Annotated in this window: 28 protein-coding genes and 1 tRNA gene (1 of these 29 only partly in view); 18 read left to right on the plus strand and 11 right to left on the minus strand. The window is 70.8% G+C overall.

The window, feature by feature from the left end:
* The 3 genes from AB4078_RS04520 to AB4078_RS04530 form a co-directional block, all read right to left on the minus strand.
* Positions 1 to 828 carry the 5' portion of a peptidoglycan DD-metalloendopeptidase family protein gene (locus AB4078_RS04520; RefSeq protein WP_441976125.1) on the minus strand. It extends 222 nt beyond the left edge of the window, so only the first 828 of its 1050 coding nucleotides appear in the window; the start codon lies at positions 826 to 828; its stop codon lies off the left edge, out of view.
* Positions 829 to 938: 110 nt separating this feature from the next.
* Positions 939 to 3476, minus strand: coding sequence for a bifunctional lysylphosphatidylglycerol flippase/synthetase MprF (locus AB4078_RS04525; RefSeq protein ID WP_441976126.1), 2538 nt, complete (start codon positions 3474 to 3476; stop codon positions 939 to 941).
* A 107-nt stretch (positions 3477 to 3583) separates the two neighbouring features.
* Positions 3584 to 4060, minus strand: coding sequence for an Lrp/AsnC family transcriptional regulator (locus AB4078_RS04530; RefSeq protein ID WP_440731999.1), 477 nt, complete (start codon positions 4058 to 4060; stop codon positions 3584 to 3586).
* A gap of 113 nt (positions 4061 to 4173) precedes the next feature.
* Here AB4078_RS04530 and AB4078_RS04535 point away from each other — a divergent pair, with 113 nt between their 5' ends.
* The 9 genes from AB4078_RS04535 to AB4078_RS04575 all read left to right on the plus strand — a co-directional run bounded on the left by AB4078_RS04535 (position 4174) and on the right by AB4078_RS04575 (position 17950).
* Positions 4174 to 5379 (plus strand): trans-sulfuration enzyme family protein, encoded by a 1206-nt coding sequence (locus AB4078_RS04535; RefSeq protein WP_441976127.1) that lies wholly within the window; start codon positions 4174 to 4176, stop codon positions 5377 to 5379.
* 37 nt (positions 5380 to 5416) lie between these two features.
* Positions 5417 to 6682, plus strand: a complete 1266-nt coding sequence (locus AB4078_RS04540) for an MFS transporter (RefSeq protein WP_441976153.1) — start codon at positions 5417 to 5419, stop codon at positions 6680 to 6682.
* A 149-nt stretch (positions 6683 to 6831) separates the two neighbouring features.
* Entirely contained in the window at positions 6832 to 9186 is a 2355-nt protein-coding gene (locus AB4078_RS04545) for a hypothetical protein (protein ID WP_441976128.1), read from the plus strand.
* The gene (locus AB4078_RS04550) at positions 9183 to 11837 is read left to right on the plus strand and encodes an FtsX-like permease family protein (RefSeq protein ID WP_441976129.1); all 2655 of its coding nucleotides are present in this window, start codon (positions 9183 to 9185) and stop codon (positions 11835 to 11837) included. The genes AB4078_RS04545 and AB4078_RS04550 overlap by 4 nt, the downstream gene beginning before the upstream one ends.
* A gap of 76 nt (positions 11838 to 11913) precedes the next feature.
* Entirely contained in the window at positions 11914 to 12807 is an 894-nt protein-coding gene (locus AB4078_RS04555; RefSeq protein WP_441976130.1) for an ABC transporter ATP-binding protein, read from the plus strand.
* On the plus strand, positions 12804 to 13508 hold the full coding sequence (locus AB4078_RS04560) for an ABC transporter ATP-binding protein (protein WP_440731994.1): 705 nt from the start codon (positions 12804 to 12806) through the stop codon (positions 13506 to 13508). The genes AB4078_RS04555 and AB4078_RS04560 overlap by 4 nt, the downstream gene beginning before the upstream one ends.
* 160 nt (positions 13509 to 13668) lie before the next feature.
* Positions 13669 to 14256, plus strand: coding sequence for a helix-turn-helix domain-containing protein (locus tag AB4078_RS04565; RefSeq protein WP_440731993.1), 588 nt, complete (start codon positions 13669 to 13671; stop codon positions 14254 to 14256).
* On the plus strand, positions 14253 to 15548 hold the full coding sequence (locus AB4078_RS04570; protein ID WP_441976131.1) for an MFS transporter: 1296 nt from the start codon (positions 14253 to 14255) through the stop codon (positions 15546 to 15548). Before AB4078_RS04565 ends, AB4078_RS04570 begins: the two co-directional genes overlap by 4 nt.
* Positions 15545 to 17950, plus strand: a complete 2406-nt coding sequence (locus tag AB4078_RS04575; protein ID WP_441976132.1) for an HAD-IC family P-type ATPase — start codon at positions 15545 to 15547, stop codon at positions 17948 to 17950. Before AB4078_RS04570 ends, AB4078_RS04575 begins: the two co-directional genes overlap by 4 nt.
* A 16-nt stretch (positions 17951 to 17966) precedes the next feature.
* Here AB4078_RS04575 and AB4078_RS04580 read toward each other — a convergent pair whose 3' ends face one another.
* On the minus strand, positions 17967 to 19124 hold the full coding sequence (locus AB4078_RS04580; RefSeq protein ID WP_441976133.1) for an acyltransferase family protein: 1158 nt from the start codon (positions 19122 to 19124) through the stop codon (positions 17967 to 17969).
* A 71-nt stretch (positions 19125 to 19195) separates the two neighbouring features.
* Positions 19196 to 19708 (minus strand): YbaK/EbsC family protein, encoded by a 513-nt coding sequence (locus tag AB4078_RS04585; RefSeq protein ID WP_441976134.1) that lies wholly within the window; start codon positions 19706 to 19708, stop codon positions 19196 to 19198.
* Positions 19709 to 19772: 64 nt separating this feature from the next.
* Between AB4078_RS04585 and pepN the strand changes: the two genes are divergently transcribed.
* The gene (pepN, locus tag AB4078_RS04590; RefSeq protein WP_441976135.1) at positions 19773 to 22268 is read left to right on the plus strand and encodes an aminopeptidase N; all 2496 of its coding nucleotides are present in this window, start codon (positions 19773 to 19775) and stop codon (positions 22266 to 22268) included.
* A gap of 76 nt (positions 22269 to 22344) precedes the next feature.
* Positions 22345 to 23499: a cation:proton antiporter gene (locus tag AB4078_RS04595; RefSeq protein WP_441976136.1), complete on the plus strand. Its 1155-nt coding sequence runs from the start codon at positions 22345 to 22347 to the stop codon at positions 23497 to 23499.
* 6 nt (positions 23500 to 23505) lie between these two features.
* Here the strand turns inward: AB4078_RS04595 and AB4078_RS04600 are convergent, their stop codons facing one another.
* Positions 23506 to 24144 carry an MBL fold metallo-hydrolase gene (locus AB4078_RS04600; protein WP_441976137.1) on the minus strand — a complete coding sequence of 213 codons (639 nt, stop codon included), beginning with the start codon at positions 24142 to 24144 and terminating at the stop codon, positions 23506 to 23508.
* Between the two features lie 129 nt (positions 24145 to 24273).
* On the opposite strand from AB4078_RS04600, the gene AB4078_RS04605 reads away from it, so the two are divergent.
* Positions 24274 to 24346 (plus strand) — tRNA-Glu (locus AB4078_RS04605).
* A 79-nt stretch (positions 24347 to 24425) separates the two neighbouring features.
* Positions 24426 to 25844, plus strand: a complete 1419-nt coding sequence (gene proS / locus AB4078_RS04610; protein WP_441976138.1) for a proline--tRNA ligase — start codon at positions 24426 to 24428, stop codon at positions 25842 to 25844.
* Between the two features lie 56 nt (positions 25845 to 25900).
* On the opposite strand, the gene AB4078_RS04615 is transcribed toward proS, so the two are convergent.
* The 5 genes from AB4078_RS04615 to glgX all read right to left on the minus strand — a co-directional run bounded on the left by AB4078_RS04615 (position 25901) and on the right by glgX (position 34050).
* The gene (locus AB4078_RS04615; RefSeq protein WP_441976139.1) at positions 25901 to 27016 is read right to left on the minus strand and encodes a DUF4349 domain-containing protein; all 1116 of its coding nucleotides are present in this window, start codon (positions 27014 to 27016) and stop codon (positions 25901 to 25903) included.
* Positions 27013 to 27573 carry an RNA polymerase sigma factor gene (locus tag AB4078_RS04620; protein WP_441976140.1) on the minus strand — a complete coding sequence of 187 codons (561 nt, stop codon included), beginning with the start codon at positions 27571 to 27573 and terminating at the stop codon, positions 27013 to 27015. The genes AB4078_RS04615 and AB4078_RS04620 overlap by 4 nt, the downstream gene beginning before the upstream one ends.
* A 54-nt stretch (positions 27574 to 27627) precedes the next feature.
* Positions 27628 to 29826: a 1,4-alpha-glucan branching protein GlgB gene (gene glgB, locus AB4078_RS04625; protein WP_441976141.1), complete on the minus strand. Its 2199-nt coding sequence runs from the start codon at positions 29824 to 29826 to the stop codon at positions 27628 to 27630.
* Positions 29823 to 31841 carry an alpha-1,4-glucan--maltose-1-phosphate maltosyltransferase gene (locus AB4078_RS04630; RefSeq protein ID WP_441976154.1) on the minus strand — a complete coding sequence of 673 codons (2019 nt, stop codon included), beginning with the start codon at positions 31839 to 31841 and terminating at the stop codon, positions 29823 to 29825. The genes glgB and AB4078_RS04630 overlap by 4 nt, the downstream gene beginning before the upstream one ends.
* Positions 31842 to 31950: 109 nt before the next feature.
* Complete coding sequence (gene glgX, locus AB4078_RS04635) at positions 31951 to 34050, minus strand: glycogen debranching protein GlgX (protein ID WP_441976142.1); 2100 nt, start codon at positions 34048 to 34050, stop codon at positions 31951 to 31953.
* A gap of 99 nt (positions 34051 to 34149) precedes the next feature.
* Between glgX and AB4078_RS04640 the strand changes: the two genes are divergently transcribed.
* From AB4078_RS04640 to AB4078_RS04660, 5 genes are all read left to right on the plus strand, one after another.
* Positions 34150 to 35322, plus strand: coding sequence for a cysteine desulfurase family protein (locus AB4078_RS04640; RefSeq protein WP_441976143.1), 1173 nt, complete (start codon positions 34150 to 34152; stop codon positions 35320 to 35322).
* A 58-nt stretch (positions 35323 to 35380) separates the two neighbouring features.
* A complete protein-coding gene (mnmA, locus tag AB4078_RS04645; protein WP_441976144.1) occupies positions 35381 to 36478 on the plus strand; it encodes a tRNA 2-thiouridine(34) synthase MnmA in 1098 nt (365 codons plus the stop codon).
* A gap of 121 nt (positions 36479 to 36599) precedes the next feature.
* The gene (locus tag AB4078_RS04650; protein ID WP_441976145.1) at positions 36600 to 37871 is read left to right on the plus strand and encodes an ATP-binding protein; all 1272 of its coding nucleotides are present in this window, start codon (positions 36600 to 36602) and stop codon (positions 37869 to 37871) included.
* 52 nt (positions 37872 to 37923) lie between these two features.
* Positions 37924 to 40239, plus strand: a complete 2316-nt coding sequence (gene ligA / locus AB4078_RS04655) for an NAD-dependent DNA ligase LigA (RefSeq protein ID WP_441976146.1) — start codon at positions 37924 to 37926, stop codon at positions 40237 to 40239.
* 80 nt (positions 40240 to 40319) lie between these two features.
* Positions 40320 to 41110: DUF222 domain-containing protein (locus AB4078_RS04660; RefSeq protein WP_441976147.1), on the plus strand; the 791-nt coding region annotated here is incomplete at its 3' end.

Genomic DNA, 41110 nt, shown 5'->3' on the forward strand with positions numbered 1-41110 from the left:
GATCTCGACCGTCACGCCGTAGCCCTGGTAGCTCTCGGACGAGAGCGTGACGCAGCCGTCGGCCACGGCGTAGATGGGGGTGCCGATGCCGGCGGCGAAGTCCTGGCCCATGTGGCTGCGCCCGGTGCGGGCCGCGCCGAAGCCATCGGTCAACGTGTACGAGCCGGCGGCCATCGGGTAGATGACCTGACCGGGCTTGGCGATCGAGGCGACGCCGGTGCGCTCGGCGGCGGCGGTCGCCGCCTGCATCGCGCTGAGCTCGGAGGGCGTGGTCGCCGTGAACGTGCCATGCACCTGCACATCGGGAAGCACATCGCCTGCGGCCGTGAACGACTGTGCGCGGATGTCGGCGGATGCGCTGTTGGCAGGCTTGGCGTCACCCGCATGCACCATGCCGAGGGCGGGCAGCGCGGTGCCGACGACGAGCGCCGAGATCGCGAGGGCGGCGCCGGTGCTGCGCCCGATGTTCTTGGCGCCACGGCGGGGACGCTTGCCGGCGGGGACGATGTGCGCGGGGGCCGCGGAGCGGGTCGCCGGCTCGGGGGCCTGCGGAGGTGCGGGCACGCGCGCCTGGGGCGCAGTCGGGTCGAACAGCGGCTGCGGGGCCGGCTCGGCCGGGGCGCTCGAGGTGCCGGCGGGTGCAGAGATCTGCGCGGACGTGGTCGCCTGTGCGGCGGCCTCCCTCATCTCCCGGCGCGAACGGGGCGCGGTGGTGCCGACGGTCGCGGACGGGGCTTCTGTCGTGCGGGCAGAGGGGTGCGCGGTTTCGGGGGCTCGCGAACTGATGATGTGCTCCTCGGGCAGCGGAGGGTGTGACGTCTCCGCCATCGGGGGGAACGGAGGGGTGTTACAACTCCGTAATAATACGGATCGTTCCTGAGAGTTCCATACATTGGCCGTCAAACGCCGTCTCGGCGTGGCGCGATCGGAGCACGTCGTCAGCGCCCGCCGCCGCGGTTGGTGATGGTCTGCGCGAGCGCCAGATACTCCTTCGGCGTGGCCTCGGGAAGGTAGGCCTCGCCGATCGCGAGTCCGATGGCCGCGAGCTTGGCCGGATCCGCATAGGCCATGTAGATGGTCTCGTAGCGCGGGTTGAACTTGCTCTTGAACCGGAACAGCGACGTGAACCCGTAGGCGGGCTCGAGCATCTCTCCGAGCCAGCCGAGCAGGCGGGTCATGATGGTCGGATCCGGGGCCTGCTCGCCGGGCTTGGTGGCCAGCGGTGCACCGGACAGGCTGAGTGTCTGTGCGCCCTGCTCCTTCATATGCAGGGCCGCCGAGGCGATGATGAACTCCATGATGCCGGGCATGGATCCGTCGCTGCGGCGCATGAAGTCGATGGTCCAGCCGGTGACCTTCCCGTCCGTCCAGCTCGGCAGCCAGCTCGTGGTGGCCTCGATCCCGCCGTCCTTGTTGAGGGCGAGGAAGATGCCGACATCGGAGTCCTTGAGCTCCTCCATGCCGCCGAGGGTGAAGCCCATCTCCGGCAGCTTCTTGTGGGCGACCCACTCCTCGCTGACGGCGGTGATCTCCCGCGAGTAACGGGTCGGCAGGTCGTTCCACGTCGACCACAGCGTGGTGATGCCCTCGCGTTCGCCGCGGTTCAGCGGCTGGCGCACCTTCTGCCACGCCTTGCCGGCGAGCTCGAAGCCCGGCAGGTCGATCACGGTCTCCTCGCCGACGGACATGTACTGCCAGCCGAAGGACTGGAAGATCGGCAGGTAGCGCTCGTGGAAGCTGTAGAAGCACGCCGACCAGCCCTGGGACTCGCAGTAGGCGATGAAGGCCTCGACGGTCTCACGCTCGGCTCCCTCGGCGCACACCGGATCCGACACCGTCAGGGCGACCTTGCGGATGACGCGGTATGCGACGGCACCCCGACCGTCGGCGGTGAACCAGTAGCTGTTGCCGGCCCCGGTGCCCATGAATCCGAGGGTGCCGCCGCCCCCTTCGCGCAGCAGCGCTCGGAACCGCGCCTCCTCGACGACGGCGCGGTCCACCTGGGTGGCGCGGAACAGCCGCACGCTGGCGACGATGAAGACGATCCAGAACGGCACGCCCACCCACTGGTAGACGAACAGCGCTGCGCCGTCGATCGGTATCCCTGCATCGGAGATGGCGGGTAGCAGCCCGCTGGAGACGAAGGGACGCACCATGTCGGCGAGCAGCTCGCCCACCGACGGCTGGCCGTCCAGGTAGTTGTCGCCGTCGATCAGCCCGATGGCGAGATAGAGCCCGGCGAACACAGCGAACGCACCGACCACGGTGAGGATGAAGTGTCGCACGGCGGCGGGAGGCGCGGCGACGCGGAAGTGCCGCCGGGTGAACAGCAGCAGGGCGATCACGCCGATCGGGACGAGGACGGCCAGGACCATCGCGATCCCGTCCTCGATGAGCAGGGCGCCGCGGAGCTTGTCGTCGAGCAGGTCGTTGATGCCCACCGACGTGGCCGTCAGCAGGGCGATCACGGCGTTGACCGCCAGCGCCATGATCCACGCGGCGCGGCGGCCCGTGCGCAGCCCCCAGGCGGCGACCAGCGTGAGCACCAGTGGGACGAGGCTCACCAGGAACGGCCCTGGGCCCGAGTTGAGGATCGCGTCGGCCTGGCGCACGCAGTCGGCGGTGAAGTCATCGACGCAGGACTTGGGCATGGTGGCGGCCTCGATCGGGGAGAATCCCGAGACCACGAGCCCGAGCGGCGAGTACCAGGCGCCCGAGATCAGCACGATGAACGGCCCGAGTCCCGTGGCGCCGACAATGGCCGCGACCAGGGTGCGCACCTCGCGATGGGAGCTGCGATGCCAGGTCGGCCGTATCGCGCCGCGCGCCAGCACGAGGCCGAGGAGCAGCCCGAGCGCCCCGGAGATGAGCCGGAACACGCTGTCGCTGTCCGCGGCGTACAGCGCGAACATCATCAGCAGAGTGAAGCCGACGACGCGGATGCGGCGCTGCCACAGCGCCGGGGCGAGGGCGCTCGCCGCCATCAGCATGCCGACGGTGCCGATCGTCGGATCCGCAACGGCGTCGTAGCTGGCGAGCAGGCCCCATTGCGAGCCCCACGAGACCAGCAGCCACTGGCCGCCCAGGCCGATGACCATCGCGAGGACGCCGGTCAAGAAGAAGGTCCACGCGGCGCGGACGCTGCCGAGCTTGCGCTCCGCGTACGCGCCGGCGGTCAGGATCAGCAGGATCGCGAGCACCCCGCCGATCACCGAGTCTCCGAACAGCAGCGCGGTGAGCGGGGTCCACCAGTCGCCGTCCTCGATCGTGGTGCTCACCGATGCGGCGAACTCCTGCGGGAACCGTCCGAGGAACGTCCCCGTGACGAATCCGGCGGCCAGCACGACCAGGGCCAGCGCCGCGCTGAACGGATTGCGCAGCAGATACGTCAGCACAGCGCGGATCCAGCGCGGCGTCTCGCGCGGTGCAGACGGGGGAGCGATGGTGCCGGCGGGGGCGTTGTCAGAGGCGGTCATACGCTGCTCTCTCTGCGATGATCGCGCGGTTCGTGCCGGATCCGCGCGGTGGCGGGCGGCCACCCCTTCAGAGTGCCCAACCTCCGCGACGTTGTACAGCCGGGCTGTCAGCGCGGCGCGGCGAGCCCCGAGCCGTCGCGGCGTTCGAACACGAGCTGCGTCTCGGTGGCGCGGACGACGTCGTGCACCGTGATGCGCTCCAGCACGATGTCGCGGAGCGCGGCCGCATCGGCGACGGCGACGTGCACGAGGAAGTCGTCGGCACCCGCGATGTGGAACACCTGCAGCACGCCCTCGGTCGTCTCCAGTGCGTCGAACAGCGCCTCCACACCGGTCTTGCTGTGGTTGCCCAGCCGCACCCGGATCACGGCCTGCACCGGGCGGCCGAGCGCGGCAGGATCCAGTTGCAGGCGCAGCCCGAGGATCACACCCCGCGTGCGCAACGAGCGCAGCCGGAATGCACAGGTGGAGGCGGGGATCCCCAGCGCGGCCGCGAGCTGCTTGATCGGGGCGTCGGGGTGCTCGGACAGGGCGGCGAGTATGCGCAGATCGAGGCCGTCGACGCCGTGCTGCTCCGTGCTCAAGATCCACTCCTCGTATCGCCCGTTTGTTGTGTTGAACACAAGACTGACATCATCTGCGGATCCGTGCAGCAACGCAGATAGCAGTTTGCTGTGCGTGGAGGGATCCTGTGTGCATGAGCGACGACGATTCCCTGCGTGACATGCCCCTGCGTCCCGAGACCGTCGCGGTGCACGCCGGCCGGGCAGACCTCGCCGCCCTCGGCGTGCACGCCGCGCCGATCGACCTCTCCTCGACCAACCCGCTGCCGGATATCGCGCACGGCGGCGACTCCTACGAGTCGATGGCGACCGGCGGGCAGCCGCTGCCGGACGGCGGCAACGTCTATGCGCGGCTGTGGAACCCGACGGTCGCGCGCTTCGAGGAGGGCCTCGCGGAGCTCGAGCACGCCGAGGCGGCCGTCGCGTTCTCCAGCGGCATGGCCGCGATGACGGCGGCGATCCTGTCGCACACCATGGCGGCCGGCAAGCACCACATCGTCGCGGTCCGTCCGCTCTACGGCGGCACCGATCACCTGCTCGACTCCGGGCTCCTCGGCGCCGAGACCACGTTCTGCGCCGAGCACGAGGTGCACGCGCACCTTCGCTCCGACACGGGCCTCGTGGTCGTCGAGACGCCGGGCAACCCCACCCTGGACCTGGTCGACATCGCCGCGGTCGTCGCACAGGCGGGTGATGTGCCCGTGGTCGTCGACAACACGTTCGCGACCCCGCTGCTGCAGAACCCCCTGGATCTCGGCGCCGCCATGTCCTTGCACAGCGCGACGAAGTACATCGGCGGGCACGGCGATGTGATCGCCGGCGTCATCGCGTGCTCGGAGGAGACCGCGCGGGCGCTGCGTCGCGTCCGTGCGATCACCGGTGCGCTGCTGCATCCGCTCGGTGCGTACCTGCTGCACCGCGGGCTCGCGACGCTGCCCGTGCGCATGGAACGGCAGCAGCGTTCCGCCGAGCGCGTCGTGGCGTGGCTGGCCGAACACCCCGCCGTGGCCGAGGTGTTCTACCCCGGCATCGGCGACGAGCGCGGTCTCATCCCGCGGCAGATGCGCGGCGGGGGCGCCATGATCGCCGTGCGACTGCGGGACGGCTATGACGCCGCCGAGGCCCTCACCGGTTGTGTACGGCTGTTCACGCACGCGGTGTCGCTCGGCGGCGTCGACTCCCTCGTGCAGCACCCGGCGGCGCTCACGCACCGGCCGGTCGCGGCGGAGGCTCGTCCCGGTGCCGACATCGTTCGGCTCTCGATCGGGCTGGAGGATCCGGAGGATCTCATCGGCGATTTGGCGCAGGCGCTGGCCAGGATCGCCGTCCGCGCGGAGTGATGTCCGAGGCACCCGGCAGACTTGGCGGGTGACCGGAATGAGAACCTTCTGGACAGCGCTGCCCACGACCGGGCGCTGGCTGCTGTCGACCGTCGCGATCCAGACGCTGGGCCGCGGGCTGACCCTCCCCTTCACGATCATCTATCTGCACGAGGTGCGCGGGTTCGACCTGGGCGTCTCCGGTGCGCTGATGAGCGTCATCGCCGTGACGGGGCTGGTGGTCACCGCACCCGCCGGCACCCTGATCGATCGCTACGGCGCCCGGCGGATCCTGCTGGCGGGCCTCGCGTCGATGATCGCGGGCTGCACCCTTCTCGCGTTCGCGACATCGCCGGTCGTGGCGGCGATAGCGCTCGTGCTGATGGGAGTGAACTTCGGCGTCTCATGGCCCGGGTTCAATGCGCTGATCGCCACGATCGTCGCCGGTGAGCTGCGCCAGCAGTACTTCGGCGTGAACTTCGCCCTGATCAATCTCGGCATCGGCGTGGGCGGGATCCTCGGCGGCTTCTTCGTCGACGTGCACCGGCCCGAGACGTTCGTGGCGATCTTCCTGATCGACGCCGCGAGTTCGCTGATCCCGATGGCGTTGCTGCTCGGGCCGCTGCGGCATGTGCGCACGCATGCCGAGCCCGGCGACGAGCACGAAGAGCCGGCGGAGGGGTACCGGCAGATCCTGCGCCGTCCGGCGGTGCTCTGGCTCACACTGCTGACCTTCCTCGCGGTGTTCATCGGCTACGGGCAGATGGAGGGCGGGTTCCCGGCCTTCGCCCGCCAGGTGTCCGGCGTCTCGACGCAGGTCATCGGCTTCGCATTCGCGGTCAACACCGCCGTCATCGTGCTTCTGCAGTTCGCCGTCCTGAAGCTCATCGCCGGACACCGACGCACCCGCGTGATGCAGGTGATGACCCTGGTCTGGGGGTTCTCCTGGGTGCTGCTGGGGCTCACCGGCTTGCTGCCGAAGACTCTGGTCTCAGCGATCGGCGTGCTGCTGTTCATGGGCGTCTTCGCCTTCGGAGAGACCATGCTGCAGCCCACGGTGCCCGCGATCTGCAACGATCTGGCCTCCGACCGCAGCCGCGGGCGATACAACGCGATCAACGCCGCGGCTTTCCAGGGCGGGGCGATCGCCGGACCGATCGCGGCCGGCATGCTGCTCGGCGAGGGGCGTCAGATCTGGTTCATCGTGGCGATGGTGGCGGGTTCCCTGCTGATCTGCGCTCTGACGATCGCGCTCGAGCGGCGGCTGCCCGCGGCCGCGAACGGTGTGCCGCAACCGGAGGAGATCGCGGCGCGCGAGGCCTGAACGCGCGTGTGCGTGCTGCGCCCGGTCGCAGCGGAGAACACCGTTGCGCGGTCGCAGCGCTGCCTCCAGGATGGGGAAGTGTGTTTCGTTCGGATCGATAACGATCCCGCGACGAGCGCGCGCGGCGGTCGGTGACACAGGCGAGGACGATGACGTTTGCGGTGAGGCGGGCGCGGCAGCAGACCGCGCGACTCGTGCTCGTGCTGCTCGCCGCCGGACTCGTCGTGCTCGGCGTCGGGGCGACCGAGGCGCTGTCGGTCCGGCTCGTGGGCGACGGTGCGCGCCAGGTTGCGGAACACGCCGAACCGGGAACGCGCGTCACGAAGGTCACGGCGCTGCGTGCGGAGGATCCTGACGCGCAGGACCGCGCTGTGCGAGCGGCGATCACGAAGGCGTTCGCCGGCACCCCGATCGCGGTCAGCCGGATGGCCGTGAGCGAGATCTCGGTCGGCAACCCCGATGCGGTGCAGGCGATCGGCGGGGAGGGCATCGCCGATCGCGGCGAGCTCGTCGACGGCGAGTGGCCGAGACGCTCCGGCGAGGCGGCCGTGCTGGCGGCCGCCGCGGAGACGCGCGGGTGGCGGATCGGCGATCGGATCCCGCTCGGTCCGGATGCGTCCGGGGGCATCGTCGACGTCACCGTGGTCGGCACCTGGACGGCGAAGGATCCCGCCGATCCGACCTGGGCGGGAGACCCCGCGGTGGGTTCCGGTGATTCCGAAGGCGCGGCAGGGCCGGTGCTGATCACTGCGGACGACATGGCACGGCTGTGGACCACGCCGACAATCACCTGGACCGTCCAGCCGACCTCACTGACCGCCGACAGGCTGGACGGATACCGCGCGGGCCTGGCCCGGCTGGTACAGCTTCCCGCCGAGGTCGACGCGGACAACAGTTCCAACACCGCGGTCGAGGGCGCGCTCGGCGACCTGCTGGACCGCCAGACCCGGGCGGTCGCGGTCGCCCGCGGCATGATGGCGGTGCCCACTGCGATCATCGTGGCGCTCGGGGCGATCGCGATCGCCGTGATCCTGACCGCACTGGCGGGAGCCCGCCGGGAAGAACTGCGTCTGATCCGCGCGCGCGGCGCCGCAGCCACCGGCGTCGCCGCTGCGGCTGCCGGTGAGGCCACGGCGGCGACGGGCATCGGCGCCGTCCTCGCGCTGGTCGCCCTGCTCCCCGCAGGAGTCCCTGGCGCCTCGACGATCGTGGCCGCCGCGCTCACCGTCCTGATCGCCGCCGGTGCCGCCGCCTTCACCGCCGTACGTGCGTCCGCGCCGGCGGCGGTGGCACGCTCCGATGCCGGTCGGGGGATCGTGCTGGGACTCCTGCTGCCGGCGCTGGTCGTCACGGCTCTGGCGGGGTTCGCGCTCTGGCAGCTCTTCACGCGGGGCGGCGTGGTCGCGGACGACGGCACCGCGGATCCGGTCGCATCGGCCGCCGGTGCCGCATCGCTGCTCGCACTCGGCCTGCTCGTCCCGGCGCTCGCCGTGCTCGTCGCAGCGATCGCCGAACGCGTCACCCGCCGGGGTCGCGGCATCATGCCCGTGCTGCCGCTGCGCCAGATCGCGCGGCGGGCGGGTATCGCGGCGGTCGCGATCCTGTGCCTTGCCCTCGCCGCGGGATCCGCGACGATGGCGGTCGGCGTGGGCCCGCTCGCCGCCGCTGTCGACCACTCGGCCGTCCGGGCCGCGCTCGGGCTGGATGTCCGTGCGTCCGTCGGTGCACAGCAGGCGGTGCCGCTCACCGCAGCGGAGACCGCCGCGCTGCCGACGGTCACCGTTGCCGCCGAGGTGCTGAGTCGGGACGCGGAGGTCGGTGCGGACACCGTGGCATTCGTCGCCGTCGACCCGTCGGCCGTGGCGCTGCCCGCGGCGGACCGGGCGGCGCTCACGGCCGGATCCGGTGGCCGCCTGCCCGTGGCGATCACCACGGCTCTCGCGCAGCGGCTCGGCGCCGCGCAGGGGACGCGGTTCGCGATCACGCTGCGACCCGAGGGTGCGCGCCTGGAGGCTGAGGTTTCCGCGATCGTTCCGACGATCGCGGGCGTCGGATCCGGCCCCGGGATCCTCGCGGACCGCACCGCCGCCACGTCGATGGCCGAGGGGCTGCCCGCCAACGAGCTGTGGGTCGCGACCTCGGATCCGTCATCCGTGGCCGCGACGATCCGCTCCCGGGCGAAGACCCCGTTGCGGATCCTCACCCCCGCCGCGGTGAGCGACGCTCCGATCACGGGGTCGTCCGCGATCCTGCTCGCCCTGGGATCTGCGGCCGCCGCCCTCCTGGGCCTGCTCGGCTTCCTCTCGGCCGTCGCCGCGGATCGGTCCCGCCGCACGGAGGAGCGCACCGCGCTGCGCGCCCTCGGGCTCAGCACCGTACGACAGCGGTCCGCGAGGTTCGCCGAGGTGACGGGCATCGCTATCTTCGGCGCGCTCGGCGGCGTGGCGGCGGGGCTCGCCGTCGTGGCCGTGGTGCTGCCGGTCATGTGGGGGAGCGGCTCATGACGCGCCATCCCGCCGCGCCCACGGTGATCCTGCGCACCGTGCTCACTGCGCCGCTGCTCTCCGCTTTCCTCGTGCTCGCGATCGCCGCGCTGACGTTCGTGGGCGTGCTGGTGCCCGCGCTCATCGACCAGGCCCGCACCGCGACGGTGCAGCACCAGATCGACGGGATCCCCGACGTGGGTCGATCCCTCACTGCGGCGTACTCCGGCATCGCCGGCCTGGAGGGGACGTCGACAGTCGATGCGTGGTCAGGGCCCCTGGGCGTCGTCGCAACGGCCCGGGACAGGCAGCCCGAGCCGCTGCGGAGCGTTCTCGGCGCTCCTCGGATGATCGGCGCCTTCGGCGCGACCGGCCTCTTCGCCGACCGGGCCGTTCCGAAGAACCTGGTGCAGCTCGTCATGGATCCGGGGCTCGCGCGGCGCAGCGTGCTCGTGCAGGGCGAGTACCCGAAGAGCACGGATCCGGCAGAGGGGATCGAAGTGGTGCTCACGGCGCAAGCGGCCCGGGCGCTGGACTGGAAAGTCGGCGAGACCCGGCACCGGCAGGATCTCGTCGTGCGGCTGACCGGCCTGGTGGCACCGAACGGCAGTGACGAGCTCGACTGGAAGATGTTGGTCGGCTCGGTCGAGCCCGCCATCAAATACACGTCGGACGGCGACATCATCCTGCAGACCGTCGGCTTCATGGCACCGGACGAGGCGGGGATGCTCGGCGAACTGCGTGCGGAGACCTCCACCTTCTCCTGGATCCCCGTGCACAAGGAGGCGATTGATTCGGGCAGCGCCGCGAAGGTCGGCGCGCAGCTGCGACTTTTCCTGGCGAACCCGATACACGTCGGGGCGGTGGGCTCGTTCTACGACCGCGGGTTGGTCTACGTCACCCCGGTGGCGGATGCGCTCGATCGCGGAGTGGCGAGGGCTGATGCGCTCGATGCGGTCGTCGCGGTCGCTGCCGTGGGTCCTCTCGCGGTGGCTGCGGTGGTGCTGAGCCTTGCCGGACGGCAGCTGGCACTGCGTCGCTGGCGGGCCGCCGCGCTCGCCCGCGCCCGGGGCGCGTCGTTGTCGCAACTGTCCGCGGTCCTCGGCGGGGAGGCGCTCGTGCTCGGGGCGCTCGGCGCGGGAATCGGGCTGGCGGTCGGGGCGGCGCTGTCGCCGCAGGGACCGCACGCTCTGGCCTGGCTGGTGGCAGCGGTGCTGGTGCTCGTCCCGGCCTGCACCGTGCCGCTCACCGTCATCGCGGACCTGCGCCGTGCTGAACGCCGTGACGGGAGTGGACAGCGGGCGCGGCCGTGGCGGCGCATGCTCGCAGAAGCCGTCGTCGTGGTGCTCGCCGTCGCGTTCGCCGTCCTCCTCCTGAGCCGTGGCGAGGCGGTCCGGGCGGATCCGGTGCTGCTCGCGATGCCGGTGCTGATCGGCGCGGTGGGCACGGTGGTGGTGCTGAGGCTGCTCCCGCTGCTGCTGGACGGGCTGCACCGCGCCGCCGGGCGCCGCACCGGGCTGATCGCTCTTCTGGGCCCGGCCCGGGCTCTGCGCGATGCCGCGCTGCGCACCGCGCCGGCGCTCGCCGCCGTGATCGGCATCGCGGTGGCGGTCTTCTCGGTGTCGTTCGCGGCGACCGTCTCGGACGGCATCAGCCGCACGGCGCGGGACGCCACCGGCGCGGACGTGGCCGTGTCGATGCCGTACTTCGAGGACGCGCAGATCGAGGCCGCACGGAAGATCCCCGGCGTCGAGGCGGTCGCGACGCTGGACGCCGACGAGATCGGTCAGGGCGCCTCGTCCGGTGCTTCCGACCGGGTGCGCGTCTATGCGGTCGACCGGGATGCCTTCGCGCGAGTGCAGCGGGGCTCCGACGGCGCCCTGCCGCTGCCCGCGTCGCTGGCGTCGGCATCGGGTGGATCCGTGCCGGTCGTCGCCTCGGAGCAGCTGCTCGCGCAGTTCGGCGACGCGCTCACGGTGAACGGGCACGCGGTGCAGGTCGTCGCGCGCACCGCGCAGCCGACGCCGTTCGGGAGCGCGGAGAAGTGGGTGATCGTCGACCGTGCGAACATCGACAGGCTCGGCGTCGCCTCGCCCCTGGTCACGAGACTGTTCGCCTCCGTGGCGCCCGGCCACGACCCGCGTGCGGTCGCGAAAGCGCTGACGGCGCGGCTCGGCGCGACAGCCACCGCCACGACGGCCGAGCAGATCATCGCGCAAGCGGCCTCGGATCCGGCGTCGTCCGCGCTGCGCGTCGCGCTGTTCGTCGCGACGGCGATCGTGGCGATTCTGCTCGTCTTCGCCATCATGCAGACACTCCTGCTCGGATCCACGCCGCGCGCCCGGCTGCTCGCGCTGCTGCGCGCCGTCGGGTATCCGCGGCGGGCGGAGCTGCCGCTCGTGGCCTGGGAGGTGGGGCCGGCGCTCGTCGTGGCTCTTCCCGTGGGCGTCGTCTGCGGCCTCGCGATGTCGTGGCTCGTGGTCGGGGCGCTGGACCTGCGTGGTTTCACGGGAGGGCAGAACGCCCCCGCGCTCAGCCTCCCCGTGACCTGGCTGGCCGCGACGGTGCTCGGCTTCGCGGCGGTCACCGCGGTGGCCGTGCTCCTGGCGACGGCTGCGGCGATGCGGCTGCGCAGCGCGGATGCGATCAGGGTCGCGGATGACGAGGGATGACGGATGACGGCCGAGGAGAAGGACGCCACGGCGACGAGGGACGAGGGATCATGACCGCACGGAGAGGGAGCTGGCGATGACCGATGTCGACATCGCATGCGAGGGACTGGTGCGCATCTTCACCGCCAAGGGCGTGGAAGTGCAGGCGCTGCAGGGCCTGGACCTGCGCGTGGGGGCCGGGGAGATGGTCGCCCTCGTCGGCGCCTCCGGATCCGGCAAGTCCACGCTGCTCGGCATCCTCGCCGGGCTCGACGCGCCGACCGCCGGCAGCGCCCGCGTGGCCGGGCACGACCTGGTGACGATGCGCGCCGCGGAGCGACTGCGCTATCGCCGTCGCAGCGTCGGCTTCGTCTGGCAGCAGTCCGGGCGCAATCTGGTTCCGTATCTGACAGCGCGGGAGAACATCGCGTTGGCGCACGGCGTCGCCCGCACCGTGCCCGCGGGGGAGCGCGCCGGTCGCGCGCAGGCGCTGCTGGAGCTTCTCGACGTCGCAGAAGTGGCCGACCAGCGGCCTGCACAGCTGAGTGGGGGCCAGAAGCAGCGCGTCGCGATCGCCGTCGCGCTCGCGAACGAACCACGCGTGCTGCTCGCCGACGAACCCACCGGCGAGCTGGACGAGCGCACCAGCGCCGATGTGCTCGCCGCGATGCAGGCCGTCAACACCGAGCACGGCGTCACGACGCTCATCGTGACCCACGACGCCGCGGTGTCCGAGCACGTCGACCGGACCGTGCGGATCCGCGACGGCCGGACCTCGACCGAGACGCTGCGCAGCACCCACACCGACGACGAGGGGCGCGAGGTCCGCACCGCGCAGGAGTTCGCGGTGCTCGACCGGGCCGGCCGCATGCAGCTGCCCGGCGAGTTCGTGAGTGCGCTGGACCTGCGCGACCGTGTGCGCCTGACGCTGGAGCCCGACCACGTGCGGGTGGCGCCGAGTGCGGCGTCCCCGCAGGAGGAGCAGTCATGACCGAGGTGCTGCGCGCGGAAGGGCTGACTCGGGTGTTCCCCGCGCCCGGCGGCGATGTCACCGCCGTCCGCGACGTCGATCTGACGGTCTCGGCGGGGGAGCTCGTCGTGATCACCGGGCGCTCCGGATCCGGCAAGACCACGCTGCTGACGATGCTCGGCGGCCTGGACCGGCCGACCAGCGGACGGGTGCTGCTGGATGAGCACGATCTCAGCGCCGGCGACGCGAGCCACGTGCTGGGGGAGCGGATCGCCTCGATCTTCCAGACCGCGGGTCTGCTGCCGGTGCTCTCCGCAGCGGAGAACGTCGAGGTTCCGCTGCGGATCCGCCGCACGCCCGTGGCCGAGCGCGAGCAGCGCGTCGCCCGGGCGCTGGAGGCGGTGGGACTGGCGGATCACGCACGGCAGCGCCCGGCCGAACTCTCCGGCGGGCAGCAGCAGCGCGTCGGGATCGCCCGCGCACTGGTGATGGATCCGGCAGTGCTGATCGCGGATGAGCCCACCGCGCAGCTGGACAGCGAGACCGGGGCGCAGATCATGGATCTCATCGCGGGCCTCGTGCACGAGCGCGGCACCGCCGCGATCGTGGCGACGCACGATGCCGCCATGCTCACCCGCGCGGACCGGGTGCTGGATCTGCACGACGGCGTGCTGCACGAGCTCGGCCCCCGTGCGCTCGCGGCGAAGACGGGGCACCGCTGACCGACCCGGTCGTTACTGACAGCGAGACTGCATCTGAGTCACGAGACTGCAGTTCTGCCACGCAGTCTCGTCGCACAGATGCAGTCTCGCGGATCCGAGGTGCGTATGGAATCCGTGCATAATACTTGTGCACAGATTCTGTGCGTGCAAGCATGAGGGCATGGACACTCCGGAACACCCCGTCGGCATGCGCCTCGACGAACGCGCGGTGCGTGTGCTCGCCCATCCTCTGCGCTCCCGCCTCCTCGGTGAGCTGCGCGTGCACGGCCCCGCGACCGCGACCGAGCTCGCTGCGGCGCTGAGCACGAACACGGGAGCGACGAGCTATCACCTCCGCGCCCTGGAGGACGTCGGTCTCGTCGCCGACACCGGCGATGGCGCCGGGAAGCGACGGATCTGGCGAGCCAGCACCGACTACCACTCCTGGAGCAACTCCGACTTCGCCGACGACGAGGACGCGCAGGCCGCGTTGGGCTGGCTGCGCCGCGACTACGTGCGGCAGTTCGCCGCGCGTGCCGAGCGCTGGCTCGACGCTGAGGGCTCGTGGCCCGCAGCGTGGGTCGACCGCCTCGGACTGGAGGACGTGCTGCTCACGGTGACGCCGGATCAGCTCGCGGAGTTCCACGCCGAGTTCGAGGCGCTGGCCGAGAAGTACCGTCGCATCGGGGAGGGCGACCGGGCGTCGCGACGGGTGCACGTCGTCGTGCAGTCCACGCCGATCGACCTCGACCCGCCGGAGGAGTCGTGACTGCCGGCGTCGTGGGCGCCGCGGCCGGAATCGCGATCGCCGCGGCGCAGCGGCGTCTGCTCCTCCTCTCGGCGCTGCGCTGGCTCCCGGTCGGCGTGACGCTCGGGGTGACGGTGCTGCTGCCGCTCGAGCGCGGCCTGTCGATCGCCGAGATCGGATCCATCCTCGCCATCCAGGGTTTCGTGGCGCTCGCGCTGGAACTGCCCACCGGCGCCCTCGCCGACACGCTCGGCCGTCGCCCGGTGCTCGCCGCGTCCGGAGTGCTCGCGGTGGTGGCCGCCGTGCTGTTCCTGCTCGCCGACTCGTTCGCGCTGTTCGCCGTGTCGCTGCTTCTGCAGGGCGTGTTCCGCGTGCTCGACTCCGGGGCGCTGGAGGCCTGGTTCGTCGATGCCGTGCACGAGCACGATCCGCACGCCGAGGTGGCGCGCCCCCTCGCACGCGCCGCCACCGTGCTCGGCGTCGCGATCGCCGGCGGTGCGCTGGTCGGCGGCCTCCTGGTGGCGTGGCACCCGCTCGCCGGACTGTCCGCGCTCGTGCTGCCGCTGGTCGTGGCGATCGGACTGTACGCGGCCTACACGGTCCTCGTCATCGCGCTGGTCCGGGAGCCCCCTCAGGAGGGGGCTGAAACGATGCGGGTGCTCCCGGCCATGGCGCACGCCGCGCGGCAGGCCCCGCGGACGATCGCGGACGGGCTGCGCCGCGCGGTGCGCTCCCGGGTGCTGGCGGGTCTCGTGCTCGTCGAGGTGTTCTGGTCGGTCGCGAGGATCGCCTTCGAGACGCTCACCCCGGTGCAGCTGGAGGACCTGCTCGGCGGAGAAGCGGCGGCCGCCGCGGTGTTCGGGCCGGCATCGGCCGCCGCGTGGGGCTTGTTCGCCGTCGGATCCCTGCTCGCCAGCAGGCTGAGCGGCGTGATCGGAGTGGCCTGGACGGCGATCCTGAGCCGGATCCTGAACGGAGCCTTCGTCGTCCTCATGGGGCTCTCCTCGGGGATGGTCGGCCTGCTCATCGGCTACGGACTCACCTATCTCGCGCACGGCGCCGCCGGCCCCATGCACGCAGCTCTCCTGCACCGCGAGGCGGATCGGTCCACCCGGGCCACGGTGCTCTCGTTGAACTCCATGGTCTCCGGCGGGGCCTACAGCATCGGGCTGCTGGTGCTGACCGCGTTCGCCGGAGCGACGTCGGCGGCGACCGCGACGATCGTCGCCGGGGCGTTCAGCATCCTCGGCGCGGCCTGCTATCTGCCTGCCCTGCGCCAGGAGAGGGCGTCCGCTGTTAGCGTGAGCGGATGATCACCCGTGCTCCGCTGACCGCCACACAGGTGGTCGAGAGGATGTCCCGCGGCGAGAGCAACGTCATCGACTCGCGCACGAGCCGCAGCTTCGGAGAGATCTTCCGGGCGAACGCCTTCACCCGCGTGAACGGCATCTACCTGGTGATGTTCCTGCTGATCCTGGGCACCGGCTACCTCATCGACGGACTGTTCGGACTGCTCATCATCGTCAACAGCGTGGTCGGCATGGTGCAGGAGATCCGGGCGAAGCGCACGCTGGACCGGCTCGCGCTGCTGAGCAAGGCTCCGGCCCGTGTGGAGCGGGCCGAGGGTGTCTCGGAGATCGATGTGGAGCACCTCGTGCTCGACGATGTCGTGCTCGTCGCCGCGGGAGATCAGATCCCGGTGGACGGCGAAGTGCTCGATGCGACGGGCTTCGAAGTGGACGAGTCACTGCTCACGGGGGAGTCGGAGCCGGTTCTCGCCGGAGCCGGATACGAGCTCAAGTCGGGCAGTTTCGTCGCCGCGGGATCCGCGAGCTTCCGCGCGACGGCCGTCGGGGAGCACGCATACGCCGCGCGGCTCGCCAAGGAGGCCTCGGAGTTCCGCAAGCCCTCCTCGCAGCTGCGCGCCGGGATCGACCAGATCCTCAAGTACGTGACCTGGGCGCTGATCCCGGTGGGCGTGCTCACGATCATCAACCAGATCTGGGGGCATGCACAGGACTGGCGCAGCGCGGTACGGGGGCTGGTCGCCGCGCTCGTGCCGATGGTGCCGGAGGGCCTCGTGCTGATGACGAGCGTCGCCATGGCGGTGGGTGTGATCCGCCTCGGCCGTCGGCAATGCCTGGTCCAGGACCTGCCTGCGATCGAGCAGCTCGCCCGGGTGGACGTCGTGTGCACGGACAAGACCGGGACGTTGACCGAGGACGGCATGCGGGTGGGGGCCGTGGAACGGCTCGGCACCGACGGCGCCCGCATCGAGGCGGCGCTCGCTGCGATCGGGCGCGCGGAGGGCAAGCCCAACGCCAGCATGACGGCGATCCTCGAGCATGTGGGCGACGTGCCGGCTCTTCCGGTGCAGACGTCGATCGCGTTCTCCTCGGCGCGCAAGTGGGCGGCGATGCAGACGGCGGATGCCGAGACCGGCGCGGTGGAGAGCTGGGTGCTCGGCGCGCCGGACGTCTTGCTGTCTGTCGGCGACGCCGCCCGCACCCGTTCCGACGCGCTCGCCTCGGAGGGGCTGCGCGTGCTCGCTCTCGCGCGCACCGCGTCCGCCTTGCCGGGCGCCGAGGCCGCGGGAGACGGTCTCCCCGACGGACTCACCGCCACCGCGCTCGTGATCCTCGACCAGCGGCTGCGCGCCGAGGCGCCGGGTGCGATCGCCTACTTCGCGGAGCAGGACGTGGCGATCAAGGTCATCTCGGGCGACAACGCGGCCGCGGTGGGCGCCATCGCCGCCGAAGCCGGAGTACCCGACGGGCGCAATGCCGTCGACGCGCGCACCCTGGATCCGGACTCCGCGCACTTCGACGCTGAGGTGCAGGGCCGCACGGCGTTCGGCCGGGTCACCCCCACGCAGAAGCGCGCGATGGTGCATTCGCTGCAGGGCGACGGTCACGTCGTGGCGATGACCGGCGACGGGGTCAACGACGTGCTCGCGCTCAAGGACGCCGATGTGGGCGTGGCGATGGGATCCGGCTCGCCGGCCGCGCGCGCTGTGTCGCGCATCGTGCTGCTGGACAACTCGTTCGCCACGCTGCCGCACGTGGTCGCCGAGGGGCGCCGCGTCATCGGCAACATCGAGCGGGTCGCGACGCTGTTCCTCACCAAGACGCTGTACTCGATCCTTCTGGCGCTGCTGGTGGCCGTCACCGCGGTGCCGTTCCCGTTCCTGCCTCGGCACGTCACGCTCATCGCGTGGTTCACGATCGGGATCCCGGCGTTCTTCCTCGCCCTCGCCCCGAACACGGCGCGCGCGCAGGACGGCTTCGTGCGCCGCGTGCTGGATGCGGCGGTGCCGGGCGGAATCGGCGCGGCACTCGCGTCCTACGGTGCGTATCTGACCGCGCGCACGGTGTTCGGGACGGGGCACGCCGAGGGCAAGCTGACCTCGTCGACGGCGTTCCTGGCCCTCGTGATCGTCGCGTTCTTCGTACTGATCAGCGTGGCTCGCCCGTTCCGGCCGTGGAAGATCGGGCTCGTCGGCGCCATGATCGGCGGCATGCTCGTCGTGATCCTCACCCCGTTCGGATCCAGGGTGTTCGACGTCGATCTGCATGATCCACGGGCGGTGCTGATCGCGTGCGCGTTCGGCGCCGCAGGGATCGCCGCACGGTTCGGCGCCAGAACCGTGCTGCGCGCGATCTACGGTGCCGTGTCCCGCCGCCGGCAGCGGCGCGAGGCGGCCGTCCGCTCCTGACCTCGGGGGCGCGGGCCTACTCCGCGCGGGCGAGCACTGCTCGTCGGGCCGCGCGTATCCGGCTGACGTGCGCACGCTCGGCGAGCGCCGCCCCGATGCCGCCCACCTGCCGGGCGAGATCCTGTGCCTGCCGCTCCACGAGCGCGTGGAAGAGTGCGGCCGCGACGAGACTCAGGGGGATCCCGACCAGGCACGCGAGCCACCACTGCTCCGCGCCGAGCAGGTAGCAGAGCGACGCCAGGATCGGGGCGTGCACGAGGTACAGGCTGAACGACACCTTCCCCAGCCACTGCATCGTCCGGGTCTCGAGCAGCCGGTGTGCGCCTGGCCACACGATGGCGAGCACGACGAGCAGCGCGGCACCGGCACCGGCGAGCGCCCACAGCACGTCCGCCACGACCGTGTCCCCGGTGAGCGGACGCGCCAGCCAGCTTGCGATGAGCAGGACCGAGGCGGCCGCCGCAAGCCAGGGGAGGGTCCGGCGCACCCGCGCTCGGTCGGCCCAGGTCTGCAGATCCGCGAAACGCACGGCGATCAGGGTGCCGAGCAGGAACACGGGCAGGTAGGCGAGCGCGGAGTTGCCCGTCGTGCGTCCCAGGAACATGAGGACGACGGCCAGCGCGGCCGCGGGCATCGCGAACCGGCGCACGCGCAGCGCGACCCAGAGGTACAGCGGCAGCAGCAGCGAGAAGAACAGCTCCCAGCGCAGCGACCACAGCACGTTGTCGATCGGATAGTCCGATCGCAGCAGGGTCATCTGCGAGAGCACGTCGCCGGCCGACACGCTGGTCGCCTGCGCGTCCTGCATCCACGAGTCCTCGGGCATCGTGGACGCATCGCGCGGGATCAGTTGGACCAGCAGCGCGGCGGAGCCCAGTGCCGCGATCACCGGCACGTACAGCCGTACCAGGCGCGCCGGGTAGTACCGCGCCCAGGAGAAGCCCGTCCGCAGTGCAGGCAGGGCGACGACCATCCCGGACAGCACGAAGAACACCATGACGGCCTCGGATCCGGCCAGCAGCAGCTTGAGCGGGGACTGCGTCAGCAGGGCCCAGCCGGCAGGATCGATCCATGGCTCCGCGATCAGCGAGGCATGGTGGATGAGGACGATCCCCGCGGCGAGACCGCGGAGTCCATCGAGAGACCTGATCCTGCTGTTACCGTTCCGTGACATCCCTTTCCACGGTAGGGACCGAGTCTGGACGCCTCCTGGATCGCGCCTCAGAGCCCGCAAAAGGGGCGGGTTCAGTCCTCCGCGACGACCACGACCTCGCCGCCCGTGAGCGCGACGAGCTCCGCAAACGACAGGGGCATGACGGTGTGCGGGGTGCCTCCGGCGGTCCAGACGATGTCGTAGTCGCGCAGCGCGGCGTCGATGACGGTGCGCACCGGAGCGGGGTGGCCGACCGGCGCGACGCCTCCGATGGCCTGCCCCGTCACCTCCCGCACGGTCGCCGCGGGCGCCATCGCCACCGACTTCGCATCCACGGCCTCAGTGAGCAGGCCGAGATCGACGCGGTGCCGGCCGCTGGTCATCACGAGCAGGGGCTCGCCGTCGGCGAGGAAGAGCAGGCTGGAACCGATCGCCCCGACCTCGCAGCCCAGTGCCGCGGCGGCCTCGACGGCAGTACGTGCGGAATCGGGCAGCTCCCGCACCTGCGCAGCGAGGCCCGCGGCGCGCACGTGCTCCTGCACGATCCTGCTCCGCTCGGGGAGGGCGGCGGTCTGCTCTGACGTACGACCAGGCTGCTCTGTCATGCGACCATGCTGGCACAGCGTCCGCGCGCCCCGGCACCGGCTCGGGGCATGGAACGATGGAAGCATGAGCACCGCCAACCTCACCTGCACCGAGACCGCCGCGCGATCCGCGGCGGTCGACCTGCACCGCATCCGGCTCGAGCTCGACGTCACCGGCGCGCTCGACGCGGCGAACACGGGGTTCCCCGTGACGACGACGCTCGAATTCGATGCGACGACCGCCGAAACCTGGGCGGACTTCCTCGGCGAGGCCGTGCACGAGGTCGTGGTGAACGGGCAGTCCCGCGATGTGGAATGGGACGGCGCGCGGATCCGGCTCCGCGGTCTGGTAGCGCACAACACCGTCGTCATCCGCGCGACCGGCGCATACAGCCGTTCAGGGGAGGGGCTGCACCGGTTCGTCGATCCGGTCGACGCCGGCGTCTACCTGTACACGCACGACGAGCCGGCCGACGCCCGGCGGTTCATGGCGTGTTTCGAGCAGCCCGACATGAAGGCGGCGATCACGGTCGTGGTGACCGCGCCGGAGGGCTGGGAGACGCTGTCGAACCAGTCGCCCGTCGCCACCAGCACCCGCGACGGAGCGCAGACGGTCGAGTTCGCGCCGACGCTGCCGCTGTCCAGCTACCTGACCTGCATCGCGGCGGGTCCCTATGCGCGCGTGTCGTCGGAGTGGCGCCGTGACGACGTCGTCGTACCGCTGTCGGTGCTCAGCCGGGCGTCGATGGCCGAGCACCTCGCCGCCGACGAGATCCTCGAGGTCACGCGGCAGGGCCTGGACTTCTTCGCCGAGGCGTTCGACTTCCCGTATCCGTGGGGCAAGTACGACCAGATCTTCGTGCCCGAGTACAACATCGGCGCCATGGAGAACCCGGGCCTGGTCACCTTCACCGAGTCGTACCTGTACCGGGGCGCCGCGACCCGGGCCCAGCGGCAGGCGCGGGCGAACACCATCCTGCACGAGATGGCGCACATGTGGTTCGGCGATCTCGTCACGATGCAGTGGTGGGACGACCTGTGGCTCAAGGAGTCGTTCGCGGACTACATGGGCTCGCACGCGTCGGTCGCCGCGACCGAGTACACCGACGCCTGGGTGGCCTTCGCGAACCGGCGCAAGGCCTGGGCGTACACGCAGGACCAGCTGCCCAGCACGCATCCGATCGTCGCCGACATCCCGGACCTCGAGGCCGCGAAGCTGAACTTCGACGGGATCACTTACGCGAAGGGCGCCGCCGTGCTCAAGCAGCTCGTCGCGTTCGTCGGCGAGGAGGCGTTCTTCGAAGGCGCCCGCCGCTACTTCGCGAGGCACGCGTACGGCAACACCACGCTCGAAGACCTGCTGGTGGAGCTCGAGCTGGCGTCCGGCCGCGACATGCGGGCCTGGGCACAGGCATGGCTGCAGACCACCGGCATGAGCACGGTGAGCATCGAGCGCGATGCGGACGGTGACGCCGTGGTCGTGCAGACCGACCCGCGACCGCACCGGCTGCAGATCGGCCTGTACGACCTGCAGGGCGACACGCTGGTGCTGCGCGAGCGGATCCCGGTCGATCTCGCCGAGGAGCGGACTCCCGTCGCCCTTCCCGATGCCGACCTGGTCCTGCTCAACGACGGCGACCTCACGTATGCGAAGGCGCGGCTGGACGAGCGCTCGCTGTCCGCCGTCGAGCGCGGGCTCTCCTGGATCGACGACCCGCTCGCGCGCGGCCTGATCTGGTCGGCGCTGTGGAACGCCACGCGCGACGGCGAGCTCGCCGTCGCGAAGTACCTGGAGATCGTCGTCGCGCACGCGCCCCGGGAGACCGACAGCTCGCTGCTCGGCGGGGTGGTGCTGAACGCCCCGTCCGCGATCGGGCACTATCTGCCCGAGTCTGAACGGGCGGATGCGCGGCGCGCCTGGCTGGATGCGACCTGGGCGGCACTCGGCGGTGCTGCGGCCGGCAGCGACGCCCAGCTGATCTGGGCGCGCGCGTTCGCCGCGGCGGCGGCGTTCGACGACAGCAGACGTCTCGACGTCTCCACCCTGCTGATCGGAGCGGGGCCCCAGGGACTCCCCATGGACGCCGATCTGCGCTGGGTGCTGCTGACCGCACTCGTGGCCACCGGCCACGCCGGGGCGGAGGAGATCACCGAGGAGCAGCTGCGCGACCACACCGCGAGTGGACGCACGGCGGCACTCGCCGCGGCGGCGTCGACGCCGAGCGCCGCGGTGCGCGCCGCCGACTGGCGGGCGGCCTGGGGCGACCTGACGCTCACGAACGATCACCTCGACGCCACCATCCGCGGTTTCGGGGCAGGCGGGCGCCGCGATCTCGTCGAGGTCTTCGACGTGGAGTACTTCTCGCGCATCGAGGAGGCCTGGAGCGAGCGCTCCATCGAGATCGCCCGGCGCCTCGTGATCGGGCTCTACCCCGAGACGGAGACCACCGAGCTCGTGGACGGCTGGCTCGACACGCACCCGGAGGCCCCCGCCGCCATCCGACGGCTCGTGCTCGAGCAGCGCGACCATCAGCAGCGCGCAATCCGGGTGCGCGAGGCGCAGGGTGTCCTCGCGGGCTGAGCCACGCGGCGTCAGGGCGGCAAGTCGCGGCCTCCGGATGCCGGAGCGCTCGGACCGGCGGATCTAAAGTGTGCGCATGACATTCGCGACGCTGGCGCTGCTGGTGCTGGTGGGACTCGCCGGTCCCCTGCTCTCCACGAGGCGCGCCTGGCGGATCCCGGTGATCGCCGGAGAGCTCGCCGCAGGACTCCTGATCGGATCGACCGGGTTCGGCTGGGTGGACGCCGCGGAGCCGACGTTCACGCTGCTGGCCCAGCTCGGATTCGGTCTCATCATGCTGGTGATCGGCTCGCACATCCCCGTCCGGGACACCGTCGTGCGCGCGGCGGTGGGGCGCGGAGCGGGCGGCGCCGCGATCGTGGCCGCGGTCGCCGTGGCGCTGGGCGTCGGGACCGCCTTGCTGTTCGGGACGTCGCACGGCGCCGTCTACGCCGTGCTCATCGCATCCTCGTCCGCGGCGCTCGTGCTGCCCATGCTGCAGTCCCTGGACATCTCGGCCGATTCCGCCGCGCAACTGATCGCGCAGATCGCGATCGCCGATGTCGCGTGCATCGTCGCGCTCCCTCTCGTGCTGCAACCCGAGAGGGTGCCGCTCGTCGCACTCGGCGGGTTGGGCATCGCCGTGGTCGGGGTCCTGCTCGTGGTGCTGCTGCGCCGGGTCGGCACGCATCGTCTGCGCGTCCTGCACGAGGTGTCGGAGTCGCGTCAGTTCGCGCTCGAGCTGCGCTTCAGCCTGCTCGCCCTGTTCGGGCTGGCCGGGATCGCTCAGTTCACGCACGTCTCGGTCATGATGGCGGGCTTCACCCTGGGGCTGGTTCTGTCTGCAGTCGGTCAGCCTCGTCGACTGGCCCGCCAGCTGTTCGGCATGACCGAGGGATTCTTCGGGCCGCTGTTCTTCGTCTGGCTCGGCGCCTCGATCAATCTGCGCGATCTCGGATCCCACCCGCAGATGATCCTGCTCGGTCTCGTGCTGGGTGCTGCGGCGGTCATCGCCCACCTCGCAGGGCGCATCACCGGCCTGCCCTGGGCGCAGGCGGTGGCCTCAGCGGGACAGCTCGGCGTCCCCGTCGCCGCGGTCGCGCTCGGCGTCGAGACCCGCGCACTGCTGCCCGGAGAGGGAGCCGCGATCCTGCTCGGAGCTCTGGTGGCGGTTGTCGCGTCCTCGGCGGCGGTCGCCGTCGTCTCGAGACGGAACGCCGCAGCGTCCCCGCGCGCCGGCGCGGAGGGATGACCGCGGTCAGACCTCGAGGTCGTCGCCGGGATTCAACGCGACGAAATCGCCGCCGTCCTGCTCGGTGGCCCATTTCAGGCGTGCGCGGTGCATGGTCGCACCGATCACCGAGAGCGTCATGTCGTGCGTGCCGAATGCGCGGCGCGGCTTCACGGCGAGTACGAAGTCGATCGCATCCCCGATCTTCAGCCAGGGGGCGCCGAGAGGTGCGGCGAGGGTGCCAACCGTGACACCCTCCGGGACGGCATACGAGTCACCGGGGTAGTACAGCTCGTCGTCCACCAGCACGCCGACGTTGTCGACGAGCGGGATCGAGGAGTGGATCTCGGCGTGCACGCCGCCGAAGAAGCGCAGCGTGAAGTCTCCCACGGTCACGGTGTCGCCGGGAGCGACCTCGGTGATCTCGTATCCCTCCGCGGCGCGCACGACGCCGGCGGGCGCGAAGATCGGCGTTCCGGGCGCGTCGCGCAGGATGCGATCCAGGTGGTCGGGAGTCCAATGGTCGGCATGCTCATGGGTGATCACGATGCCCACGAGGTGCTGCAGGTCGTCCAGGGGGAGTGTGAAGCTCCCCGGATCGATGAGCAGAGTCTGCCCGTGGTCCTCGACGCGGAGCGCCGCGTGCTCATGCTTGGTGATGCGCATTCCTCGAGCGTAATCCCGTGGGGCCGCGACACACCCGGGGTTCGCGTCGAGCCGGGCTCGATTTGGCGGGTGCTGAGCGTCATGTCATACTTGAACGGTTGTCGCGAGACGGAAACGGATCGCCAAGACGGCCCCATCGTATAGCGGCCTAGTACGCCGCCCTCTCACGGCGGTAACGCGGGTTCGAATCCCGCTGGGGTCACAGACAGCACACGAAAGCCCTCGGTTCGCCGAGGGCTTTCGTCGTCTCCGGATCGGGTGCGCCTCGGTATCCTCGAAACGTGGCTGAGCGACAGGGCATTCTCGCGTCGATCGAGAACGATTTCCCCCAGTGGTACCAGGACGTCCTGGAGAAGGCGCAACTGGCGGACAACGGTCCGGTGCGCGGCACGATGGTCATGCGCCCGTACTCCTACGCGATGTGGGAGGGGATGCAGTCCGCCATGGACGCGCGCATCAAGGCCACCGGTGCGGAGAACGTCTATCTTCCGCTGTTCATCCCGCAGTCCTATCTGGAGCGCGAGGCCGAGCACGTCGAGGGCTTCAGCCCCGAGCTCGCCGTGGTGACCCACGCCGGAGGCAAGGAGCTCGCCGAGCCGGTCGTCGTCCGTCCGACGAGCGAGACTCTGTTCGGCGAGGTCATGGCGAAGTGGATCCAGTCGCATCGCGATCTGCCCCTGCTGCTGAACCAGTGGGCCAACGTCGTCCGCTGGGAGATGCGCCCCCGGGTCTTCCTGCGCACCACCGAGTTCCTCTGGCAGGAGGGGCACACCGCGCACGCCACGCGGGAGGATGCTGCGGACTATGCGCGCCGCATCCACCTGGACGTCTACAAGGACTTCCTGGAGAACGTGCTGGCCATCCCGGTGCTCCCCGGCTTCAAGACCCCGTCCGAGCGCTTCGCGGGAGCGATCAACACCATGACCTGCGAGGCCATGATGGGCGACGGCAAGGCCCTGCAGATGGCGACCTCGCACGAGCTGGGGCAGAACTTCGCGAACGCGTTCGGCATCACGTTCTCCGACGCGGAGGGCGTCGCGCGGACCGCCTGGACCACGTCGTGGGGCTCGTCCACCCGCATGATGGGCGGGCTCATCATGTCGCACGGGGACGCGTCCGGCCTCGTCCTGCCGCCGCGCATCGCGCCGCACCAGGTCGTCGTGCTCGTCGTGAAGGAGGACGCACGCACCCTCGCGGCGGCGCAGACGATCGTCGCCGACCTCACGGCCGCCGGTGTCCGTGTGAAGCTCGACGACCGCACGCAGACGGGGTTCGGCCGGCGCGCGACCGAGTGGGAGCTCAAGGGCGTGCCGGTGCGCATCGAGGTGGGGCCGCGGGATCTGGACGCCGAAGAACTCACCGTCGTGCGCCGCGACCGTGCCGGCAAGCAGCGGTCCCGCTGGACCGAGGCCGTCCAGCGCGTACCCGCACTGCTGGACGAAATCCAGGCCGACCTCTTCGCCGCCGCTCGCACCCGCCTGGGTGACCGCACCGCACGCGTGTCCACCATCGCCGAGGCCCGTGAGGCCGCCCGGACCGGGTTCGCCGTCATCGACTGGAGCGCACTCGGCGAGGCGGGAGAGAAGGAGCTGAACCGGGATGCCATCACGGTGCGCTGCCTGCAGACTCGCGACGGCCGCCTGCCCGACCCGCACGAGCCGGAGCAGGATCTGGTGGCGGTCGTCGCGCGCGCCTACTGACCGCGGCCCGCTCCGGCGCGGATCGAAACCCGCGAGCCCGCGCGCGGAGCGGCGGCTCAGCTCATGTCGTCGGCCCGTGCGCTCTCGGCGACGACCGGGCGGTCGCGCCGGGTCCGGCGTGCGCGCACGATCGCCCAGACGATGAGCGCGACGACGAGCGCGAGTGCCAGCCACGGCAGGAGGAAGCCGAGCGCGATCACGAGGGCGTTCAGGGAGATGATGAGACCCTTCCAGCCGGCTGCGAGACCATCGCCGAAACCGGCGGGGTCGGCCGCCGCGGGAGCCTCGCGCACCAGCGTCACCTGTACGGAGGACATCGCCACCTGCGACTCGAGATCCTTCAGCTGCTGCTGGGCCGACTGCAGCTGGGTCTGACGGTCGGTGAGCGCGGTCTCGGCGGTGAGCAGGTCCGCCACCGAGGTCGCCTGCGACATCAGCTGGGTCAGGCGCGTGACGGAAGCAGTCAGCGAATCGATCTGGGCGCGCAAGTCGGTGGTCGCGGTGGTCACGTCGTTCGTGCTCACCGAGGTCGCCAGCACCGTGCCCTGCGTCCGCAGTGCGTCCATCACCGCATCGAGGTCCGCGGCCGGCACGCGCAGAGTCACCCAGCCGTCTCCTGTGGCTGGCGGAGCGATCCCGCCATCGGTCGGCACAGGTGCCTGCGCGGAGCCGATCTGCTGGCTCTCCACGAAGCCGCCGTGTTTCTTCGCGAGAGCGGCCAGCGCATCGGCCGCCTTGCGCACGTCGTCGACCTGGACAGTGGCGGATCCGGTGCGGATGACGTCGCGCGGCGCGTTTGCCGCGGGGGCGGAGCCACCCGCCGCGCCGGACGTGGCGCCCTCCGAGGTCTGCGCCAGATCCTTGGCGGCTCCGGTCAGCGGCTTCGCCCCCGACGACGCGTCATACGGCGCGGACGCGGCGGAACCGGATGATCCCGAGGAGAGGGATCCGGTGGCGTTCAGGATCGCGGGGGTCACCAGAACGCCGACCAGGAACGCGGCGGCGATGCCGCCCGCGGTCAGCCATCCACGGCGGCGAGTGCGGCGACGCGCCGTGGCGGAGCGGGCCTTCCCGGCGTTGCGCTCCTCGGCGATCTGCGCGAAGACGGCCTCCTCGATGCGGTCCACGCTCTCGTCGGACAGCGGAGGCAGCTCGGTCGGGGTGATGGTCATGATGCGGGCTCCGTTTCGGTCACAGCGCCGCGCAGGCGGGTGCGCACGCGGGAGAGACGGTTGCGGACGACGCCATGCCCGACGCCGAGCTCGGCGGCTGCGGCGCGGTAGTCCCAGCCCTCGGTCGCGCAGAGCCGGAAGATCTCCCGGTCCAGCACGCTCATGCCGCCCAGCTCAGCGGCGATGCGGTCGGCGAACTCTGCGGCGATGACCTGCTGCTCGACGTCGATCAGCGCGGGGACCTGCTCGTCCACGCCCGCGGCGGTGTGCGCCGCATCCCGCTGACGCCGGCGCAGCCGGTTGGCCGCCTGGAACCGGCAGATCGTCGCCAGCCACGGCAGCAGCGATTCGCCGGCCAGCTCGAGGCCCGGCAACTTGCGCCAGGCGACGACGAACGCCTCCTGGGTCACGTCCTCGGCATCGCCGGCGTCGCCGAGGATGCCGTAGGCGATCCAGTAGACGGGGCGGACGTACGCGCGGTACAGCGTGCGGAAGGCGGTCTCGCTCCCCGCCGCCGCACGTGCGACGAGCGTTCTGTCGTGTGCGTCGTGTGCCATGCCGGCTCCGTTCGGTGTCTCTCACTGATCAGTGTCGACACCGGCGGAATCGTCTCAGCCCTTGCTCACGATCGGCACATGCGGATCCTTCTGATGCCGCAGCCAGATCGTGGACAGGGCGGGGATGGTCAGCGTCGCCTGCGGGGAGCCGTTCTCGACATCGGCGGCGTACACGAGCCCGAGATTGCCCTGGCCGTGCCCGCCGAACTCGGCGGCGTCGGTGTTCAGGACCTCGGTCCAACCTCCCGCCAGCGGCAGATCGAGCCGCACACCGTGCCGAGTGGAGCCCGCGAAGTTGCTGATCACCGCCAGATGCCCGCCGTGCGCGTCGCGGCGTACGAACGCGACGATGTTCGGATCCCAGTCCGGCGCGCCGATCCGGGTGAACGAGCTGCTGTCGTGATCACGCTCCCACAGCGGCGCGTTCTGCCGGTACGTGCTGTTCAGGGCGCCCACGAACTCCTGCAGCTGACGATGGGACGGCTGATCGAGCAGCCACCAGTCGAGGCCCCGGTCCACGGACCACTCGGAGAGCTGGCCGAACTCCTGGCCCATGAACAGCAGGTTCTTGCCCGGGTGCCCCCACATGTAGCCGAGATACGCGCGCACGTTCGCGAGCTTGGCGGCGTGGTCGCCCGGCATCTTCGAGAGCAGGCTGCCCTTGCCGTGCACGACCTCATCGTGACTGATCGGCAGGATGTAGTTCTCCCCGAACGCATAGACGAACGAGAACGTCATCTCACCCTGATGGTGCGAGCGGTACAGCGGGTCGCGCTCGATGTACACGAGCGAGTCGTTCATCCAGCCCATGTTCCACTTGAACCCGAAGCCGAGGCCGTTGCGGTCGGTGGGCGCGGTCACGCCGGGGAAGCTCGTCGATTCCTCGGCGACCATCACGATCCCGGGATGCTTGCGGTAAGCGGTCGCGTTGACCTCCTGCAGGAACCGGATCGCCTCCAGGTTCTCCCGCCCGCCGTGCACGTTGGGCTCCCACTCGCCGTCGTTGCGGGAGTAGTCCAGGTACAGCATCGAGGCGACCGCGTCCACGCGCAGCCCGTCGGCATGGAACTCGTCCAGCCAGAACAGCGCGTTCGCCACGAGGAAGTTGCGCACCTCGTTGCGGCCGTAGTCGAAGATGAGCGTGCCCCAGTCCCGGTGCTCGCCGCGCCGCGGGTCCGGGTGCTCGTAGACGGGCTCGCCGTCGAAGCGGGCGAGCGCGAAGGCGTCCTTGGGGAAGTGGCCGGGGACCCAGTCGATGATCACGCCGATGCCCGCCTGGTGCAGCCGGTCGATGAGGTACTTCAGATCGTCCGGCTCGCCGTAGCGGTGCGTCGCGGCGTAGTAGCCCGTCACTTGGTAGCCCCAGGAGCCGGTGAACGGATGCTCGGCCACGGGCATGAACTCCACGTGGGTGAATCCGGTCGCGGTGACGTGCTCGATGAGCTCGTCGGCGATGTCGCGGTATCCGAGACCCGGACGCCAGGAACCGAGGTGCAGTTCGTAGACGCTCATCGGCTGTGCGACGGCGTGCGTCGCGGCTCGGCGGGTCATCCAGGCGCCGTCGCCCCAGGAGTACTCGGAGCGGGTGACGATCGAGGCCGTGGCGGGCGGTGTCTCGGCCAGCTGCGCCATCGGATCCGCCTTGAGGATCCAGTCGCCGTGCGGGGTGAGGATCTCGTACTTGTAGTGCGCGCCGACGTCGATGCCGGGAAGGAACAGCTCCCAGACGCCGCTGGAGCCCATCGAGCGCATCGCGTCGAGGCGTCCGTCCCACTTGTTGTGGTCGCCGACGATCCGCACCGCCTTCGCGTGCGGTGCCCACACGGCGAATGCGGTGCCCTGGTCGCCGTCGATGAAGCGCGGGTGCGCACCGAGCGCCTCCCAGAGGCGTTCGTGGCGACCCTCGCGGATGAGGTGCAGATCGAGTTCGCCGATGGTGGGGGCGTGCCGGTAGGGGTCGGCGGAGATCCAGTCGGGACCATCGCCGTAGGTCGCCTTGATCCTGTAGGCGCCGGTGGGGCCGGTCACCTCGCCCTCCCAGATCCCCTCCGCGAGATGCGTGAGGGGAACCTCGACGCCGCCGTCGAGCAGCACCGAGACGCCCTTGGCAAGAGGTCGCAGTGCGCGCACGATCGTGATGCGTCTTCCGCCCGACTCGGGTTGCGGATGCGCTCCGAGCACGGAGTGCGGGTCGTGGTGCGAGCCCGAGGCCACCGCCTCGAGCACAGCCTCATCGATCGCAGTGGTGATCATGGCTGCCCCTTCACATGGAGGATGTGCACCGGCTCCGTGAAGGCGTCCAGGCGCACGAAATTGTGATCCGTCCAGGTCCAGACGGATCCGGTGACGAGGTCCTCGACCTCGTACGCCGTTCCGGGCTCGACACCCCAAGCGAGAGTGTCGAGATGCACGGTGGTCTGCCGCACGGAGTGCGGGTCGACATTGGTGACGACGACGATCGTGTCGCTGGAGCCCGTGCCGGTGAACGGCGCGTCCAGGCGCTTGGAGAACACCAGGACCGCGTCATCGTCGCTCCAGTGCAGCTGCAGGTTGCGCAGCTGACGCAGCGCAGGGTGCGCGCGACGGATCTCGTTGAGCCGGGTGAGGTAAGGGGCGAGCGAACGCTCCTCCGCCTCGGCCTTCGCCCAGTCGCGCAGTTTGTACTCGTACTTCTCGTTGTCGATGTTCTCCTCGGAGCCGGGCCGGGCCACGTTCTCGTACAGCTCGTATCCGGCGTACACGCCGTAGAGCGGAGCGCCGGTCGCGGCGATCGCGGCACGGATCTTGTATGCCGCGCGCCCGCCGAACTGGAGGTACTCGGTGAGGATGTCAGGGGTGTTCACGAACAGGTTCGGACGCATGTAGTCCGCCGTCTCGTGTGAGACCGAGAGCAGGAACTCCTCCAGCTCCGCCTTGGTGTTGCGCCAGGTGAAGTAGCTGTAGCTCTGCTGGAATCCGACGGCGGCGAGACCTCGCATGGGCGCGGGGCGGGTGAACGCCTCGGCGAGGAACACCACATCGGGATGTTTCGTGTTCACGGTGCGGATCAGCCACTCCCAGAACCGCAGCGGCTTGGTGTGCGGGTTGTCCACGCGGAAGATCTTCACGCCCTGCGCGATCCAGTGCTCGACGATGCGCAGCACCTCCGTGTACAGGCCCACCGGATCCCGGTCGAAGTTCAGCGGGTAGATGTCCTGGTACTTCTTCGGGGGGTTCTCCGCGTACGCGATGGTGCCGTCGGGCAACTCCGTGAACCACTCCGGGTGCGCCTTCACCCAGGGGTGGTCGGGGGCCGCCTGCAGCGCGAGGTCGAGGGCGACCTCGAGGCCCAGCGCTTCCGCCTTCTCGACGAACGCGCGGAAATCGGCGAGAGTGCCGAGATTGGGGTGCACGGCGTCGTGTCCGCCCTCTGCGGCGCCGACGGCCCAGGGCGAGCCCGGATCGTCGGGCCCGGCGGTGAGCGAGTTGTTCGGCCCCTTGCGGTTGAGGCGCCCGATCGGGTGGATCGGGGGCAGGTACAGAACGTCGAAGCCCATCGCGGCGACCGCGGGAAGACGCTCGGCGGCGGTGACGAATGTGCCGCTCGCGATCGTGCCGTCGGCCCTGCGTGCGGCGCCCTCGGAACGCGGGAAGAACTCGTACCAGGCTGCGGCCCCGGCGATCGTGCGCTCGACGAGGATCGTCTGCCAGGGCGTCGCCGAGTCCAGGGCGGTGAGCGGACGCTCGGCGAAGAGGGCAGCGAGCTCCGGATCGGTCGCGACGGCGAGAGCCTCCTCGGCGGTCCCGTCGGGGGAGCTCAGCCCCTCCGCGACGGCGGCGAGGCGCTTGCGCTCGGGCTTCGGACGGGACTTGTCCTTCGCCGCGCGCGTCAAGAGCTGCGCCCCGAGCGCGCGCATCACCGCGACGTCCACCCCTGCCGCGATCTTCAGCTCCGCGGCATGCGCCCAGGTGGCGAACTCGTCGGCGAACGCCTCGAAGCGGAACGTCCACGCGTTCGTCTCGTCGAGGGCCACATCGACCTGCCAGCGGTCGGTGCCGTCGCCCCGCGGAGTGAGCCGATGCAGGCTCTCCTGGTGGTTCGGGGTGCGCAGCCGCAGATGCACCCCGATGATGTCGTGGCCCTCGCGGAAGGCCACGACCCGGAAGGGGATCACTTCGCCGGCGAACGCCTTGGGATGGAAGCCCTCAGGGGCCGCGGGGGAGGGATCCGCGAGCGGGATGCGCGTGGTCTGCGCGTCCGCCGCATCGTTGTCGGGCAGGGCGCGCACCGGGATCTGCGCGGTGCTGCGGAGAGCATCGGATGAGGACTGTGCGGCAGATCGTTCGGACACACCCCGAACCTACCGCGCTCCGAGGTCGGAAGAGGTAACGGGCGTGTCACTCCGCGCGGAACAGTCGCATCGACGTGCCCGGGAGCGCGATCACATCGCCCGGACGGTGCACGGTCTCGACCGCCGAGGGACGCTCATCCGCGCTCGACCACAGGGAGACGTAGCGCGTCACGTCCTCGAGGACGGGCAGGCGCACATCGATCGGCGCCTCCGTGCCGTGCACGATCAGCAGGATGCGGTTGAACGCCTCCTTGTCGGGTGTGGAGGCGGCCACGTACTGCAGCGTGCGGTTGCGGGGGTCGTTCCATTGCTCGACCTCCATCGTCTCGCCGTCCTGATCGAACCAGTCCATGACGGATGCGTTCGGGATGTGCTCACCGAGACGGGCGTAGAGCAGAGGGCGCAGCGCCGGATTCTCGTCCCGCAGCCGGGTGAGCAGCGACGCGTGCGCAAGAAGGTCCTGCTGCCACGGCTCGTGCTCCCAGTTCAGCCAGCTGAGCGCCGAGTCCTGGCAGTAGGCGTTGTTGTTGCCGCGCTGGGTGCGCCCGAACTCGTCTCCGGCGGTGAGCATCGGCACCCCGGCGGAGAGCATCAGGGTGCCCAGCAGGTTGCGCATGGCTTTGCGCCGCGCGGCGAGGATGGCCGGGTCGTCGGTGGGTCCCTCCGCGCCGTGGTTGAAGGCGCGGTTCATGTCGGCGCCGTCGTGATTGTTCTCGCCGTTGGCCTCGTTGTGCTTGACGTCGTAGGAAACCAGGTCGTGCAGGGTGAAGCCGTCGTGCGAGGTGACGAAGTTGATGCTGGCGAGCGGGCCGCGCTCGTCACTGAACGTGTTCGCGGATCCGGCGAGGCGGTTCGCGAATCCGCCGATGCCGGTCGGCGCCGAGGCGCGACGGGCGTAGTCGATGTCGCTGAGCCAGAAGTTGCGGACGCGATCCCGGTAGCGGTCGTTCCACTCGCTCCATCCGGTGGGGAAGTTGCCGGTCTGCCAGCCGCCGAGGCCCACGTCCCAGGGCTCGGCGATGATCTTCGCACCGGCGAGGACGGGATCCGTCCTGATCGCCTGCAGCAGCGGATGCTCCGGGGTGTAGGCGTTGCCCTCGTCCCGTCCCAGCGCGGTGGCCAGATCGAAGCGGAACCCGTCGACCTGCATCTCGGTCGTCCAGTAGCGCAGGGAGTCCAGCACCAGGCGGGCCGCCGCGGGCGTCGCGGTGTTCAGGGTGTTGCCGCAGCCCGTGGTGTCGATGTAGCTGCCGTCCGGCTGCTGGCGGTAGTACAGGGCGTTGTCGATGCCGCGCAGGCTCGTGCGCGGACCGCCGATGCCCTCCTCGTTCGTGTGGTTGTACACGACGTCGAGGATCACCTCGATGCCGGCCTCGTGCAGCAGTTTCACCATGCCCTTGAACTCGCGCAGCACGGCTTCCGGGCCGCCCTTGCGCGCCTCCTCGGTCGCGTAGGCCGTGTGCGGCGTGAAGAAGTTCAGGGTGTTGTAACCCCAGTAGTTCGTCAGGCCGCGGTCCAGAAGTCGCGGCTCCGACGCGAACGCCTGCACCGGGAGCAGCTCGACCGCGGTGATGCCGAGCTCGCGGTAGTACTCGATCATCGCGGGGTTCGCGACTCCGGCGTAGGTGCCGTGGAGGGCGGGAGGGACGCCGGGGTGGCGCTTGGTGAGTCCCTTGACGTGGCCCTCGTAGATCACGGTGCGGTCGAGGGGCGTCTTCGGCTTGGCGACGTCGCCCCAGTCGAATCCGTCGGCGATGACGACCGAGCGCCATTCCTCGTAGCCGTCGCCCTGGGCGAGGCCTCGGCCGTACGGGTCGAGCAGCAGCGTCTCGGGGTTGAACGTGTTGCCGGGACTGTGGGCTCCGTCCACGCGCAGGGCGTAACGCGTTCCGGGCTGCAGGAGCTCGGTCGTGATCTCCCAGACGCCTCCCGGCCGGCGCTCGAGCGCGAGCTGAGCGGTCTCCCAGTCCAGGTCGGTCTCATCGAAGATCACGAGCTCGATCGCGGACGCGTTCTGCGACCAGACGCGCAGCGTGGCGGTCCCGTCGTGGAGGCGGACGCCGAGGTCGTCCAGGGACGGGCTGCACAGGGAGCAGCTGTCGCCGTCGGGTGCCGGCGTCTCGTCCTCTATTGCATGCGGACACATGAGGGACAGAATACGCGGCACCAGCCGGTCGGGATGCCACCGCGTTCCGCGATCCGTGCCACCGAGTCCCGTCCCAGGGCGAGGTGCGAGAGTGGTGGTGTGCATTACCTGGATCATGCGGCCACCACCGACCTGCGGCCCGAGGCCGCTGAGGAGTGGCTGCGCGTCGCCCGTCAGACCGGGAACGCCTCCTCCACTCACGGCGCCGGGCAGCGGGCGCGCCGGATCCTGGAGGAGTCGCGCGAGCGCCTCGCGGCCGCGCTGGAGTGCGATCCGATCGAGGTCGTGCTGACCTCGGGAGGCACGGAGTCGGTCAACCTCGCCGTGCAGGGGCTGTGGCGCTCCCGGCCCGCAGGGCACGAGGCGATCCTGCTCCCGGACGGAGAGCACCACGCGACGCTCGACACCGTCGCCGCACTCGCCGCCGAGGGCGCCAGGGTGACGCCGGTCGCGCTGGACGCGGTGGGGCGGATCCCCGCCGCCGCCTTTGCCTCGGGGCTCGCATCGGACGACGTGGCCCTGGCCACCGCGCTCGTCGCGAACAACGAGGTCGGCACCGTCAATGACGCCGCCGCGCTCGCCGCCTCCGCCGCGTCGGCTCGCGTCCCCCTGCATCTGGACGCGGTCGCGGCCTTCGGACACCTGCCGCTGTCGTTCGTCGCTCTCCGGGGCGACGCGGCGGCGGGCGTGGGGCTCGTGGCGCTCAGCATCGCCGGCCACAAGATCGGCGCACCCACAGGCACGGGGGCGCTCGTCGTCGCCCGGACGGCCCGCCTCGCCCCGCTTCAGCACGGCGGGGGGCAGCAGCGCGGACTGCGCTCCGGCACGCAGGACGTCGCCGGGGCCGCCGCGTTCGCGCTCGCCGCAGAACTCGCCGTCGCCGAGCGGGCCACGGAGGCCGTGCGGCTGGGCGCGTTGCGCGATCGCCTCGTCGCCGGGATCCGCGAGCGGGTGCCTTCCGCCGAGCTGCTCGGGGATCCTGATCCGGCGGGGCGGCTGCCGGGCAACGCACACTTGCTGTTCCCCGGCGCGCCGAGCGAGAGCCTGCTGTTCCTGCTCGACGTGGCCGGGGTGTCGGCATCGGCCGGATCCGCCTGTCAGGCCGGGATCGCCGAGCCCTCGCACGTCGTCCAGGCGCTCGGACGCAGCCAGGTCGAGGCGCGCAGCGTGATCCGGTTCACGCTCGGGCGGACCTCGTCCGACGCCGATGTGGACGCCGTGCTCGCCGCGATCGGCGATGCGTACGAGCGGACCTCCGGCGGCGCCCGCTGACCTGCGGCGCCGATCCTCTCGAAGCGCCTGCCCAGCCATCCGCTCGTACACTGGATCCATGCGTGTTCTGGCGGCGATGAGCGGGGGAGTCGACTCCGCCGTGGCCGCTGCGCGGGCCGTCGAGGCCGGGCACGACGTGGTCGGTGTGCATCTCGCGCTCTCGCGGGCGGGCGGCACCCTGCGCACCGGCAGCCGCGGCTGCTGCACGATCGAGGATGCGATGGACGCCCGTCGTGCCGCGGACCTGCTCGGCATCCCGTTCTACGTCTGGGACTTCTCCGAGCGGTTCCGCGAGGACGTGATCGACGACTTCGTCGCGGAGTACCGGGCCGGTCGCACGCCCAATCCGTGTCTGCGCTGCAACGAGAAGATCAAGTTCGCCGCGCTCCTGGAGCGCGCGATCGAGCTCGGCTTCGACGCCGTGTGCACCGGGCACTACGCCACGCTCGTCGACGGCGAGGAAGGCCTCGAGCTGCATCGAGCTTCGGACGCGGCGAAGGACCAGTCCTACGTGCTGGGCGTGCTGAACGCAGACCAGCTCGCGCACACATACTTCCCGCTCGGATCCACGCCGTCCAAGGCGCTGGTGCGCGCGGAAGCCGCGGAGCGCGGGCTGAGCGTGGCCCAGAAGCCGGACAGTCACGACATCTGCTTCATCCCCGACGGCGACACCCGCGGCTGGCTGGCCGAGAAGGTCGGCGCCGAGCAGGGCGAGATCCTGGACCGGGGCGGCAACGTCGTCGGCAGCCACGACGGCGCGCACGCGTTCACCGTTGGCCAGCGCCGTGGACTGCGCCTCGGTGTGCCTGCTCCCGACGGCAAGCCACGGTTCGTGCTCGAGGTGCGTCCGGTGTCCAACACTGTCGTGGTCGGCCCCAAGGAGGCGCTCGCGATCGCCGAGATCTCGGGGGAGCGGCGTTCGTGGGCGGGAGCCGCGCCCACGACCCAGGAGTTCGTCTGCGAGGTACAGATCCGAGCCCATGCGGATCCGGTTCTCGCGCGCGCCTTCGTCTCGGAGGACGGCGTCCGGGTCGTGCCCGACGCCCCGCTCGACGGCGTCGCGCCCGGTCAGAGCGCCGTGCTGTACGTCGGAACACGGGTGCTCGGCCAGTTCACGATCGATCGCACGGTGTCGGCGGTGCCGGCCGGCGTCTGAGCCCGCTGTCGTCCGAGCCCGCTGTCGTCGCGGACGACCCGGGTTGTCGCCGACGTCATGTCGTGGTCGGCGCGCGCGGGACTCTGTGATGATGGGTGCACTGCCCGACGGAGGAGCCGCCATGACGAGGACGTACATCCGCGATTTCCATGGGGACGATCTGGACCAGATCGTCCGGCTGTGGGGGCAGGTCACGCGCGAGAACGAGTGGCCGATCTACTCGCTCGCCGAGGTGATCGCCTCGTGCCAGCAGGATCACGCCGTCGTCGCGGTGCAGGGTGAGCTGCTCGTGGGTGCCGCCGTCGGCCGCGGCGCGCACGCTCAGGGCTGGATCGTGTTCTTCGGGACGCTCGACGACGCCGGATCCGAGGTGAGCTCGTCACTGCTGCACGCGCTGGAGAGAAAGATGGCGCCGTTGGGCCTGGCGAAGCTCTCGGTGCTCATCCCCGAGGCTGATGGGCTCGGGGCGTTCACCGAGAACGGTTTCCATGTGCACCATTCCGTGCGCTACCTCGAGCGCGCGATGCCCATCCAGCGGCGCGAGATGGACGCTCTCAAAGAGGTCGGCGGACGCATCCTCCCGCCGCATCTGTGGGATCGCGTCGCCGGGATGACGCACGAGAAGACCCTGCTCGAGGAGCGTCTGGTGACTCCGCTGGCTCGACCGGATCTCGCCGAGAGGTTCGGGGTGGTGCCCCCGCGTGCCGTCATGCTGTTCGGCCCTCCGGGGACGGGCAAGACCACGTTCGCCCGAGCGGTGGCCTCCCGGCTGGACTGGCCGTTCGTGGAGCTGTTCCCGTCGCGACTGGCCGATGGCGGCGCGGGTCTCGCCGGGGGTCTGCGCGCCTCGTTCGAGACCATCGACGAGCTCGAGCACGCCGTCGTCTTCATCGACGAGGTCGAGGAGATCGCCTCCCGCCGCGGCGGCACGCCGCCGTCGCCGACGCAGGGGGTGACGAACGAGCTGCTCAAGCTCGTCGCCGACTTCCGCGACCGGGAGGGCCGGATCCTCATCTGTGCGACGAACTTCGTGCGTGCGCTCGATGCGGCGTTCCTCCGGCACGGGCGCTTCGACTACGTGATCCCGATCGGCCTGCCCGATGCCGATGCGCGAAGGGCGATCTGGGCGCGGTACATCCCGGTGGAGTCGGCCGGCGACGTCGATCTGGACCGGCTGGTCGCGGCCAGCGACGGGCTCACGCCCGCCGACATCGAGTACGCCGCACGGCGTGCATCCCAGGAGGCGCTGGCCCGGGCGCTGAGCGATGGTGCGCAGGCATCCGCGCTCGACACCGACGATTACGCGCGGGCTCTCGGGAGCACGAGGGCGACCGTCTCCGCAGACGAGATCGCCGAATTCCGGGCGGACATCGAAGCGATCGCCCGGCTCTGAGGATCCGGTGCGGCCGCCCGCAGATGTCGGCGCCCGCTCGTAGACTTCAGGGGTGTCGGAGAACATCTCGCTGGAAGCCGCTCGTGTCGAGGCCGAGGAGCTGACGACCCGCATCCTGGAGGCGAAGGACGCCTACTACGGGCGCGACACGTCGCTCGTCGACGACGCCACCTACGACGGCTGGATGCACCGGCTCGAGGAGATCGAGCGCGTGCACCCCGAGCTGCAGGGACAGGACTCGCCCACCCAGATGGTGGGTGCGGCCGAGGCGACCGGGCTGCAGACCATCGAGCACGCGGAGCGCATGCTCAGTCTCGACAACGTGTTCTCGCTCGACGAGCTGCGCGAATGGGCGGCCAAGACCCGGGCTGCCGCGGGCCGAGACGTCGCCTGGCTCACCGAGCTCAAGATCGACGGCCTTGCGATCAATCTGCGTTATGAGCACGGCGTGCTCACCTCTGCGGCCACACGCGGCGACGGACGGGTCGGCGAGATCGTGACCGAGAACGCCCTGCGCGTCGCCGGCATCCCCGAGCGGCTGAGCGGATCCGGTCATCCGGCGATCGTGGAGGTGCGCGGCGAGGTCTTCATCCCGGTTGCGGCCTTCGAGCGGCTGAACGCCGCACAGGCCGCCTTCCGGGACCGTGCCTACGCTGAGGCCCTGGAACGGTGGGAGGCGCGCGGCGGCGTCAAGAAGCCGTTCGATGAGGAGAAAGCACGCACAGCGGCGGCTCGGCGCTTCCCGTCGTTCGCGAACCCGCGCAACGCGGCGAGCGGGGGACTGCGCCAGCAGCTGGACAAGAAGGACGGCATGGAGCTCGAGGCGGGGCTGCTCCGCGTCGACTCGCTCGCGCTGTACGTGCACGGCATCGGCGCCTGGCCGGATCCGCCCGTCGCCGCGCAGAGCGAGATCTACGGACTCGTCGCGAGCTGGGGCCTGCCCACGAGCCCGCACACCAAGGTGTGCTCCTCGATCGACGAAGTGGCGGACTTCGTCGCGTACTTCGGCGAGCACCGGCACGACATCGAGCACGAGCTGGACGGCATCGTCGTCAAGGTGGACGAGCTCGACCTCCACGATGAGCTCGGCGCCACGAGCCGCGCACCGCGGTGGGCGATCGCTTACAAGTACCCGCCGGAGGAGGTGCAGACCACGCTGCTCGACATCGTGGTGTCGGTCGGCCGCACCGGCCGCGCCACGCCGTTCGCCGTCATGGCGCCCGCCCACGTCGCCGGCAGCGTCGTCCGCCAGGCCACCCTGCACAACAAGGACGTGGTGAAGGCCAAGGGCGTGCTCATCGGCGACACGGTGGTGCTGCGCAAGGCCGGCGATGTGATCCCCGAGGTGCTCGGCCCGGTGGTTGAGCGGCGGGACGGCTCCGAGCGCGAGTTCGTGATGCCGGAGCGCTGCCCCGAGTGCGGGTCGATCCTGGCTCCGGCCAAGGAGGGCGACATCGATCTGCGGTGCCCGAACACGCGATCGTGCCCCGCGCAGGTGCGCGGCCGCGTCGAGCACATCGGCTCGCGCGGGGCTCTCGACGTCGAGGCGCTCGGCGAGGTCACCGCCGCCGCGCTCACGCAGCCGAGCCACCCTGCGGTGCCGCCGCTCGAGACCGAAGCGGGCCTGTTCACCCTCACGCTCGAGCAGCTCGTGCCCATCGAGGTCGTCGTGCGCGACGCGGAGACGGGACTCCCGAAGGAGGACGAGGACGGGATCGTGAAGACCCGTGCTCCGTTCCGGCGCAACCCCACCGCCGCGGAGAAGAAGGAGGGCGTCAATGCCGCCCAGCCGTCCTCCCAGGCGGTCAAGCTGCTCGCCGAGCTCGAGAAGGCGAAGACCAAGGACCTGTGGCGTCTGCTGGTCGCGCTGAACATCCGCCACGTCGGGCCGGTCGCCGCACGTGCGCTGGCGCAGTGGTTCGGATCCCTGGATGCGATCCGCGCGGCCTCCCGTGAGGAGCTCGCGGCCGTCGAGGGGGTCGGCGGGATCATCGCGGACTCGCTCTTGGACTGGTTCACCGTCGACTGGCACCAGGACATCGTGCAGCGCTGGGCCGACGCGGGTGTGCAATGGGCGACGCCGGGACATCCTGGACCCGGGGCCGCGGCCGCGGAGGGCGGTGTGCTCGAAGGTCTCACCATCGTCGCGACAGGATCCCTCGACGGCTACACCCGTGAGGGGGCGCAGGAGGCGATCATCAAGGCCGGGGGCAAGGCCGCGTCGAGCGTCTCGAAGAAGACCGACTTCGTGGCCGCGGGACCCGGCGCCGGCTCCAAGCTCGCCAAGGCGGAGGAGCTCGGACTGCGGATCCTCGACGCGGCGCAGTTCCACCTGCTCGTGACGGAGGGGCCGGACGCGCTCGATTGACGGTGCGTTCGCGGCGGAATTCCGCGGATTTACGCGGTTCGGCTCTTCCATAGTTCGAACATAATTGCTAGACTCGGAGGATGGAACCCGCCCTCGACGCACTGTACGAGGAGCCGGCTGTTGCCGATGCTCCTCCGGTGGTCGTGGTGGACGAGACCTTCATCGCCGCGCGGATCCTGGATGGGTTGCAGGAGGATGATGTCGAGCTGAATCAGCGGGCGGTGCGGCGTGCGGAGCGGGTCGTGGAGGTCGTGGATCTGGCTCGCCGGCACCCTGAGATCTATACGGTCGGCGACGGCGCTCAGGATGCGGATCATGCGCGGCGGTCGGTGTTCTTCGATGTGGCGGTGCGGTTGCAGATCTCGGAGAACGAGGCCCGCTCGCTGGAGTGCACCGCGTCGACCGCTGCCGAGTATCTGCCGTTGTTGTGGGAGCACGCCCGGGACGGGTTCGTGTCCCTGCGGTTCGTGGAGGCCGCCGTCTCGGCGGTGTTGCGGTTGCGGGCTCCGGCCGGCGCGGATGCGTCCGCGCGGGCATACGCGAACGACGCGATTGCTCTGATCGACCAGACTGCGTCGAGGTGGGCGCTGCGCCTGCCGGTGAGCACGTTCCGGCGCCGGGTGACGGTCCTCGCCGACCGGTTGGATCCGACCCCGGCGGAGCATAGGCATGCCCGCGGGATGGTGGATCGGCGGGTGGTCGTGGACGACGCCGGCGACGGGATGTCCTGGCTGACGGCGCTGATCCCGACGGTGAAGACCACGGCGATCAAACGACGCCTCACCTCGACCGCGAAACACCTCCAGAAGGACCGCCGGGAGGGCCGCACGAGGGATCAGGTTCGTGCGGACTTGCTGTGCGATTGGCTGCT

Origin of the sequence: Microbacterium sp. 2MCAF23 (assembly GCF_052115565.1) — a bacterium.
Taxonomy (GTDB): domain Bacteria; phylum Actinomycetota; class Actinomycetes; order Actinomycetales; family Microbacteriaceae; genus Microbacterium.

Bases quoted from the DNA above. Each gene is read 5' to 3' on its own strand.
- AB4078_RS04560 (WP_440731994.1), top strand. From the start codon at position 12,804: ATGACCGAGGTGCTGCGCGCGGAAGGGCTGACTCGGGTGTTCCCCGCG.
- pepN (WP_441976135.1), top strand. From the start codon at position 19,773: ATGAGCACCGCCAACCTCACCTGCACCGAGACCGCCGCGCGATCCGCG.
- AB4078_RS04525 (WP_441976126.1), bottom strand. From the start codon at position 3,476: ATGACCGCCTCTGACAACGCCCCCGCCGGCACCATCGCTCCCCCGTCT.
- AB4078_RS04575 (WP_441976132.1), top strand. From the start codon at position 15,545: ATGATCACCCGTGCTCCGCTGACCGCCACACAGGTGGTCGAGAGGATG.
- AB4078_RS04620 (WP_441976140.1), bottom strand. From the start codon at position 27,573: ATGGCACACGACGCACACGACAGAACGCTCGTCGCACGTGCGGCGGCG.
- AB4078_RS04550 (WP_441976129.1), top strand. From the start codon at position 9,183: ATGACGCGCCATCCCGCCGCGCCCACGGTGATCCTGCGCACCGTGCTC.
- AB4078_RS04585 (WP_441976134.1), bottom strand. From the start codon at position 19,708: ATGACAGAGCAGCCTGGTCGTACGTCAGAGCAGACCGCCGCCCTCCCC.
- AB4078_RS04555 (WP_441976130.1), top strand. From the start codon at position 11,914: ATGACCGATGTCGACATCGCATGCGAGGGACTGGTGCGCATCTTCACC.
- AB4078_RS04595 (WP_441976136.1), top strand. From the start codon at position 22,345: ATGACATTCGCGACGCTGGCGCTGCTGGTGCTGGTGGGACTCGCCGGT.
- AB4078_RS04600 (WP_441976137.1), bottom strand. From the start codon at position 24,144: ATGCGCATCACCAAGCATGAGCACGCGGCGCTCCGCGTCGAGGACCAC.
- AB4078_RS04565 (WP_440731993.1), top strand. From the start codon at position 13,669: ATGGACACTCCGGAACACCCCGTCGGCATGCGCCTCGACGAACGCGCG.
- AB4078_RS04580 (WP_441976133.1), bottom strand. From the start codon at position 19,124: ATGTCACGGAACGGTAACAGCAGGATCAGGTCTCTCGATGGACTCCGC.
- AB4078_RS04650 (WP_441976145.1), top strand. From the start codon at position 36,600: ATGACGAGGACGTACATCCGCGATTTCCATGGGGACGATCTGGACCAG.
- glgB (WP_441976141.1), bottom strand. From the start codon at position 29,826: ATGATCACCACTGCGATCGATGAGGCTGTGCTCGAGGCGGTGGCCTCG.
- AB4078_RS04535 (WP_441976127.1), top strand. From the start codon at position 4,174: ATGAGCGACGACGATTCCCTGCGTGACATGCCCCTGCGTCCCGAGACC.
- glgX (WP_441976142.1), bottom strand. From the start codon at position 34,050: ATGTGTCCGCATGCAATAGAGGACGAGACGCCGGCACCCGACGGCGAC.
- AB4078_RS04540 (WP_441976153.1), top strand. From the start codon at position 5,417: ATGAGAACCTTCTGGACAGCGCTGCCCACGACCGGGCGCTGGCTGCTG.
- AB4078_RS04545 (WP_441976128.1), top strand. From the start codon at position 6,832: ATGACGTTTGCGGTGAGGCGGGCGCGGCAGCAGACCGCGCGACTCGTG.
- AB4078_RS04615 (WP_441976139.1), bottom strand. From the start codon at position 27,016: ATGACCATCACCCCGACCGAGCTGCCTCCGCTGTCCGACGAGAGCGTG.
- mnmA (WP_441976144.1), top strand. From the start codon at position 35,381: ATGCGTGTTCTGGCGGCGATGAGCGGGGGAGTCGACTCCGCCGTGGCC.